General features: G+C 38.1%; 55 protein-coding genes, 1 tRNA gene, 1 rRNA gene and 1 other annotated feature (2 of these 58 cut by a window edge). Of the genes, 46 read left to right on the top strand and 11 right to left on the bottom strand.

The genetic code is table 11. The features are described from left to right. The 5 genes from IGK70_RS11895 to IGK70_RS11875 form a co-directional block, all read left to right on the top strand. On the top strand, positions 1 to 100 hold the end of the coding sequence (locus tag IGK70_RS11895; RefSeq protein WP_162783061.1) for an LPXTG cell wall anchor domain-containing protein. 302 nt of this gene lie to the left of the window's left edge; only the last 100 of its 402 coding nucleotides appear in the window; the start codon falls outside the window, past its left edge; its stop codon occupies positions 98 to 100. A gap of 46 nt (positions 101 to 146) precedes the next feature. After that, entirely contained in the window at positions 147 to 371 is a 225-nt protein-coding gene (locus tag IGK70_RS11890; RefSeq protein ID WP_104855606.1) for a hypothetical protein, read from the top strand. Positions 372 to 537: 166 nt separating this feature from the next. Next, the gene (locus tag IGK70_RS11885) at positions 538 to 2,547 is read left to right on the top strand and encodes a BglG family transcription antiterminator (protein ID WP_104855608.1); all 2,010 of its coding nucleotides are present in this window, start codon (positions 538 to 540) and stop codon (positions 2,545 to 2,547) included. Between the two features lies 1 nt (position 2,548). Further along, a complete protein-coding gene (locus tag IGK70_RS11880; RefSeq protein WP_104855609.1) occupies positions 2,549 to 2,848 on the top strand; it encodes a PTS sugar transporter subunit IIB in 300 nt (99 codons plus the stop codon). A 14-nt stretch (positions 2,849 to 2,862) separates the two neighbouring features. Further along, on the top strand, positions 2,863 to 4,230 hold the full coding sequence (locus tag IGK70_RS11875) for a PTS ascorbate transporter subunit IIC (protein WP_220421806.1): 1,368 nt from the start codon (positions 2,863 to 2,865) through the stop codon (positions 4,228 to 4,230). A 64-nt stretch (positions 4,231 to 4,294) separates the two neighbouring features. Here the strand turns inward: IGK70_RS11875 and IGK70_RS11870 are convergent, their stop codons facing one another. Then, a complete protein-coding gene (locus IGK70_RS11870; RefSeq protein ID WP_104855610.1) occupies positions 4,295 to 5,269 on the bottom strand; it encodes an alpha/beta hydrolase in 975 nt (324 codons plus the stop codon). Between the two features lie 211 nt (positions 5,270 to 5,480). Between IGK70_RS11870 and rbsR the strand changes: the two genes are divergently transcribed. The 4 genes from rbsR (at position 5,481) to rbsU (ending at position 8,804) form a co-directional block, all read left to right on the top strand. Then, positions 5,481 to 6,476 (top strand): ribose utilization transcriptional repressor RbsR, encoded by a 996-nt coding sequence (gene rbsR / locus IGK70_RS11865; protein ID WP_002359151.1) that lies wholly within the window; start codon positions 5,481 to 5,483, stop codon positions 6,474 to 6,476. A gap of 91 nt (positions 6,477 to 6,567) precedes the next feature. Beyond that, on the top strand, positions 6,568 to 7,485 hold the full coding sequence (rbsK, locus tag IGK70_RS11860) for a ribokinase (protein ID WP_002381157.1): 918 nt from the start codon (positions 6,568 to 6,570) through the stop codon (positions 7,483 to 7,485). Between the two features lie 15 nt (positions 7,486 to 7,500). Continuing rightward, entirely contained in the window at positions 7,501 to 7,896 is a 396-nt protein-coding gene (gene rbsD, locus IGK70_RS11855; RefSeq protein ID WP_002375705.1) for a D-ribose pyranase, read from the top strand. A 20-nt stretch (positions 7,897 to 7,916) separates the two neighbouring features. After that, positions 7,917 to 8,804 (top strand): ribose/proton symporter RbsU, encoded by an 888-nt coding sequence (gene rbsU, locus IGK70_RS11850; RefSeq protein ID WP_002359154.1) that lies wholly within the window; start codon positions 7,917 to 7,919, stop codon positions 8,802 to 8,804. Positions 8,805 to 8,823: 19 nt separating this feature from the next. On the opposite strand, the gene IGK70_RS11845 is transcribed toward rbsU, so the two are convergent. Further along, positions 8,824 to 9,708: a LysR family transcriptional regulator gene (locus IGK70_RS11845; protein WP_002365269.1), complete on the bottom strand. Its 885-nt coding sequence runs from the start codon at positions 9,706 to 9,708 to the stop codon at positions 8,824 to 8,826. Positions 9,709 to 9,815: 107 nt separating this feature from the next. Here IGK70_RS11845 and IGK70_RS11840 point away from each other — a divergent pair, with 107 nt between their 5' ends. From IGK70_RS11840 to IGK70_RS11810, 7 genes are all read left to right on the top strand, one after another. Next, positions 9,816 to 10,397 (top strand): DapH/DapD/GlmU-related protein, encoded by a 582-nt coding sequence (locus IGK70_RS11840; RefSeq protein ID WP_002370029.1) that lies wholly within the window; start codon positions 9,816 to 9,818, stop codon positions 10,395 to 10,397. Next, the gene (locus tag IGK70_RS11835; RefSeq protein WP_104855612.1) at positions 10,397 to 11,134 is read left to right on the top strand and encodes an SDR family oxidoreductase; all 738 of its coding nucleotides are present in this window, start codon (positions 10,397 to 10,399) and stop codon (positions 11,132 to 11,134) included. The genes IGK70_RS11840 and IGK70_RS11835 overlap by 1 nt, the downstream gene beginning before the upstream one ends. Before the next feature lie 181 nt (positions 11,135 to 11,315). Next, positions 11,316 to 12,629: an NCS2 family permease gene (locus tag IGK70_RS11830; protein WP_002355107.1), complete on the top strand. Its 1,314-nt coding sequence runs from the start codon at positions 11,316 to 11,318 to the stop codon at positions 12,627 to 12,629. A gap of 159 nt (positions 12,630 to 12,788) precedes the next feature. Next, entirely contained in the window at positions 12,789 to 14,003 is a 1,215-nt protein-coding gene (gene thiI, locus IGK70_RS11825; protein ID WP_002359156.1) for a tRNA uracil 4-sulfurtransferase ThiI, read from the top strand. A gap of 129 nt (positions 14,004 to 14,132) precedes the next feature. Next, positions 14,133 to 14,780, top strand: a complete 648-nt coding sequence (locus IGK70_RS11820; protein WP_002365189.1) for a redox-sensing transcriptional repressor Rex — start codon at positions 14,133 to 14,135, stop codon at positions 14,778 to 14,780. Positions 14,781 to 14,843: 63 nt separating this feature from the next. After that, on the top strand, positions 14,844 to 15,332 hold the full coding sequence (tpx, locus tag IGK70_RS11815) for a thiol peroxidase (RefSeq protein ID WP_002367321.1): 489 nt from the start codon (positions 14,844 to 14,846) through the stop codon (positions 15,330 to 15,332). A gap of 49 nt (positions 15,333 to 15,381) precedes the next feature. Next, positions 15,382 to 15,621, top strand: a binding site (T-box leader). 103 nt (positions 15,622 to 15,724) lie between these two features. Continuing rightward, entirely contained in the window at positions 15,725 to 18,367 is a 2,643-nt protein-coding gene (locus IGK70_RS11810) for a valine--tRNA ligase (protein ID WP_104855613.1), read from the top strand. Between the two features lie 86 nt (positions 18,368 to 18,453). On the opposite strand, the gene IGK70_RS11805 is transcribed toward IGK70_RS11810, so the two are convergent. The 3 genes from IGK70_RS11805 to IGK70_RS11795 form a co-directional block, all read right to left on the bottom strand. Further along, positions 18,454 to 19,856 (bottom strand): IS3 family transposase gene (locus tag IGK70_RS11805; protein WP_240185197.1). Its coding sequence is split into 2 segments (ribosomal slippage): positions 18,454 to 19,391 and positions 19,391 to 19,856, totalling 1,404 coding nucleotides; the frame shifts between segments, so codons are not numbered across the junction. A 73-nt stretch (positions 19,857 to 19,929) separates the two neighbouring features. Then, a complete protein-coding gene (locus IGK70_RS11800) occupies positions 19,930 to 20,529 on the bottom strand; it encodes a TVP38/TMEM64 family protein (RefSeq protein WP_002355114.1) in 600 nt (199 codons plus the stop codon). Then, complete coding sequence (locus tag IGK70_RS11795; RefSeq protein ID WP_104855866.1) at positions 20,522 to 23,086, bottom strand: YfhO family protein; 2,565 nt, start codon at positions 23,084 to 23,086, stop codon at positions 20,522 to 20,524. Before IGK70_RS11795 ends, IGK70_RS11800 begins: the two co-directional genes overlap by 8 nt. A 248-nt stretch (positions 23,087 to 23,334) precedes the next feature. Here IGK70_RS11795 and IGK70_RS11790 point away from each other — a divergent pair, with 248 nt between their 5' ends. The 4 genes from IGK70_RS11790 to IGK70_RS11775 all read left to right on the top strand — a co-directional run bounded on the left by IGK70_RS11790 (position 23,335) and on the right by IGK70_RS11775 (position 26,408). Then, complete coding sequence (locus IGK70_RS11790) at positions 23,335 to 24,657, top strand: bifunctional folylpolyglutamate synthase/dihydrofolate synthase (RefSeq protein WP_010827760.1); 1,323 nt, start codon at positions 23,335 to 23,337, stop codon at positions 24,655 to 24,657. Further along, positions 24,641 to 25,300 carry an HAD family hydrolase gene (locus tag IGK70_RS11785; protein ID WP_002385286.1) on the top strand — a complete coding sequence of 220 codons (660 nt, stop codon included), beginning with the start codon at positions 24,641 to 24,643 and terminating at the stop codon, positions 25,298 to 25,300. Before IGK70_RS11790 ends, IGK70_RS11785 begins: the two co-directional genes overlap by 17 nt. A 55-nt stretch (positions 25,301 to 25,355) precedes the next feature. Then, a complete protein-coding gene (radC, locus tag IGK70_RS11780) occupies positions 25,356 to 26,054 on the top strand; it encodes a RadC family protein (protein ID WP_002365188.1) in 699 nt (232 codons plus the stop codon). 153 nt (positions 26,055 to 26,207) lie between these two features. Further along, a complete protein-coding gene (locus IGK70_RS11775) occupies positions 26,208 to 26,408 on the top strand; it encodes a cold-shock protein (protein WP_002355121.1) in 201 nt (66 codons plus the stop codon). Positions 26,409 to 26,513: 105 nt separating this feature from the next. On the opposite strand, the gene rnjA is transcribed toward IGK70_RS11775, so the two are convergent. The 3 genes from rnjA to IGK70_RS11760 all read right to left on the bottom strand — a co-directional run bounded on the left by rnjA (position 26,514) and on the right by IGK70_RS11760 (position 29,104). Continuing rightward, complete coding sequence (rnjA, locus tag IGK70_RS11770; protein WP_002355122.1) at positions 26,514 to 28,199, bottom strand: ribonuclease J1; 1,686 nt, start codon at positions 28,197 to 28,199, stop codon at positions 26,514 to 26,516. 1 nt (position 28,200) lies between these two features. Next, the gene (locus IGK70_RS11765; RefSeq protein ID WP_002355123.1) at positions 28,201 to 28,413 is read right to left on the bottom strand and encodes a DNA-directed RNA polymerase subunit epsilon; all 213 of its coding nucleotides are present in this window, start codon (positions 28,411 to 28,413) and stop codon (positions 28,201 to 28,203) included. Between the two features lie 304 nt (positions 28,414 to 28,717). Beyond that, positions 28,718 to 29,104, bottom strand: coding sequence for a YbaN family protein (locus IGK70_RS11760; protein WP_002355126.1), 387 nt, complete (start codon positions 29,102 to 29,104; stop codon positions 28,718 to 28,720). A 228-nt stretch (positions 29,105 to 29,332) separates the two neighbouring features. Between IGK70_RS11760 and efrA the strand changes: the two genes are divergently transcribed. The 19 genes from efrA to IGK70_RS11665 all read left to right on the top strand — a co-directional run bounded on the left by efrA (position 29,333) and on the right by IGK70_RS11665 (position 49,759). After that, complete coding sequence (efrA, locus tag IGK70_RS11755) at positions 29,333 to 31,060, top strand: multidrug efflux ABC transporter subunit EfrA (RefSeq protein WP_104855867.1); 1,728 nt, start codon at positions 29,333 to 29,335, stop codon at positions 31,058 to 31,060. Continuing rightward, positions 31,057 to 32,826 (top strand): multidrug efflux ABC transporter subunit EfrB, encoded by a 1,770-nt coding sequence (gene efrB / locus IGK70_RS11750; RefSeq protein WP_002365186.1) that lies wholly within the window; start codon positions 31,057 to 31,059, stop codon positions 32,824 to 32,826. The genes efrA and efrB overlap by 4 nt, the downstream gene beginning before the upstream one ends. A 97-nt stretch (positions 32,827 to 32,923) precedes the next feature. After that, a complete protein-coding gene (locus IGK70_RS11745; protein ID WP_002355129.1) occupies positions 32,924 to 33,415 on the top strand; it encodes a gamma carbonic anhydrase family protein in 492 nt (163 codons plus the stop codon). Positions 33,416 to 33,428: 13 nt separating this feature from the next. After that, positions 33,429 to 34,580, top strand: a complete 1,152-nt coding sequence (gene wecB, locus IGK70_RS11740) for a non-hydrolyzing UDP-N-acetylglucosamine 2-epimerase (RefSeq protein ID WP_162783060.1) — start codon at positions 33,429 to 33,431, stop codon at positions 34,578 to 34,580. 74 nt (positions 34,581 to 34,654) lie between these two features. Next, entirely contained in the window at positions 34,655 to 35,332 is a 678-nt protein-coding gene (locus tag IGK70_RS11735; protein ID WP_162783059.1) for an HAD family hydrolase, read from the top strand. 207 nt (positions 35,333 to 35,539) lie between these two features. Continuing rightward, entirely contained in the window at positions 35,540 to 36,925 is a 1,386-nt protein-coding gene (gene mltG, locus IGK70_RS11730; protein WP_002407365.1) for an endolytic transglycosylase MltG, read from the top strand. A gap of 260 nt (positions 36,926 to 37,185) precedes the next feature. Further along, complete coding sequence (gene greA / locus IGK70_RS11725) at positions 37,186 to 37,665, top strand: transcription elongation factor GreA (protein WP_002355133.1); 480 nt, start codon at positions 37,186 to 37,188, stop codon at positions 37,663 to 37,665. A gap of 150 nt (positions 37,666 to 37,815) precedes the next feature. After that, positions 37,816 to 38,547, top strand: coding sequence for a cell wall-active antibiotics response protein LiaF (liaF, locus tag IGK70_RS11720; RefSeq protein ID WP_002381168.1), 732 nt, complete (start codon positions 37,816 to 37,818; stop codon positions 38,545 to 38,547). Further along, positions 38,544 to 39,647 (top strand): sensor histidine kinase, encoded by a 1,104-nt coding sequence (locus IGK70_RS11715; protein WP_002365182.1) that lies wholly within the window; start codon positions 38,544 to 38,546, stop codon positions 39,645 to 39,647. Before liaF ends, IGK70_RS11715 begins: the two co-directional genes overlap by 4 nt. Beyond that, positions 39,622 to 40,254, top strand: coding sequence for a response regulator (locus IGK70_RS11710; RefSeq protein WP_002355137.1), 633 nt, complete (start codon positions 39,622 to 39,624; stop codon positions 40,252 to 40,254). Before IGK70_RS11715 ends, IGK70_RS11710 begins: the two co-directional genes overlap by 26 nt. A 103-nt stretch (positions 40,255 to 40,357) precedes the next feature. Continuing rightward, entirely contained in the window at positions 40,358 to 41,023 is a 666-nt protein-coding gene (locus IGK70_RS11705; RefSeq protein ID WP_002355139.1) for a potassium channel family protein, read from the top strand. A 54-nt stretch (positions 41,024 to 41,077) separates the two neighbouring features. Beyond that, a complete protein-coding gene (locus IGK70_RS11700) occupies positions 41,078 to 41,407 on the top strand; it encodes a HesB/YadR/YfhF family protein (protein ID WP_002355140.1) in 330 nt (109 codons plus the stop codon). 207 nt (positions 41,408 to 41,614) lie between these two features. Beyond that, positions 41,615 to 42,553: a glycosyltransferase family 2 protein gene (locus IGK70_RS11695; protein ID WP_002355141.1), complete on the top strand. Its 939-nt coding sequence runs from the start codon at positions 41,615 to 41,617 to the stop codon at positions 42,551 to 42,553. 146 nt (positions 42,554 to 42,699) lie between these two features. Next, entirely contained in the window at positions 42,700 to 43,833 is a 1,134-nt protein-coding gene (locus IGK70_RS11690) for an ABC transporter ATP-binding protein (RefSeq protein ID WP_002396511.1), read from the top strand. After that, complete coding sequence (locus IGK70_RS11685) at positions 43,833 to 44,708, top strand: carbohydrate ABC transporter permease (protein ID WP_002355143.1); 876 nt, start codon at positions 43,833 to 43,835, stop codon at positions 44,706 to 44,708. The genes IGK70_RS11690 and IGK70_RS11685 overlap by 1 nt, the downstream gene beginning before the upstream one ends. A 4-nt stretch (positions 44,709 to 44,712) precedes the next feature. After that, the gene (locus tag IGK70_RS11680) at positions 44,713 to 45,531 is read left to right on the top strand and encodes a carbohydrate ABC transporter permease (RefSeq protein WP_002355144.1); all 819 of its coding nucleotides are present in this window, start codon (positions 44,713 to 44,715) and stop codon (positions 45,529 to 45,531) included. Beyond that, on the top strand, positions 45,515 to 46,804 hold the full coding sequence (locus IGK70_RS11675; protein WP_002359171.1) for an MBL fold metallo-hydrolase: 1,290 nt from the start codon (positions 45,515 to 45,517) through the stop codon (positions 46,802 to 46,804). The genes IGK70_RS11680 and IGK70_RS11675 overlap by 17 nt, the downstream gene beginning before the upstream one ends. Positions 46,805 to 46,827: 23 nt before the next feature. Beyond that, complete coding sequence (locus tag IGK70_RS11670; protein WP_002359172.1) at positions 46,828 to 48,108, top strand: extracellular solute-binding protein; 1,281 nt, start codon at positions 46,828 to 46,830, stop codon at positions 48,106 to 48,108. Between the two features lie 97 nt (positions 48,109 to 48,205). After that, a complete protein-coding gene (locus IGK70_RS11665; protein WP_104855870.1) occupies positions 48,206 to 49,759 on the top strand; it encodes a bifunctional metallophosphatase/5'-nucleotidase in 1,554 nt (517 codons plus the stop codon). A 64-nt stretch (positions 49,760 to 49,823) separates the two neighbouring features. Here IGK70_RS11665 and IGK70_RS11660 read toward each other — a convergent pair whose 3' ends face one another. Further along, positions 49,824 to 50,786, bottom strand: a complete 963-nt coding sequence (locus IGK70_RS11660) for a phosphoglycerate dehydrogenase (RefSeq protein ID WP_002355148.1) — start codon at positions 50,784 to 50,786, stop codon at positions 49,824 to 49,826. A gap of 148 nt (positions 50,787 to 50,934) precedes the next feature. Continuing rightward, positions 50,935 to 51,945 carry an NAD(P)/FAD-dependent oxidoreductase gene (locus tag IGK70_RS11655; RefSeq protein WP_002368301.1) on the bottom strand — a complete coding sequence of 337 codons (1,011 nt, stop codon included), beginning with the start codon at positions 51,943 to 51,945 and terminating at the stop codon, positions 50,935 to 50,937. A gap of 204 nt (positions 51,946 to 52,149) precedes the next feature. Between IGK70_RS11655 and IGK70_RS11650 the strand changes: the two genes are divergently transcribed. Together IGK70_RS11650 and IGK70_RS11645 are read left to right on the top strand one after the other, a co-directional pair. Then, the gene (locus IGK70_RS11650; RefSeq protein WP_002355150.1) at positions 52,150 to 52,740 is read left to right on the top strand and encodes a peptidylprolyl isomerase; all 591 of its coding nucleotides are present in this window, start codon (positions 52,150 to 52,152) and stop codon (positions 52,738 to 52,740) included. A 164-nt stretch (positions 52,741 to 52,904) separates the two neighbouring features. Further along, the gene (locus tag IGK70_RS11645; RefSeq protein WP_002355151.1) at positions 52,905 to 53,111 is read left to right on the top strand and encodes a DUF3955 domain-containing protein; all 207 of its coding nucleotides are present in this window, start codon (positions 52,905 to 52,907) and stop codon (positions 53,109 to 53,111) included. Between the two features lie 33 nt (positions 53,112 to 53,144). Here IGK70_RS11645 and IGK70_RS11640 read toward each other — a convergent pair whose 3' ends face one another. Then, positions 53,145 to 54,311, bottom strand: coding sequence for a MalY/PatB family protein (locus IGK70_RS11640; RefSeq protein WP_002381174.1), 1,167 nt, complete (start codon positions 54,309 to 54,311; stop codon positions 53,145 to 53,147). Positions 54,312 to 54,494: 183 nt separating this feature from the next. Here IGK70_RS11640 and IGK70_RS11635 point away from each other — a divergent pair, with 183 nt between their 5' ends. The 5 genes from IGK70_RS11635 to IGK70_RS11615 all read left to right on the top strand — a co-directional run. Beyond that, the gene (locus IGK70_RS11635) at positions 54,495 to 54,863 is read left to right on the top strand and encodes a CvfD/Ygs/GSP13 family RNA-binding post-transcriptional regulator (protein WP_002365178.1); all 369 of its coding nucleotides are present in this window, start codon (positions 54,495 to 54,497) and stop codon (positions 54,861 to 54,863) included. A gap of 64 nt (positions 54,864 to 54,927) precedes the next feature. Next, positions 54,928 to 55,299: a hypothetical protein gene (locus tag IGK70_RS11630; RefSeq protein ID WP_002385270.1), complete on the top strand. Its 372-nt coding sequence runs from the start codon at positions 54,928 to 54,930 to the stop codon at positions 55,297 to 55,299. Further along, positions 55,283 to 55,531 (top strand): hypothetical protein, encoded by a 249-nt coding sequence (locus tag IGK70_RS11625; protein WP_002392518.1) that lies wholly within the window; start codon positions 55,283 to 55,285, stop codon positions 55,529 to 55,531. Before IGK70_RS11630 ends, IGK70_RS11625 begins: the two co-directional genes overlap by 17 nt. A 434-nt stretch (positions 55,532 to 55,965) precedes the next feature. Continuing rightward, positions 55,966 to 57,526 (top strand): 16S ribosomal RNA (locus tag IGK70_RS11620). Positions 57,527 to 57,605: 79 nt separating this feature from the next. Continuing rightward, a tRNA-Ala gene (locus IGK70_RS11615) sits at positions 57,606 to 57,671 on the top strand (it continues 7 nt past the right edge of the window).

Raw genomic sequence — 57,671 nt, 5'->3', positions numbered from 1 at the left:
ACGAAATAGCACATGGCTTTACAGCCTTGGTATTGCCTGTTTACTCGTAGTACTAATGAGTTTCTATTATTTGAATAAAAAAAGGAAAAAAGAAAAATAGATTGCCGTTTCTATAAATAAAATCAATTTGAAAAGGAGGCGTATTGATGGGGATTACGATGTGGATTTGGATTTGTGCCGGCTTGGCCGTCCTTTGTTTTGCTTTATTTTTACTATTCTTAGTAAGTAGCATGAATTTTGTTCATCAAGCAAAGCATAAGCAGTCTTTAGTAAAACAATCAATGTTTAGTTGGCTGCTTCTGGTGATGTGTGGCGGCTGGGTAGCGGTGGCTATTTTACTGAATATCGCATTACAAACACAATTAACATAAAGAAAACCCGTTGTAAGTTTTTAAGAAACTTGCAACGGGTTTTTGTTAACTTTAAAATAAAGAACGGTACAATTTATCAAAAAAGTATAGTAGACATTTGTACCCAACTTAGATAGAAAATAAAGCGCTACCATTATATGATGATTACAGGAGGAGGACACAGGCTGTGAATTATAAAATAAGTTATCTCCTTGACGAGTATGCAGGGCAAAAAATTGCGCTCTCTTTGGCTCAACAAATAACCGATCTTTCGCAACGAGAATTAGTGACGCAACTTTCGACAATAGGCGGAGAAGTTCAACAGAATACTGTCAGCATTCCAAGTCTTTCCGCAAATGAATGGGGGAAGCAACTTTTTCAACAACGTCAAGTGATCTATAGCGAAGCAGAAAGACAAGCACTCATTTTTTTACTCACTTATTCAGAGATCGAAGAACTATCAGTTTATCATTACCAAAATTTTTTAGACGTTTCGAAAGGCACTATTTTAGCGGACATCAAAAAAGTCCGACACCAACTAGCAACTGAAAACATTGCTTTATCCTACGAACGAAAACGAGGGTTTTACCTAGAAGGAGATGAATTTCGGATTCGTCGTTTCGGGAAAAATTGGCTTGCCCGCCTCTTACAACAAAAGTCGGGCACCTTCGCTTTATTTTGCTGGCTCAGTCAGCATCAAATGAGCCAATACGCAAAAATGCGTGACGGCATTCAATTAGCCGTCCAGGAAGCGCAGCTTCAACTAGTACCCAGCAGATTGGATGAAATTAGTTACTTTCTTGCTTTTTCTCAAAAAAGATTAGGCAAATATGGAACAGTCGTCTGGCCTGAGAACCAGTTAATTCAGTCCTTACGGGCTTATCCCGTCAGTCGTCGTATTTTAAGTGATTTAGTTGGGCCAGTGGCGAATGTAGAAACCGAGAGTCTTTTTTTCACGATTTGTTTAATGACAGCCTTGCAAGGAGAATTGCGAGATACGAAGTTAGAGTTTTTATTAGATATTTCTGGTGAAATTATTCGGAAAATGGAATTATTGGCCGTCGTTCAATTTGAGCAGCCTCGTGAATTGCTCATGAATGTGTATTATCATCTGGTTCCTGCCTATTTTCGAATTAACTATGGCTTTTACTTGCCGAATGTTTTAATCAAGGATATTCGACAATCGTATCGGTCGCTTTATCATCTTTGTGAACAAGCGTTAGCTCCTTTAGAAAAATTAACGAAACGGTCAATCCCGTCAGAGGAAATTGGTTTTTTTACCATATTATTTGGTGGAGAAATTTTCGGGCAAAAAAATGAACAGCGGCAAGAAAAGCTAAAAGCGCTAATTGTTTGTCCCAGTGGCATCAGTTCTTCGTTGATTTTGCAATCGGAATTGCGTCGGCTATTTCCAATGATTGAATTTAAAGAAACAAATGCGGTGAGGGAAATAGAGAATGTATCTGAAAAAAGCTATGACATCATTTTCTCAACGGTCCCTATTGAAACAGCCAAAAAGGTTTATCTTACCAAGCCCATTATGAGCTCTTTGGAGAAAAATCAATTGATGCACCAAGTACAATCAGATTGGCTATTGCCAGGTATTTCCATGCCAGATGTTAAAGATATTTTAGATGCGTTAAAACCTTATATTTCCTTAAAAAAAGGAGTCACAGAAGCGCAGTTATATCGTGTCTTGCATCGTAAAATGAACAAAATTTTAGAAAAAGAGGAGGATCTGCGTCCAATGTTATCGGAATTATTAACAACAGAAACAGTCCAAGTCCTGCCTGAAGTTGCAGACTGGCGAGCGGGAATTACAGAAGCTGCCAAGCCGTTATTAAAAAATGGCAGTATTACGGAAAAGTACATTGATGCAATGATTCAAAAAGTTGAATCGTTTGGGCCATTTATCCATATCTGTCCAGACGTATCATTGCCTCATGCGCGACCAGAAGATGGCGTTAATCAGTTAGGCATGTCATTACTAAAAATCCAAAAAAGTGTCGATTTATTAGAAGATCCTAAGCATGAAATTCACCTTTTTATTTGTTTAGCTGCTTCAGATAACGAAACACATTTACGGGCCTTATCTAGTCTGACAAAAATTCTATCAAAAAAAGAATCATTACATCGCTTAGTGGCGGCTGAAACCGTCCCAGAAATACTATCAATTATCCAAGAAGGAGAGAAATAAGATGAAGATTTTTACAGTTTGTCAAAGTGGTTTAGGAACAAGTTTTATGGTGCAAATGAATATCCAACAAATTTTAGAGGAAGTCGGTGTTGATACAGATAGTTTTCAAATTGATCACACAGATGTCGGGAGTGCCAGTGGCGATATGGCTGATTACTTCTTTGTCGAAAAAACATTGCAAGATGCTTTAGGGTCAATTCCTGATGAAAAAATCATTCCTTTAAATGCGATTATTGATTACGATGAAACGAAGGAGAAAGTCTTGAAAGTTTTAGATGACAATGGCATTGCACATCAATAAGAAGGAGGAAAAACATGGAAACTTTATTGAATTTATTTGTTTCAATTGTTAGCCAACCAGCGATTCTGGTTTCATTAATTGCTTTGTTGGGATTAGTTTTACAGAAAAAGAAATTTTCTGATGTTGTTCAAGGAACGTTGAAAACATTCGTCGGCTTCTTAGTTTTAATTGGTGGCGCAGGGCTATTGGCGAACTCATTAACGCCCTTTGCGGAGATGTTCCAAACCGCATTAAATACACAAGGCGTGGTACCTAGTAATGAAGCAGTTGTAGCGATTGCCTTGCAACAATATGGGACACCAACTGCTCTGATTATGTTGGTGGGCATGGTTGTTAATATTCTGTTGGCGCGTTTTACACGTTTTAAATATATCTTTTTGACAGGTCAAGCGATGATGTACGTTTCGTGTTTGACAGCCGTTATTTTAGTGGGGGCCGGTTTTAGCGTTAGTTTGCCAATGATTCTTTTAGGTGGTTTATTTGAAGGAACTTTATTAACAGTGACACCTGCTCTTTGTCAGCCCTTTATGAAACAAATTACCGGAAATGATAAAGTAGCAATGGGGCATACAGGGAATATTGGTTATGCGGCAAGTGGCTTTATTGGAAAAGTCTTTGGGAATAAAGAAAAGTCAACGGAAGATATTAAAATTCCTAAAAGTTTTGGTTTTTTAAGAGACTCAACCATCTCAATTATGATTTTGATGTCGATTGTCTATGTGATTTTGGCTTTGCTGTCTGGGACAGGCTATGTCGAGCATGAGTTAAGCAATGGCGAAAATGCGATTATCTTTTCATTAATTCAAGCAGGAACCTTTACGGCTGGTTTCGTTGTGGTTTTACAGGGTGTGCGGATGGTTTTAGGAGAAATTGTGCCAGCTTTCCAAGGAATTGCTAAAAAATTAGTGCCTAATTCTAAACCAGCACTTGATGTTCCCATTATCTTTCCTTATGCGCCAAATGCTGTCTTGATTGGGTTCTTTGTGAGCTTTATTGTGGGAACTATTTCAATGTTAGCGATGGTTGGTCTGAATACCACTGTGATTATACCAGGCGTTGTTGGGCACTTTTTCTGTGGTGCCGCGGCAGGTGTTTTTGGAAATTCCACAGGGGGACGTCGGGGAGCGATTTTAGGGGCTGCGTTTAATGGCTTATTAATTAGTTGGTTACCGTTATTTATTTTACCAGTCTTGGGTGATTTACAGTTAGCATCCTCAACGTTTGCGGATACAGATTATTTAATCCCAGGCCTATTTTTAGGCAAATTAGGTGAGGCAGGTCCGAGTCTTTTAGTAGGAGGAATCATTGCTTTTGTAGTGGTTGTTCTTTTGGCTAGCGCTGTTTTGACTATGCGGGAGAAAAAAGTCGCCGAAGAAAACTAAGTGTTTTGTTCTAAAAAAAGGCAAGTGGGACAGAAGTCGTTTTGACTTCTGTCCCACTTGCCTTTTACCATTGTTCTTGGATAAACTGTGCAATTTGTTTCCGCGCTTGTCGTCCTTCTGGCAAGTATTGTTTCATTGCGAAAACGTGTTGCATGCCAGGCACCAATCGGCAAGTATCTTGTGGTCGTGGCCCTAATTGTTTTAAAAATTGGTGATAGGAAGGACAAAAAACTTCATGTGTGCCGCCCACGAAAAAAAGTGGCGGAAATTTTTGATAATCAAAGGACAAGCAATTTAAAGAAAGCGTGGAGTGATTGGCCGTGTCGTCAATCTCTTGGGCAATTAATTGTAAATAGTTCATGCCAATCATTTTGTCCTTTTTTTGATAACTTTTGGCAACAGGAATGTCTAAATGTCCATCTAACCAAGGAGAAATTAAAACAGCAGCTTTGGGTAAGCGTTCAGGGAAATCGGTGGCTAAATTCTGCAATACGTTTAAAACCAATGTGCCACCAGCAGAATCACCTAATAAAATAACATCTTCGGGATCATAATGATGTAAAATTTCTTGATAAGCAGCATAACAATGATTATAAATATCAGCAAAAGACTTATTTGGTGCTAATGGATATACAGGGATAAAATAATCTGTTGCAAAAGAGAGATCTTCAATTAGTTTATAACTAAAGTCTAATTGGCTATAGGCGAGATTCAATGTAAAGCCCCCACCATGCAGGTACAGTACAGCTTTCTTGGTAGGTGCAATAACGGAGTTTGACATGCGATACATCGTAGGAAATTGAGTCATTTCTTGAAGAGGAAAAAGATGACGTAAATGTTTTGGCAAAGTTACTTGTTCATTTAATGATCGTTGCCAATGATAAAAAGCCTTGGTGACTTTCGGATTTCGTTCAAGTCGAGCAATTTGGGAAAGACGTAAAGAATCTTCAAAAAGACAGGCTTTTAAGGATTTTTGACGAGAACGTGCGTGAAACAAATATGCGCTAGCTAACAACAAACCAATCGATTTCTTTTTCAATTAAGGCCCTCCATTCAGCAAAAAGTAAATCATTTTTTCTACAGTATAACATTTTAAAAGTAGAACAACGAAATTTGTTGAAGGGATGAAAGGACGGTTTAAACGAATGTACGTATTTATTTGTGGTTGCGTAAAGTAAATGATTGTAGTAAATTAAATGAGATTAAGAGGTCCGGTGAATGGGCGCGTTCACGGCAAGGAGAGAAGTAGGATGACAAATAAAAAGGTTACAATTAAAGATGTTGCCAATGATTCAGGGGTCTCCATTACTACCGTTTCACAAATTTTAAACGGGAATGGGGCACGGTTTAGTGGGAAAACGGTCGAAAAAGTATTGGCTGCAAAAGAGCGATTAAACTATCAGCCCGACTATTTTGCGCAACGTATGGTGATGAAAAAAAGTAAGACGATTGGCGTAATCGTACCTGATATTACCAATCCATTTTTCGCTCAATTGATTCGAGGAATTGAAAGTGTTTTATACAAAGAAAATTTTATACTGATGTTATGCAATGCGGACCAAGATGTTACAAGAGAACATGAATATTTAACAGAGTTGATTCGTCGTAGTGTCGATGGCTTTGTGATTGCAAGTTCTGAAATTTCCAATCAAACGATTAATGAAACGCTACGTGCGAAAAAGATTCCGTTTATTGTACTTGACCAAAAAAAAGCAGAAGGCTTTAGCGACGCTGTTTTGACAGACGATTATAGAGGTGGGCAACTAGCAGCAAAACATTTACAAGAGCAACGACATGAACAGGTCGTCGTGGTAATGCCACCACATGCGCCAGTCAATATTCAGCAACGGTTAAAAGGTTTTTGTTCTGTTTATACGGAAAAGGTCCAGTTAATCGAAACAGAATTATCAAAAACTGGCGGCTACCAAGCTGTCCCCGAAATTTTAAAAACAGAGAGCACCGGAATTTTTGCTATCAATGATGAAATTGCTTTTGGTTTATATCGAGGATTAGCAGAAGCGGGCAAAAAAATTCCTGAGGATTATAGTATTATTGGTTATGACAATGTTGATATGTGCGAGTATGTTTCGCCGCCGCTAACAACAATTGCTCAACCTGTTTTTCAATTGGGGCAAACTACGGCGACTCTATTATTGGAAAGAATCCATCAGCCTGCAAAAGATTGGGAGGAGCAAACCTTGCCTGTCCAACTGATTGAACGATTTTCGACAGCACCCTTGAAATAGCTTTCAAGGTGTGCTATATTTTTGTTGTGGAATTAAAACGTTTTACTAAAACGTTTTAATTAGAATGAAAAAATAAATTTTATTGAGGTGGATGAAAATGAACGCGGTTACAATTATCGGAAGTATCAATTTAGACACAACATTAAGAGTCAAAGAAATGCCAAAACCAGGCGAAACAATTCACGCCATTGAACATTTTACAGCGGGTGGTGGTAAAGGAGCAAACCAAGCAGTTGCAGCGAAACGTTCAGGCGCAGAAACATATTTTATTGGTGCTGTGGGAAATGATGGCGCTGGAGCTATGATGACTGATTTAATGAGTCAAGATGAAATTAATTTAACTGGGGTCACCACTTTAGAAAAAACAGCTACTGGCCAAGCCTTTATTATGGTAGATAACGCTGGTGAAAATAGCATTATGATTTACGCAGGAGCCAATAACGCCTTTACGCCAAAACAAGTCCAGGAACATCAAGAAATTATTGAAAAAAGTGATTTTGTGATTGCCCAATTTGAAAGTGCGATTGATAGTACGATTGCAGCGTTTAAAATTGCTAAAAAAGCAGGCGTCAAAACGATTTTAAATCCCGCACCTGCGTTAGAACAAGTTCCTGAAGAATTACTAAACGTTACAGATATGATTGTACCAAATGAAACAGAAACCGAAATTTTAACAGGCATTAAAATCACAGATGAAGCGAGTATGCGTAAAGCCGCAGAAGCACTTCATCAATTAGGGATTGAAGCAGTAATTATTACAGTAGGTAGTAAAGGCGCCTTTTATGACGTCAATGGACGAAGTGGTATTGTGCCTGCTTTTAAAGTGAAAGCGGTTGATACAACGGCTGCTGGCGATACTTTTATTGGCGCATTAAGTAGTATATTAGAGAAAGACTTTAGCAATTTGGAAGAAGCTATTCGTTATGGAAACAAGGCATCCTCACTGACTGTTCAACGTTTTGGAGCCCAACCTTCGATTCCTTATCAACACGAATTGGCAGACAAATAAAAAGGAGCGAGCGACATGAAAAAAACAAAAGTTATTAATTCAGATATTTCCCGCGTTATCGCACAAATGGGTCATTTTGATAAATTAAGTATTGGCGATGCAGGCATGCCTGTGCCTCGAACTACAGAAAAAATTGATTTAGCAGTTACCAATGGTGTCCCTAGTTTTATGGAAGTTTTAAACAATGTTCTTGAGGAATTGGCAGTTCAACGAATTTATTTAGCAGAAGAAATTAAAACAGAAAATCCTGATATGTTGACAGCAATTGAAACTCGTTTACCAGAAACTCCCATCAGTTTTATTCCTCATACAGAAATGAAACAAGAATTAAACAACTGCCATGCATTTATTCGGACAGGGGAAATGACCCCTTACGCAAATATTTTATTAGAAAGTAACGTTGTCTTTTAAACGAGAGAGGGGAAATAGAGATGAATGCGACTGCATTATTAATCGGTTTAGGACCGCTTCTAGGTTGGGGGCTTTTCCCAACAATCGCTTCAAAAATTGGTGGTCGTCCAGTGAATCAAATTCTCGGTACCAGTTTAGGAACATTAATTTTTGCCGCTATTTTTTCAATGATTAATGGTTTAGCTTTTCCAACGGGCATGGATTTATTCTTTTCAATTTTATCTGGTGTCGGTTGGGCCTGTGCGCAAATCATTACATTTAAATGCTTCACGATGATTGGTTCATCACGTGCCATGCCAGTAACGACCGCGTTCCAACTTTTAGGGGCTTCTCTCTGGGGTGTCTTTTTCTTAGGAAACTGGCCAGGTGCGACAGCCAAATTGTTAGGCGCATTTGCCTTAGTGTTAATCATGATTGGTGCCAAAATGACGGTCTGGTCGGAAACGGAGTCCGCTGAGAGTGCTGGGATTATGAAAAAAGCAGTTCTTCTATTAGCCGTTGGTGAAATCGGCTATTGGGCGTACTCTGCAGCACCCCAAGCGACGGCAATTGATGGCATGCATGCCTTTTTACCACAAGCAATAGGCATGGTAATTGTCGCAGTTATTTATTCAGCAGTTGTCACTATTAAGGGTGGGGAAACATCTCCATTTATAGAAGCTGTTTCTTACAAACAAATTTTTTCAGGCTTTTTCTTCGCCTTTGCAGCGTTAACTTATTTAATTTCAGCGCAGCCAGATATGAACGGCTTGGCAACGGGCTTTATTCTATCCCAAACATCAGTTGTGCTTGCAACGTTGACAGGTATTTGGTTCTTAGGTCAAAAGAAAACAGCCAAGGAAATGACCGTAACGATTATCGGCTTAGTTTTGATTTTGGCAGCAGCTACGATCACAGTGATGATTTAAAAAAGTATTCAACGACCTATTATTCAGGGCGTTGAATACTTTTTTTTATTTGTTCTAAAAATAATGCAGCAGCTGTGGAAAGAACCGTATTTTTGCGCCAAATTAAACTAATTTTGGCTGTTAAAGCAGGATATAGCGGGATAAAACGTAAATTTGTTTGCTTTGTTTCTAGAATACCATCAATGCTTAGGGCGCTACCTAGCCCAGCTTCTACCATCAGTGAAGCGTTGTAAAGTAAGTTGTAGGTCCCAACGATTCGGAACTGATCTAGACTTGCTTCGAGCCAATCAGAGAGTTGGCTCGGAACTTGTGCTTGTCGAGAAATAAATAAAGGTTCTTCTTTTAAATCGGCTGCAGTAATAACATTTTTAGTGGCTAAGGGATGGTCCTTTACAGTAATTAAGCCCCATGTATCTACAATTGGTAATGTTAAATAGCTATATTTTTGTTTAGGTGCAGGCTCAATAATTAAACCAAAATCTAATAATCCTTTGTCTAGCCGTTCTATTACATCATCTGCATTCCCACTGTATAAATGAAGGTGAATATCAGCTGAGTGCTGGCTTGTTATTTGTTGTAGTGCATTCGCTAAAAAAGACATAGCTTTTGTTTCGCCGCCACCAATCGTGATTTCGCCATTAATGAATTCATTTTGCGACAAGTTGGTGACTGTTTTATTCGCTAAGCTTAAAATATCTTGCCCTTGTTTAGCTAAATATTCTCCTTCAGGTGTTAGTTGTATTTGTCGATTTCCTCGTATAAATAATGTCACGCCTAATTCTTCCTCTAATTCTTTTAATTGCTTAGATAATGTTGGTTGTGATACATGCAATTGTTTGGCTGCGCCACTAATCGTTTTTTCTTGGACCACTGCTAAGAAATAGTGAATCACTCGTAATTCCATTACTTTCCCTCCTATAACTAAAACGCATACTTATCTATTTATTATAAGTATTAGACAGAGGAGTTGTCACGTATTACGATAAATTTAGCAAAAGGAGGCGATTAGGAATGCTTACAAAAAATCTCCAAGAACTAGTTGCAACAGGTAGCATTGATAAAGATGAACCACTATTTCAACTTATTCATCAGATTCAAGAGGAAAATAGTCGCTATTTAATAGAATTAAATCAACAAGCCTACACACATAATGAAGTAAGGAATCTTCTTGCCACGATTATCCAAGACAAAATTGACGAAACCGTTACGATTTTATTGCCTTTTTATACAGATTTTGGACGCAATATACATTTTGGTAAAAATATTTTTATTAATCGGGCAGCTATGTTTGTTGATTTAGGGGGCATTATAATTGAAGACAATGTTTTAATTGGGCCGCGCGTTAATCTCTTAAGTGTCAATCATCCGGAACTGCCAATGAAACGGCGAGGCGTATTGCTAGCACCAATTACCATTAAAAAATTTGCGTGGTTAGGCGCGGGTGTCACTGTTTTACCAGGTATTACGATTGGTGAAAATGCTATCGTAGCAGCTAATGCGACTGTAACTAAAGATGTGCCAGCTAACGCTATTGTTGCAGGAACACCAGCTAAAATTATTCGTTGGATTCAGGAAGATAAGGAGGAAATATAATGAAATCATTATCAGAAAAAGTTATTGTTATCATGGGCGCTTCCAGTGGCATCGGTGAGGCAACAGCCCGTTTACTTGCCAGAAAAGGAGCGAAGTTAGTCATTGCAGCACGTCGACAAGAACGTTTAATTGCTATAAAAAAAGAACTTCCTGAAGCAACGATTCTCGTGCAACAAGCAGATGTAACGAAAGAAGAGGAAGTTCAGCGTGTAATCAAGCTTACAATGGAAAAATATGGACGAATTGATGTTCTTTTTAACAATGCAGGAGTTATGCCAACGGCGCCTCTTATTGAAGCACCAAAAGGAGAATGGCGTCAAATGCTAGATATTAATATTATGGGTGTTTTAAATGGCATTGCGGCAGTTCTTCCAATTATGGTTGAACAAAAATCAGGGCAGATTATTGCTACTGATTCTGTGGCAGGACATGTCGTTTATCCAGATTCGGCTGTCTACTGTGGAACAAAGTTTGCTGTTCGAGCAATTATGGAAGGATTGCGACAAGAACAAAGAGAGAATAACATTAAATCAACGATTATTTCACCAGGTGCTGTACAAACAGAACTTTATCAAACAATTTCTAATCGAGTAGTAGCTGAAACGTTACATCTAGAACAGTTAAGTTGGGGCTTAAAGGCGGAAGACATTGCGCAAGCGGTGGTCTTTGCCATAAACACGCCAGATCGTATGTCAATCAGTGAAATGGTTGTTCGCCCGACAACACAAACGATTTAATTTAAAAAGTATTCCTAGAAAGGAATACTTTTTTTTAATCGTGATTGTTCGTTTTTTACAGAATTTAGAATTTGATATTTACTTATTTGTTGGTTTATTATATGATTAAACACGTTGTTTCATTAATAAATTGAATATTTTACGAACATTGTAAAATATTTAGATTTTAGGAGGACGGAACATGAAAGAAAAAATAAGTTCATATTTTGAACTTGAACAATTGAATACGAATATGAAACGAGAAATGTTAGCTGGTTTCACCACATTTATCTCAATGGCGTATATTTTGTTCGTTAATCCAACCGTACTTGGTGCTTCTGGCATGGACGAAGGCGCTGTTTTTACTGCCACCGCTTTAGCGAGTGCCTTAGGTTGTATTTTAATGGGTGTGTTGGCGAAATATCCGATTGCGACAGCACCAGCTTTAGGAATTAATGCATTCTTTGCTTATTCAGTCTCTGTTGGTATGGGGATTCCTTGGCAAACGACATTAGCAGGCGTTTTTGTGGCTTCATTGATATTTATTTTAATTACAATTTTTAAATTACGCGAGCTAATTATTGATGCAATTCCTGCAGACTTGAAATTTGCCATTTCAGGTGGGATCGGGTTGTTTATTGCTTTTCTTGGTTTAAGCCAAGGTGGCTTAATTGTGGCTAATGATGCGACACTCGTTGGCTTAGGACCTTTGAACGTTGGCTCAACGTGGGTCACCATTGTCGGCTTAGTCGTAACTGCAATTTTGTTAGTTCGTCGAGTGCCTGGTGGTATTTTTATTGGGATGGCAATTTCAACGATTGTTGGTTTAGCGACAGGGGTTATTCCAATGCCTGATAAGATTATTTCAAGCGCGCCAAGTTTAGAACCAACATTTTTAGTGGCGTTAGGACATGTGAAAGATATCAATACGATTCAAATGTGGGTCGTGGTTTTAACGTTCCTATTAGTAACATTCTTTGATACGGCTGGTACGTTGGTGGGCTTAGCCAATCAAGCAGGTTTTATGAAGGACAATAAAATGCCGCGTGTGGGGAAAGCTTTAGCCGCTGATTCAACAGCGATGTTAGCTGGTTCCCTACTAGGGACATCGCCAGTTGGCGCATATGTCGAATCATCTGCGGGGATTGCTGTGGGTGGTCGTTCAGGAATCACAGCTATTACAACGGGGATTTTATTTATTTTCAGCTTGCTATTTTCTCCTTTGTTAGCAGTTGTCACTTCGCAAGTTACAGCACCAGCGTTGATTATTGTTGGTGTTTTGATGGCACAATCCTTAAGCAAAATTAAATGGAACGAGATGGAAATTGCAATCCCTTCCTTCTTAATCTTGTTAGGAATGCCATTGACATATAGCATTTCAGATGGGATTGCCTTAGGCTTTATCTTCTATCCAATTACAATGATTGCGGCAAAACGTGGGAAAGAAGTTTCGCCAATTATGTATGGCTTGTTCTTTGTTTTTGTCGGATTCATGTGGATCCTGAATGCGCAATAAGTAAGAGAGAAAGTTATCAAATAGTTGATTCATAAGACAATGAACTTATGAATCAACTATTTTTTTTCGACTAAGCACTAGAAAAACGCCCCTTATTTGATGTATAATTTGCAAAGACATTGACCTGTGAAGATACAGGAACAGAGAGGAATTAATTGAGTGAAATATACAGAAATTATGGTTCGCTATGGCGAATTATCAACTAAAGGAAAAAATCGTAAAACGTTTATCATGCAGTTAGCACAAAATGTGAAACGTGCGTTAGCTGATTTTCCAGCATTGAAAATCCATGCAGATCGAGACAGAATGCATATTTTATTAAATGGGGAAGATAGTGAAGAAGTGATTCCGAAATTAAGTAAAGTGTTTGGGATTCAAAATTTTTCACCAAGTATTCGTATTGAAAAAGAAATGCCAGCGATTCGTGCAATGGTTCAAGAGGTTGTTCGGGAAGTTTATACGCCAGGTAAGACGTTTAAAATTACTGCTAAACGTTCGGACCATTCATTTGAACTTGATTCAAATGGCTTGAATCAAGAATTAGGTGGGGCTGTTATTGAAGCCATCCCGGAAATTCAAGTACAAATGAAAAAACCTGATATCAACTTAAGAATTGAAATTCGTAAAGATGCGGCGTATTTATCTTATGAAACGATTCGTGGTGCGGGTGGATTGCCAGTGGGCACCAGTGGTCGTGGTATGTTGATGTTGTCAGGAGGCATTGATTCACCAGTTGCAGGTTATTTAGCTATGAAACGTGGCGTGGAAGTGGAAGCTGTCCATTTTGCTAGTCCACCTTATACAAGTGAACAAGCGTTACAAAAGGCCAAAGATTTAGCTGAAAAATTAGTCCCTTATGTAGGAACTATTCAATTTATTGAAGTGCCCTTTACAGAAATTCAAGAAGAAATAAAACGAGTTGTTCCCCAAGGCTACTTAATGACCATTACACGACGTTTAATGTTACGCTTAACAGATGCAATTCGTGAAATGCGGAAAGGTTTAGTCATTATTAATGGTGAATCGTTAGGACAAGTGGCTTCGCAAACACTTCAAAGTATGGTAGCAATTAATGAGGTTACCTCAACACCGATAATTCGACCTGTTGTTTCAATGGATAAGACAGAAATTATCGAAATTGCCGAAAAAATTGACACGTTTGAATTAGCCATTCAACCCTTCGAAGATTGTTGTACAATTTTTGCGCCACCGCAACCGAAAACACGACCTCGCTTGGATAAAGCGCAAGATTATGAAGCGCGCTTAGACTTGGAAGGTTTAATGGCTCGGGCCTTGGAAGGACTCAAAATTACAGAGATTTCAGCAGAAACAGCGAAAGATAAACAAGAAGACGAATTTGCAGATTTCCTATAAGAAATAAATACAGTGACGGTCGCTTAGACGTCACTGTATTTATTTTGTACTTATTTCACAAACAAGTTGCTCGGAGAGGGGAACCGTGATAAACTGAATATGTGAAGTAGGTAACAAGGAGGACAGAGGATGGAGAAAAAAATGCCTAAAGCAACGGCAAAACGTTTGCCGGTTTATTTACGTTATTTAAAAATGTTAGGGGATTCTGGTGTTAAACGCATTAAATCACGAGAGTTTAGTGAAATGATCCAGATTCCTTCTGCAACGATTCGGCGTGATTTTTCCCACGTTGGTGAACTGGGCCGAAGCGGTTATGGTTACGATGTGCCGTATTTAATTGAGGTATTTAGTAATATTTTAAATACGCAAGAAGAAAAAAGAATTGCTCTGATTGGTTGTGGCAATTTAGGCAAGGCATTATTAAAAAATAATTTTAGACGCAACGAGAATTTGAATATTGTCTGTGCTTTTGATAATGATTCAGCTTTAGTTGGCACCACGATTAATGGGTTATTAGTTCATGATATGTCTGAGTTAGAAGCATTCGTTCGACAAGAAGGGGTCACGGTAGCCATTTCTACAGTACCAAGTCACCATGCCCAAAAAGCCATCGACAAAATTGTACAAGCGGGTGTGACTGCGATTTTAAATTTTGCGCCAGACCGTGTCAGTGTGCCAGCCAACGTTAGTGTGCAGTATATTGATTTAACAACGGAACTGCAAACACTGATTTATTTTAATGAAACTTTTTCACTAGCAAATAGCCCAAAGCAATAAAATTGTCTTCATAAAAATCCTCTACTATACTTATTATGGAAAGTGGAAAAGGAGGATTTCAGAATGAATGTTACAAGAAAAGGGCACGTATTAGAATTGACAGGTGAACAGCCCGAAGTTGGCACAAAAGCCCCCGTCTTTTCTTTGAAAAATTTAAACAACCAAGAAATCAACTTGGCAGATTATAAAGGTAAAACGGTTTTAATTAGTGTGGTTCCTGATATCGACACACGTGTTTGTTCACTGCAAACGAAACGTTTCAATCAAGAAGCGGCGAAATTAGACGGTGTTCAGATTATCACGATTTCCAATAACACAGTTGAAGAACAAGCAAATTGGTGTGCCGCTGAGGGTGTCGAAATGGAAATGCTTCATGATACTGAAGACTCATTTGGTGCAGCTTATGGTTTGTATATTCCAGAAATGGGCCGTTTAGCACGTGCTATTTTTGTGATTGACCCAGAAGGAACGTTAGTTTATGAAGAAATCGTCTCAGAAGTTTCGTCGGAACCCGATTATCAACAAGCGTTAGAAGCTGCAAAAAAAGTGTAATCCCTCTAGATTACAAATTGACTTTGCTTGCGCTTCATTGTAGAATGAAGCAAAGACAGCGAACAAGAGGAGTATCATTGGCGTCGTTTTAGAGAAAAAGTCGTTCAGGTGCAAGACTTTTACACAACCAGTGAGAAGGTAGCTTGTGAGTCAATGGTTTGAACACAGTACGTTAGTAGAACGATTCGTTTCGTGAACGTTATCTCACGAATGAGTGGCATTTGAATGAATTCAATTCGAATGCAATTTAGGTGGTACCGCGTAAATAAGATGAATCTACGCCCTAAAATACGAAAGTATTTTAGGGCGTATTTTAGTGTTTAGCCCAAAAAAACTCATTTGTAAAATAATTACCGCTCCAAATCGCGTATTTTAAGAAAGAAGGGGAAAAAATGTCAGAAGAAAAAAACTTACCAACGAAATATCAACCGACAGAAATCGAAGCTGGCCGTTATCAAAAATGGCTAGATCAAGATTTATTTAAACCAAGTGGCGACAAAAAAGCGAAGCCCTATTCAATTGTTATTCCACCACCCAATGTAACAGGGAAACTACACTTAGGGCATGCTTGGGATACAACATTACAAGATATGATTATCCGCCAAAAAAGAATGCAAGGCTTTGATACGTTATGGCTACCAGGAATGGACCATGCCGGAATTGCCACGCAAGCAAAAGTAGAAGAGAAACTAGCACAACAAGGAGTTTCACGTTACGACTTAGGTCGTGAAAAATTTGTTGATCAAGTGTGGGAATGGAAAGAAGAATATGCTTCTCACATTCGTGAACAGTGGGCAAAAATGGGCCTTTCTTTAGATTACAGCCGTGAACGTTTTACTTTAGATGAAGGGCTATCTGAGGCCGTTCGTAAAGTGTTTGTCTCTCTTTACGAGAAAGATTTGATTTACCGTGGTGAATATATCATTAACTGGGATCCGAAAGCGAAAACAGCATTGTCTGATATCGAAGTAATCCATAAAGATATTGAAGGAGCTTTTTACCATATGAGCTACCCATTATCAGATGGTTCTGGCGTTGTTGAAATTGCGACAACGCGTCCTGAAACAATGTTGGGAGATACGGCGATTGCGGTCCATCCAGAAGATGAACGGTATCAGGAACTTATTGGTAAGACAGTTGTCTTGCCATTAGTGGATAAAGAAATTCCAATTATTGCAGATGACTATGTAGATATGGAATTTGGAACAGGGGTTGTAAAAATCACACCTGCCCATGATCCAAATGACTTTGAAGTCGGTAATCGTCATGACTTACCTCGAGTAAATGTTATGAACGAAGACGGCACGATGAATGAACTGGCTGGAAAATACGAAGGAATGGATCGTTTTGCCGCACGTAAAGCGATTGTCTCTGACTTGAAAGAACTAGGTCGCTTAATTAAGATCGAAACAATGAATCACAGCGTGGGCCATTCAGAACGAACAGGCGTTGTCGTGGAACCTCGTTTATCGACCCAATGGTTTGTAAAAATGGGACCACTAGCTGAAAAAGCAATGAAAAATCAAGAAACAGAAGACGCTGTTGAATTTTATCCACCACGCTTCAATCAAACATTTTTACGTTGGATGGAAAATGTACATGATTGGGTTATTTCGCGACAATTATGGTGGGGCCATCAAATTCCTGCTTGGTATCACAAAGAAACGGGCGAGATGTATGTTGGGATGGAAGCACCAGCCGACAGTGAAAACTGGGTTCAAGATAGTGATGTCTTAGATACATGGTTTAGTTCTGCATTATGGCCATTTTCAACGATGGGTTGGCCGGACGAAGCAAGCGAAGATTATCAACGTTACTTCCCAACAAGCACATTAGTTACTGGCTATGATATTATTGCCTTTTGGGTAAGTCGTATGATTTTCCAAAGCTTAGAGTTTACAGGCGAACGTCCCTTCCAAAATGTCTTAATTCACGGCTTAATTCGTGATGAGCAAGGACGCAAAATGAGTAAATCATTGGGGAATGGGATTGATCCAATGGATGTCATCGAAAAATATGGCGCAGATGCGTTACGTTGGTTCTTATCAAATGGTTCAGCACCTGGTCAAGATGTTCGTTTTAGTTATGAAAAAATGGATGCTTCTTGGAACTTTATCAATAAGATTTGGAATGCAAGTCGTTTCGTTATTATGAATGTAGAAGGTATGACTGCTGCAGATATTGACTTTAGTGGTGAAAAGACTGTCGCTGATCGTTGGATTTTAACGCGCTTAAACGAAACAGTCGCCCGTGTGACAGAATTATTTGATCGCTTTGAATTCGGTGAAGCAGGTCGCCAATTATACAACTTCATCTGGGATGATTTCTGTGATTGGTATATTGAAATGAGTAAAGAAATTCTTTACGGAGAAAATGAAGCAGCTAAACAAACAACACGGAGCATCTTGGTGTACGCATTGGATCAAATCTTACGCTTATTGCATCCAATTATGCCATTTGTAACAGAAGAAATTTGGGAAAAAATTCCGCATCAAGGTGAGTCATTGGTTGTGGCAGAGTACCCAGTTGTTCATGAAGAATTTAACGATGAAGCAGCAGCTCGAGGAATGGAAGTTCTGAAAGAAGTTATTCGTTCGGTTCGGAATATTCGAGCAGAAGTGAATACACCACTTTCTAAACCAATTACTTTGTTAATTAAAACAAACGATACAGAAGTAGAAGAATTTTTAACAGCTAATACTAGCTACTTGGAACGCTTCTGTAACCCAGAGGAATTAGTCATCAGTCGTGAAATAGAAGCGCCAGAATTAGCCATGTCCGCTGTTTTAACAGGCGCAGAACTATTCCTACCATTAGCTGGTTTGATTAATATTGAAGAAGAAATTGCTCGCTTAGAAAAAGAATTAGACAAATGGACAAAAGAAGTCAAACGTGTGCAAGGCAAACTTTCAAATGAACGTTTTGTGTCAAATGCACCAGATGAGGTCGTGGAAGCAGAACGTGCAAAAGAAAAAGACTACCTTGAAAAACAAGAGGCTGTCAAAGAACGGATTGCCCATTTACGTTCAATCTAAAAAAGAAAAGACAACAAAACCAAACGTTGGTTGTAGTGACCCCAAAAAGTTAGACTTTTTATAGAGTGGATTTTTCCACTCTATTTTTATGCAGTTTTTTGATTGAATTGTCGAAATTCTACTGGGCTTTTCCAGTTAAGTTTTTCTTTGATTCGGTGATGATTGTAATAATAAATGTAGTTCTCAATTGCTTCTCTCAATTCATTTTGACTTTGATAGATTTTTCCATAGTACACTTCTTGTTTTAGGATACTGAAGAAATTCTCCATAGGAGAATTATCTAAACAGGTTCCTTTTCGAGACATACTTTGAAAGATATTATTGTCCTTTAATGTTTGTATATAGACATTCATTTGATAAGCCCAGCCTTGATCAGAGTGAAAGGTGCGCCGATAGGGACAATCATTTGTTTGAGAAATTGCTTCTTTCAGACCTTCCATAACTGTTTTACCATTTGGTTGAGTAGAAAGGCTATAGCTTAGAATTTCACTATTATACATATCCATAAATGGATCTAAGTATAGTTTTTTCTGACGAAAGATGCCTGCGTTATCTGCTTCAAAGTACTTAAATTCAGTTGTATCAGTTGTAATTTTTTGATGAGGAACAGAGGTTTTAAATCGGCGACGAATCAAATTTTTAGCGATTTTACCAACGGTTCCTTTATAGGAATTATATTTTCTGGATTTCTTAGTAAAAGCTTTGACTTGTAACTTTAACTTTTGTATTAATCGCTGAACTTTCTTTTTATTCACTTGAAATCCACGTCGTTTCAATTCTTGGGTTATCCTTCTATAGCCATAATGCTGATGTTTTTTACGAATCGCTTGAATTTCTTCTTCAATGATTTGTGTTGAAGCTGTTCTGTCGAGGCGTTTTTGCCAGTACATGTAAGTAGATTTTGGAAACCTTAGGGTTTCCAAAATATCTTTTAATCGAAAGTGTCTTCGGAGACTGTGAATGATTCGTGCGATTCGTTCATTTTTTGTTCGTCCTCTAAACGCAGTCTCCTCAGTTCTTTTAAATAGGCATTCTCAATTTTTAACATTCTATTTTCTTTTTCTAGTTTCTCTACTTGAGATCGTTCACTTGGTAGTGGTTGGGGTTCATTTCGTTTCTTTTTAGACATGGTAGGTGGACGTCCTTTCTGTTTAGAGAGTCCCTCTATACCAAACTTCTGATACGTTCTAAGCCAATTCGCAATCAATGATGGATTGTTCATTTTTAGAAGATTAGCTACTTCTTGATAGGACAACTCTGTTGTTAAATATAACTCTATCGCATCTAGCTTAAATTGAACAGAGTAATTCTTATTTTTTCGACTGCGAAGTAGGCCTTCTTCACCAAGTTCTTTATAGGCATTTATCCATTTGCTTATTTGAGAACTATCTTTAAACCCATACTTCTTTGCGAGAAACCTTAGACCTCCTTGACCAGATAAGTAGTCATGAACAAGTTTAAGTTTAAATTCAAAACTGTATTTTGCCATACAAAAAAACCTCCAAAAGTTAGATTTCTAGGTCTAACTTTTGGGGGTCGGCTCAGGTTTTGTTGTCTTTTTGTTATAATTTGCCAAATAATTGAAACAAATACAACATTAAGTAGCTGTAAGTAGCCACAGACCAGAATTTCAATAAAAGAACAATTTTCATGAATTCTTTTAAAGAAATATCTGTAATTCCCGCCACTAAACAAACAATATCATCTGGAGCGAAGGGGACTAACATAGTAAAGATTAAGAGCTTTTTGACATTGTGTTCATTTTTGTCTAAAATCTCTTCAAATTTTTTGTATTTATTGGGTGAAAGGATTATTTTTACAAAGCTACGTCCATAGTAACGAACCAGTAAAAAGCCAATAAACTCACCAATAATCAATCCAAGATAGCTATACAAAAGGCCTTGCAAATTGCCAAACATCAACATTCCTGCAACAGAAGAAATTCCTCCAGGTAGAATAGGGATAATCACTTGGACGATTTGTAAAAGAATGAAACATAGAACCGCATAGTTACCAAACTGTTTAATAAAAGCTTGCAAGGAAGCAACAGAATGAAAAATTCCTCTGGAATATCCCCATAAAATTAAGCCGAAGAAAAGCACCAGTCCAACTAGGGGTAACCACCGAATGAGTCCATTTAAAAATTTTTTCTGATTAGTCATGAGTGGCCTCCTGACGTTTTCGACGGTATTTTTTAAAGCCAAGATAACCAGCCGTTCCCAGTAAAATCGTTCCGCTGACGGCAGTGCCGAGATAAATCATTCTTGGATGATAGGCAAAGGTTAACTGCTGTTTGCCAGCTGGGACTTCAACAGCTAAAAAGCCACCTAGAATGCGTTGTGTTTTTAAGGGTTCTTTTTGTAGCGACGATTTGACTTGCCAATCTTGGTCATAAGGAATGGACGTATACAGTAACTGAGTGTCATTTCCAGGTACATTCAGTGCGCCATTTAAATGGCCTTTTTTAGTTGCATTCACGTGAAGAGCTTGTTGGCGTAATTTGTCAACCGCACGATTAAAGGCTGTTTGGTCTAAAGTTTGAAGTTGCCAATTGGTTAAATCAACCACTTGTTCAGCAGTTAGTGACAGGGTCACGGTAGTTCCTTTTTCAAAATGCCCTAAATTGAACAGCTGATTGGTTGCAATATAAATTGGCGTCGAGATAACTTGTTGGTTTACCTTCAATTGTGTAACCTTTTTCCATTTTAAATTCGGAATATAAAGATGCAAGTCGCCAGTGCTATTCACTTTAAAGGTTGCTTCAATTGTTTCGTTGGTATGATGAGGTTCATTTATCAACGAAGCTGTTTTAAAGTAAGGTTTATCCGTCGGCACGAGCGTTTGCAGGAGTTCTTCTTGGGCATCTAAAGGATTATTTTTTGCTAATTTTAACTTGGTTAATGCGGTTGGCGCCAAAAAGCCCATACCGATCGCTTCATCATTTTCCATGATTTTCGTGGAACCAACTGTTTTTAGCAATTTTTCACTCGTAGGTTTTTCAATTGGTAAAAAGTCATATTTCACATTTAAAAGTAAATTGGTTAATTGTGAATTATCCACATAAGCAATCCGGCGATCATTTTTTCGATATAAACCTAGCGCACTTAATGTGTCTTGGGTAGTGGCAGTTAAAGTCGAAGTATAGCTAGAAACGCCAGCATAGCCATAAAGTAAAGGATTATTGTAGCCGTTATTGATTTCACGGAACCCTGTTTCTTTGGAAGGAATGACTTGTTTCATGCGATAAAGTTCTGGTGCTGAGGTCATTTTTTCATCGATTAATTGGCTGTGTTTTCGGTAATCTTGGGCAAATGTTGCTTGGCTACCAAAGGGCATATGTTTAAAAGAAATCCAGAAATTCGTTGTTAATTCTGTGCTGACCAGTAAGAATAAAGCCACGACTACATAGTTTCTTAAGGCCTTTTTGTGTGCTAAACGCAAGCAAAAGAAAATCAACCAAATAAAAAGTAAACTTAGCCATAAATAATTGATCGAAATTAAGAGATTCTTTTGTGGACCATAATACAAAGATCCGTAGCCAATGACTAACAGCAGACTAAAAATAATAGGTGCGGACCAAGGAATGGTCACTTTTTTAAGCCAAGCTTCATAGGCAAAGACAATCAATAAAAAGCTAAAGATAAAGACATTTCGGTAAGGGAAACCAGCTGGGCTTTGAAACATGTGCCAGACAGTGTTAAAGGCTTCTAACCAAAAGCTTAAAAAGAGAATGAATAAAAGAATCGCTGAAGCTATTCTTTCTTTTAACGCAATTTGTTTCGTTTGAAAATAGGCGACACAGAGGAGTGTCACAAATAATCCAGCAAAAACGGTTGGTAAATGGTCTAAACGCAACTCATAATTAATAGAACCTAAGCCTAATTGCGAGAAGAACGAAGTGTTGAACTTAGGCGTTAAAAAGAACGTCGAGACATCAAAATCTGCTTTTTTTGTATAGAGCATTCCTTCTGCTGCAGGTAATAATAAAAAGCTAGTTGCGGTTCCTGTTAAAAAAGAAACGAGGATGAATAACGGACTTTGTTTAAAAAATTGCCGAATAGCATGGGCTTGAGTATTCTTTTTAAAGAACCAATAGATACTGTACAAAACAGCAAAGAGACAAATCATATAACCCATGTAGTAATTCGTCACAATCGCTAAAAACAGGGTTATACTGTATAAGCCCCATTTGCGTTGATCCCATAAACGTTGGAGTCCCAATAAGATAAGCGGGAATAGAATCAGTGCATCCAACCACATAAAGTTTTGGCTATAGACGGTGACAAAGCCACAGAAACTATAGGACGTTGAAAAAAGTAACGTGGTGCCATCAACTTTTTGATAGGTGTATTTTAAATAGCTAAACATCGTAGTGCCCATCAAGGCAAGTTTTAAGGTAATAATCCATAAAATTGCTATAGGTAATTGTTCATAAGGAAAAAAGAAAGCCAACACATTAAAAGGGCTCAGTAAGTAATAGGCTGCCAAAGGAACAATCGACTCACCAATCTCATTGGAAAAAGAGTAGAATGTAGTTATTCCCTCGTGAAAAGAGCGTTTTAAAAAACTCAAGAAAGGCATGTATTGCGTGCCTAAATCACTAACTAATAAGTTGTTGTCACCAAAAGGCGCAAGTTGTAATGTCATCCATACAAGCAACAGAAGTAAAAACGGCAAGAAAAAACTTCCTAACCATAAAAGCTTCGATTTGTTTTTCATCAAAATAAGTCCACCTTTATAAAAAAATCATGAATAAGCGTGTTGAACGCTCTAAAAATAGTTTTTAATTGGCTGGCTGGAACGAACCATCCAGAATGTTAGTTTACCATAAGTTCATTAATGTATCCGCTAATAATGCAAAATTATGAAAAATGCAAAAAGTTTTCAAGAAAAAGTTTCAATTGGTTATTAGTGAAAAAGTCACCTAACTTAGTTATAATGTAGAAGAAGACAAGGAGTTGGACAAGATGCAATTAACAATAGAAGAAGCCATTGAATGGATTCATAGCCGGTTACCCTTTGGTTCAAGACCTGGTTTGGATCGGATTAATGCGTTATTAGAAAAAATTGATCATCCAGAAAACAAAGTGCCAACGATTCATATCGCAGGAACCAATGGTAAAGGCTCAACCGTGACATATTTACGCTGTCTATTAGAAGAAATGGGCTTGAAAGTCGGAACCTTTACCTCTCCTTATATTGAATCATTTAATGAAAGAATTGCGATAAATGGTCAACCAATTTCAGACGAACAATTGATTACCTATGTGGAAAAGTATCAACCAATCATTAAAGAATTAGACAAAATCACTGAAGTGGCTGGAATTACAGAATTCGAAACATTGACAGGAATGGCCTTGGACTATTTCGTGAATGAACAAGTGGATATCGCAGTTGTTGAAGTTGGCTTAGGTGGATTACTTGATAGCACCAATGTCGTGAAGCCATTATTGACGGGAATTACGACAATTGGAAAGGATCACACAGAAATTTTAGGTGAAACAATTGCTGAAATTGCCTATCAAAAAGCGGGTATTATTAAAGAAAAAGTCCCAGTAGTAACAGGCAATATTTGTGCTGATGCGCTAGCAGTCATTGAAAAAGTCGCACAAGAAAAACAGAGTCCAATTTTTCGTTTTGGCAAAGAGTATCAAGTGGAATATCTACATCCTGACACACAATGGGGGGAAGTATTTAATTTCTATGGAGAAATGGGCAAACTGACAAAGATTAAAGTTCCCTTGTTGGGGCGTCACCAAGTAGAAAACGCGGCGGTAGCTATTCAATTATTTGACAAGTATTGCCAACTACAACATTTGCCGTTTAAAGAACGAGACATTACTCAAGGGTTAGCTAAAGCGCAATGGCCAGCTCGAATGGAACGTCTTAGTGATGAACCGTTGATTGTTTTAGATGGTGCCCACAATGATCATGCAGTAAAACGCTTAGTTGAAAACTTGCGCAAAGAGTTTCCACAACACACGATTCATATTTTATTTTCAGCTTTAGCAACTAAAGATGTGGATGAGATGATTCAGGACTTAAAGCAAGTACCGAATGCGCATCTTTACTTAACTAGCTTTGATTACCCTAAAGCTATTGCACTTACAGAAATGGAAAAATATGAAGACGATTTAACAGAAATTGTGTCTTTATGGCAATTTGGCTTAGGCGAAATTTTAGAAAAAATGTCGGCAGATGATTTATTATTAGTAACAGGTTCATTATATTTTGTTTCTCAAGTAAGAGAATTACTTTTAACTATAGGAGGAAATGATGAAGAAATTTGATGGCGTAATTTTTGATATGGATGGGTTGCTTTTTGATACGGAGTTGATTTACTATACATCTACTCAAAAAGTAGCAGATGCAATGGGGTTACCATATAGTAAAGAAGTCTATTTAGACTATGTTGGGATTTCCGATGAAGAAGTACAAGAGAATTACCGACGTATTTATGCATCTTATGGTCACGACACAGTGGAAGAATTTATCCGCCGTTCTTATGATGATACCTTGCAAGAGTTTCGATCTGGTAACGTCCCTTTAAAACCAGGGGTGGTGGAATTTCTCGACTTTTTAGATGATCAAAAAATTCCTCGATTGGTTGCTTCAAGTAACGTCCGTCCAGCAATTGAAATGTTATTAAGCCATGCTGGGATTCAGGATCGTTTTGTAGGGATCGTTTCAGCAGAGGATGTTAAACGAGCAAAACCGGACCCAGAAATTTTTCAAAAAGCTCGTCAACTTTTAGGAACAGAAGCCCCGAAAACCTTGATTTTCGAAGACTCATTTCATGGGGTAAGTGCGGCTCATAGTGCGGGCATTCCAGTGATCATGGTACCTGATTTATTGCAACCAACTGAAGTTATCCAAGAGAAAACATTACATGTCTTGGAGAGTTTACATCAAGCGCCACATTATTTAAAATAATAAAAACAACACTCCTTTGCGTAGTTTATTAATGACTAGCAAAGGAGGTTTTTTTATGCAAGTATCGGATCTGTTTATTCGTGAGATGCCGAGTGATTGTTTACCACGAGAACGGCTCTTAGCGATAGGAGAAAAAGCATTATCGAATCAAGAGTTGTTGGCGATTCTGTTACGTACTGGCTCAAAAGAAGCAGACGTGATGACTGTTGCCGCAACGTTGTTAAAACAGTTTAAGCAACTTTCTTATTTGCAGCAAGCCACGTTGAACGAGTTAATGGCTATTAAAGGCATTGGCCAAGTGAAAGCCATTGAATTACGTGCGGCCATTGAATTGGGGTGTCGAATTTATCAAAGTAGTCAAATCAAATTTGGCAAAGTTACGTCCAGTCAACAAGTCGCTCAACGATTACTCCAAGAGATGAAGGGGCTGCAACAAGAACATTTAATTTGTATTTACTTGAATACCAAGAATGACATTATCCAACAGAAAACGATTTTCAAAGGTTCACTGAATCAAAGTATTGCTCATCCACGCGAAATTTTTCGGGAAGCGGTTAAATATTCTTCTGCTCGCATACTATTAGCTCATAATCATCCATCTGGCAATCCGACACCGTCACCACAAGATATTCAATTTACCAAACGAATGGAAGAATGTGGCGAAATGATGGGGATTCAATTGTTGGATCATATTATTGTTGGTGATAGCGGATACATTAGTTTGAGAGAAGAGAATTTTTTTGCTTCAGAATGAGGACAATTCTTGCAAAAATATTTTATCACGTGTAAAATGAAAGGGTAATCTTGTTTGGAATTATGTAGACTTTTTAAATTTTTTTAAATATTCTATTGGAAGCGAGCAAAGTTACGACTATTTATGTGCAAATGCACGAGGAGGAACAAAAGAATGGAACAAGGAACAGTAAAATGGTTTAACGCAGAAAAAGGTTTTGGGTTTATCTCACGCGAAGACGGAAGCGACGTATTCGTACACTTCTCAGCTATCCAAGGTGATGGTTTCAAAACTTTAGAAGAAGGTCAAGCAGTGACTTTCGATGTTGAAGATTCAGACCGTGGCCCTCAAGCAGTTAACGTAGAAAAAAACTAATAAAAAATAATCCAAAAACACCTAACGCATGTTAGGTGTTTTTTTGTTAGAAAAAATAGAGAAGAAAAATGGACAAACATTTTTCTTCTCTATTAAATGAGAGCTTTATTGATCACTAACTGTGGCAGTCATAATCATTGGCAGAATCATTGGATGACGTTCTGTTTGTTCAAATAAGAAAGGCTGTAAAGCGGTCGTCATGGCTTCGCCTAATTTTGCTTCGGTACAGTTTTTATCTTTCATTGCTTCACGTAGAGCATTGAATAAAAGACGTTGGCCTTCATGAATCATATCACCAGACTCACGCATGTAGACAAAACCACGGGAAAGAATGTCTGGACCAGCCATAATTTCTTTATTTTTAATATCAACTGTTGCTACCGCTAAAACTAAACCTTCTTCAGATAAGATACGACGATCCCGTAAAACAACATTCCCGATATCACCGACACCATTTCCATCAACGTACACGTCATTAGCATTGAAGTGGCCAGCAGGACGTGCGCTATCAGCCGTTAAAGCTAAGACATCGCCGTTGCCCATGATAAAGCAATTTTCTTCAGGAACCCCTGTATCTTGAGCGAGCGAAGCATGGATTTTTAACATTCTAAATTCACCATGAACAGGCATGAAATATTTAGGCTTCATCAAGCGAAGCATTAATTTTTGCTCTTCTTGTCCACCGTGACCAGAAGTATGGATATTATTGATTTTTCCGTGGATAACTTCTGCACCGGCTTCAGATAATAAGTTGATTAAACGGTTAACGCTTGTCGTATTCCCAGGAATTGGTGAACTTGAGAAAACAACCGTATCGCCTGGTTGAATACTAATTTGGCGATGTGTACCGTTAGCAATCCGACTAAGCGCGGCCATAGGTTCTCCTTGAGAGCCAGTACATAAAATCATTGTTTCATTTGCTGGCAATTGATTCAGTTCCGCCGCATCGACAAACGTTCCTTTTGGCACTTTGATGTAGCCTAAGCGTTCGCCATTGACAATGGCATTTTCCATGCTACGACCAAAAACAGCAATTTTGCGACCGGTTTTCACGGCTGCATCAGCAGCTTGTTGTAAACGGAAAATGTTTGAAGCAAAACTGGCAAAGATAATCCGACCATCAATTTTTTCAAAGATTTTTAAAATAGAGGTCCCAATTGTTTTTTCGGATTTTGTAAAGGTGGGTATTTCAGCATTGGTACTATCTGAAAGAAGACAAAGAACGCCTTCTTCACCTAATTTTGCCATTCTGTGCAAGTTAGCTGGCTCGCCAACGGGTGTAAAGTCAAACTTAAAGTCACCTGTTGCGACAATGTTACCAGAAGGCGTTTTAACCACAACGCCCAAGGCATCAGGAATACTGTGAGTCGTCCGGAAAAAGCTAATCGCTGTTTTTCTAAAACGAATCACCGTATCTTCATTAATTTCGTGTAATTCCGCTTCTCGCAATAAACCATGTTCATCTAGTTTGTTGGTAATTAAAGCCAAGGCTAGTGGTCCCGCATAGATTGGGATATTCGCTTGACGTAAAAGATAAGGAACGCCACCAATATGGTCTTCATGACCGTGGGTAATAACGAGTGCTTTGACTTTATGCAAATTTTGAACGATGTAGCTATAATCTGGAATCACGTAGTCAATCCCAAGTAAATCATCTTCTGGGAATTTGATCCCAGCATCAATAATGATAATTTCATCTTGGAATTGTACCCCATATGTGTTTTTTCCAATTTCGCCTAAACCACCGATTGCAAAAACGCCAGTTTCGTTATTTTTTATGTTTACTTTCATGTTAAAACTCCGTTAGAGTGAAGTCCGCATGTTCTTGCTCATAAGCAAGATGTTTTTCGTCTAATAATTGAACGTATTCAATATTGTATGGGGTATTTTCTTCAACTAATTGGCGCACGATTACATCGCTATCGGCTTCCATGTAAAGAGATTTTGTGTCTTCTCTTTTTGGGTTTCTGATTTTTGTTTCTTGATAGTATACTTTGTAAATCATCGATTCATTTCTCCTTCAGCTACTAATAGTAGCAATTTATAGTTTTTTTCATTTTAAGACAGAAAATTAAACACAACAAAACGAGGTGCTGATCACCTAAAAAAGAATGCTCATCAAAAACATCTGTTAATGATGAAATGAAGCCTCGACTTTGCTTCATTCTGGGTATTTGATTTTATGTGTTCTTTTTCAACCGTCCCGTGTGTTGTGAATAACAACAATTAAGCTTATTTTATCATAGAATGATAAGGAAGTATAGAAACACTCACTGGACTTTTAAAAAAAACAAACTTCTTGTGTCGCCTTATTCTTGATCAAGTTCAAGTGCCTTTTTTTTAGGACGCCAATACCAACTTAAGCCAATCACGTGGGCTAAATAAACAATCGCTAAAGTCGTAGTCATCAACGTATTTCGGACAATTAAACACGGAATGGCAAATAAAAGAAACATGGAAATAAATAGTTTCCATTTGCCTTTACGAGTAATTTTTTTCTCAAAGAAGGCTTCTTGGATATATTTTTGATAATAAGAAGAAGCTAAAAATTTGTTATAAAGTTTATCTGAACTACGCATCCAAAAAAAGGCCGTTAATAAATAAAAACCAGTGGTGGGTAAAAGCGGCAAAAAGATTCCTAACGTGCCTAAAGCAAACGTACAGGAACCGAGAAAAATGAAGAATAATTTTTTCATTCAAAGGGTCCTTTCAGTTTTTCCCAATTATGGCACAATCAAAAGGAAGTAGCAATTTTAATCGTATAAGTAAATCATTAAAATTATCTATTTTTTAGAAAATCTAAAAGGGAAAGGATAGAAAGAGAAAGGCTGTTTTTTCTAGCCAGACAGCTTGTATTACCGATTTCTTTTTGATACAGTGGGAGTACTAGAAAATTTAAAGTAAGATAAGAAGGAGATGATTAATTGAAGTTAATGTGGCGTTACACAATGCGTTATAAGAAATTACTTTTCGCTGATTTTATTTGTGTGTTTGGTTTTATTTTGATTGAATTAGGCTTGCCGACCATTTTAGCACGAATGATTGACAAAGGAATTATTCCTAGAGATATGGACTATATTTATCAGCAAGGGATTTGGATGGTTGTAATTACGATTATTGGTGTCGCAATGAATATTTTGCTGGGGTACTTTGGTGCCAGAATTACAACAAACATTGTTCGTGATATTCGTGATGATTTATTTGAAAAGATTCAAACTTTCTCACACAGTGAATATGAAAGTATTGGGGTTTCTTCCTTAATTACGCGAACTACCAATGATGCATACCAAATTATGCTCTTCATGGGAAATATTTTACGTCTTGGCTTTATGACGCCAGTGATGTTTATTGCCAGTCTTTACATGGTGATGCGAACGAGTCCGTCGTTAGGAATGTACGTTTTAGGCGCCTTGCCTTTTCTGCTGCTAGCAGTTGTCGGAATTGCTCGTTTGTCAGAACCGTTATCTAAAAAGCAACAAAAGAACTTAGATGGAATCAACGGGATTTTAAGAGAAAATCTTTCTGGATTGCGGGTAATACGCGCATTTGTTAATGAAAAATTTGAAGAATCTCGTTTTAATAAAGTCAATGAAACTTACACTGAAAGTTCAAAAAGTCTGTTTCGTTTAATGGCAGCAGCCCAACCAGGGTTCTTTTTCTTATTTAATATTGTGATGGTCTTAATCATTTGGAGCGGGACTGTTCAAATCAGCCATGGGGATTTAGAAGTTGGGAATTTAATTGCTTTTATTGAATATATTTTCCATGCGCTGTTCTCGTTTATGTTATTTGCCAGTGTCTTTATGATGTATCCGCGGGCTGCGGTTTCGGCTTCACGGATTCAAGAAGCCTTAGACATGGAACCAGCTATTCGTGAAGAAGAAGGCGTAACAGAAACAGCTACTAAAGGCTATCTAGAGTTTAAAAATGTAACCTTTGCCTATCCTGGACATGCGGAAAGCCCAGTCATCCGCAATGTAAGTTTTAAGGCGTCACCTGGTGAAACAGTGGCCTTTATTGGGAGCACAGGTAGTGGGAAATCAACATTAATTCAATTGATTCCACGGTTTTATGATGTATCAGAAGGTGAAATTTTAATCGATGGAGTGAACGTAAAAGAGTACCAACTTAGTGCATTACGCAATAAGATTGGCTATATTCCACAAAAAGCGTTACTTTTTACTGGTACAATTGCTGATAATCTTCGCTACGGTAAGGAAGATGCGACGTTAGAAGAAATGGAACGAGCAATTGACATTGCTCAAGCTACAGAATTTGTTTCACAAAAACCGCAAGGCTATGATGAACCTCTTTCAGAAGGTGGCACGAACTTTTCTGGTGGTCAAAAACAACGTTTAGCTATCGCACGGGCGATTATTCGCAATCCGGAAATTTATATATTTGATGATAGTTTTTCTGCGTTAGATTATCAAACAGATGCAAATTTACGAGCGCGTCTGAAAAAAGAAACAACAGAATCCACTGTTTTAATTGTGGCACAACGTGTTGGAACAATTATGCATGCGGACCGCATTGTTGTTTTAAACGAAGGCGACGTGGTCGGAATTGGCACACATCGTGAATTACTTGAGACTTGTCCAATTTACTATGATATTGCGGCTTCTCAATTGTCAGAGGAGGAATTAGCATGAAACACGCCTTTTCTTCTATGAAACGAATCGGTCGCTATATTAAACCGTATCGGGTGACGTTTTATTTAGTTATTTTATTTACCATATTAACCGTTGCCTTTAATGCAGCGTTGCCTTATTTGACTGGATTACCAACGACAGAAATTAGCCGTAATATTGCGGCCGGTGAATCAATCAATTTTGATTATGTAATCCAATGTTTAATTTGGATTTTAGTTGTGGGAACAGGTTATTGTGTGGCACAATTTTTGTCAGGCTTTTTAATGACGAATGTCGTTCAACAATCCATGCGCGATTTACGTCGAGATATTGAAGAAAAAATCAATCGTTTGCCAGTTTCTTATTTTGATAAGAACCAACAAGGAAATATTTTGTCACGGGTGACGAACGATGTGGATGCTGTCAGCAATGCGATGCAACAAAGTTTTATTAATATTGTTTCGGCAGTCTTAGGGATTGTGATGGCGGTAGTGATGATGTTCTTGATCAATCCGCTGATGGCGATTTTTTCAGTGATTATGATTCCGTTGTCTCTGATTATTTCCAGAACAATTGTTAAAATCTCCCAGAAATATTTCCAAGGAATGCAAAATTCTTTAGGAGACTTAAATGGTTATGTCCAAGAAAATATGACTGGGTTCAGTGTCTTAAAACTATATGGTCGGGAAAAAGAAACCCTTGAAGGCTTTAAACAAGTCAATCATCGATTAAATGGTTTTGGTTTCAAAGCATCCTTTATCTCAGGATTAATGTTGCCATTGGTTCAAATGACTGCTTATGGGACCTATATCGGGGTAGCTGTCCTTGGTAGTTACTATGTGGTTGCTGGTGTGATTGTAGTGGGGCAATTACAAGCGTTTATTCAATATATTTGGCAAATTAGCCAACCAATGGGGAATATTACGCAGTTGTCTGCAGCTTTACAAAGCGCTTCAGCTTCGACCATGCGGATTTTTGAAATCCTAGATGAACCAGAAGAAGAACTTAACGAACAAGATGTTCCTTTGCCAGAACCTATTTTAGGCTCTGTTGAATTTGAAAATGTCAGCTTTAGTTATGACCCAGAAAAACCGTTAATTCGTAATTTGAACTTTAAAGTTGATGCGGGCCAAATGGTTGCGATTGTGGGACCAACTGGCGCTGGGAAAACAACCTTAATCAACTTACTGATGCGTTTTTATGATGTAACAGAAGGCGCCATTAAAATTGATGGCATTGACACGAAAAAAATGAACCGTAGTGATGTCCGATCTGTATTTGGAATGGTATTGCAAGATGCTTGGTTGTATAAAGGTACCATTGCAGATAACATTCGTTTTGGGAAGTTGGATGCCACGGATTATGAAGTTGTGGATGCAGCGAAAACGGCCAATGTGGATCACTTCATTCGGACAATGCCAGACGGGTATGAAATGGAAATCAATTCTGAGGGAGATAACGTTTCCCTTGGTCAAAAACAATTGTTGACCATTGCCCGAGCGGTAATTTCTGATCCAAAAATTTTGATTTTAGATGAGGCGACTAGTTCAGTCGATACACGCTTGGAAGCCTTAATTCAAAAAGCAATGGATCGTGTTATGGAAGGACGAACGAGTTTCGTTATTGCCCACCGCCTATCCACTATTCGTGAAGCTGATTTAATTCTTGTTATGAAACAAGGAGAAATCATTGAAAAAGGTACGCATCATGAGTTGCTGGAACAAGGTGGCTTCTATGAAAAACTATACAATAGTCAATTTGCTGAAGAAGGCGACTATGAGGAATAAAAAAACGGCTGTCTGAAAAGACAGTCGTTTTTCTTGTCTTTTTTACTATGAAAGTGAGGAATTCTTGTCTATACTTAATGAAAAGAGGTGACAGGGTTTGAAAAAAGAGTATTTTATTGCTGCTAGTGCAGATGTCTATGGAAACGTACAACTAGCGAAGGATAGTAATATTTGGTTTCAGTCGGTCTTAAGAGGTGACAGTAACACAATTACCATTGGTGAAGGTAGTAATATTCAAGATGGCACGATTATTCATGTTGATGAAGATGCCCCGACAATTGTAGGCAAGTATGTAACAGTGGGTCATCAATGCATGTTACACGGTTGTAAAATCGGTGATGGTGCTTTGATTGGCATGGGTTCAACCATTCTAAATAACGCTATTATTGGAGAAAACAGCCTGATTGGTGCGGGTTCTTTAGTGACGGAAGGCAAAATTATCCCGCCAAATGTTTTAGCATTTGGTCGACCCGCGAAGGTTATCCGTCCGTTAACGGCAGCAGAAATAGCCAGTAATCATACGAACGCCTTACATTATATCCAACGAGCAGAAGAATTTCGCCAACAAAAATACCCGAAACTAACATAGAATTAGGAGGAAAATGATGAAGAAAATTAAAGTAATGACAGTTTTTGGAACACGGCCAGAAGCAATCAAAATGGCCCCTTTAATCAAAGTTTTAGAAGAGCAAAGTCAAGGATTTGACTCTGTAGTAGTCGTAACAGCGCAACATCGCCAAATGTTGGATCAAGTGTTAGAAGATTTTCAAATTACACCGAATCATGATTTAAATATCATGAAAGATGGGCAAACCTTAACAGATATTACAAGTCGTGTTTTGAATTTATTAACTGAGGTTCTTGTGACAGAACAGCCGGATATTGTCTTGGTTCATGGCGATACAACCACGTCATTTGCGGCTGCATTGGCTGCTTTTTATCAACAGATTCCGGTGGGACATGTGGAAGCAGGATTACGGACCTGGCAAAAATATTCTCCGTTTCCGGAAGAAATGAATCGTCAACTGGTAGACGTGTTAACTGATATTTATTTTGCCCCAACCACTCAAAGTAAGGACAATTTAATCAAAGAAAATCATCCAGAAGAACATATTTATGTAACTGGCAATACAGCGATTGACGCGATGGCGTATACTGTTGATGCCCACTATCAAAATGATTTATTGGAAAAAATCCCTACAGACCAACGCATCGTGCTAATTACAATGCATCGTCGTGAAAATTTAGGCCTGCCAATGGCAAATGTTTTTAAAGCTGTTCGTCGACTTGTAATGGAACATCCAGAAATTGAAGTCATTTTCCCTATGCACAAAAATCCCAAAGTCCGTGAAATAGTAGCGGAACACTTAGGTGAATTAGCTCGTGTGCATTTAATTGAACCATTGGACGTCAAAGATTTTCAAAATTTTGCAGCGAAAAGTGCGTTAATTTTAACTGATTCTGGTGGTGTGCAAGAAGAAGCTCCTTCCTTAGGGGTGCCAGTTTTAGTTTTACGAGATACAACGGAACGTCCAGAAGGCGTAGCGGCAGGAACATTGAAATTGGTTGGTACAGACGAACAAGTAGTCTATCAAGAGGCGAAAACATTATTGACTGATTCTGATGCTTACCACGCGATGGCGCATGCACAAAATCCGTATGGGGATGGTCAAGCTAGCCGCCGAATCGTTGAAGCCATTGCCTATGAAATACAGCAATCAGATAAAAAACCAGATACGTTTACAGCAAAATAAATAAAAAGGCAGAGAAGCGCTGAAAAATGTGCTTCTTTTGCGTATCTTATTTTGAAGAATCAATTAGACAAAAAATGCTAGAAAGTAGTGAAGTGAAGATGTATCAAACGATTTTATTTGATTTAGATGGCACAATTACGGATTCTGGTAGCGGCATTATGCGTTCTATTTTGTACGCAACAGAACAATTAGGCTGGCCAGATCCTAGCGAGGAGACGTTACGTTCTTTCATAGGGCCGCCTTTATATGAGTCATTTTTGCACATGGCGCCTTCAGCTGAAGCAGCGCAACAAGCCGTGAGTCATTATCGAGCGTATTATCAGAGAAAAGGTATGTTTGAAAATCATGTGTATCCAGGGATCCCAGAGGTACTAACAAGGTTAAAGGAAGCGGGAGCAAAGTTATACATTGCGACTTCCAAGCCAGAAGAATTTGCTAAAAAGATTATTACTCATTTTGATTTAGATCGTTATTTTACAGGCATCTATGGAGCGAGTATGGACGGTCATCGTTCTAAAAAAGCAGATGTGATTCAGTATGCATTAGCGGAAGCTCAATTAGACCCAACCAAAGAAGCGATTATCATGGTTGGTGATCGTAATCATGACGTTCTTGGTGCTCAACAAAATGGCTTAGATAGTATAGGTGTCTTGTATGGATTTGGTGAAGAAACAGAGTTACAAGAGGCGGGAGCGACATTCCTAGTACAATCGCCTAAAGACTTAGGTGCTATTTTGCTACAAAATTCCTAATAGAAAATGGATTTTCGATAAATTTAGGAGGATTTTAAGATTTATTATCGTTTCAATAGAAAAGCGCCATCATAGGCTTTAACCGTTGTCAATGATGAATTTTTTATCAGGGAATGACGGTCTTTTTATTAAAAACATTTAATTTTAAAGAGGTTTCATGTATAATAGTTTCAGTCATAAACGATAGAATAGTAAGGAGGGTTAGTTTTGGCTAATGATAACCAAAATAACCAAGATCCCAAATCTTCGCTTAGAGACCAAGTAACTGGGTCTTTAAAAGGTAGAAATGATGGCGATCAACCTGATTCCTCTGAAAAAAATGATAGGTCTCCCCAACCTTCATATGATGAATCACAAGAAACAGCGAGCCGCACAACACAAACACGTGCAGGTTCTAGAGCTGCTCGAAGACGTGGGAAAGACAAGACAACACAGACAGTCGAAGAGCCAACCCCGATTGAAACAGACGAAAAGCCAACAAATACAAAAAAACAAACACGTAAAAAAGAAGATCGTTTAGTCGGTCGTATCGTGTTAATTGTAGTTTCTGTATTGGTTTTAATGATGGCAATCTTTGGGTTTACTTTTTATAAATATGTAGATGCTGGGCTACAACCACTAGACAAGAACAATAAGAAGCTTGTTCAAGTGCATATCCCAGAAGGATCTTCTAATAAGCAAATTGCTGCGGTTTTAGAAGAAAGCAACGTCATTAAAAGCGGAATGGTTTTTAACTACTACGTAAAATTTAAAAACTTAACAGATTTTCAAGCGGGCTATTATCAAATGTCTCCAAGCATGACACTCGATGAAATTGGTGAAATGCTAAAAGAAGGAGGCACGCCAGAACCAACTAAAATTGCAGATGGCAAAGTAACGATTCCTGAAGGCTACGATATAGATAAAATTGGCGAAGCCATTGAAAAAAATACGGATTTCAAGAAAGCAGATTTCATTGCATTAATGAAAAACGAAGACTTCTTCAATCAAATGAAGGCTAAGTATCCTGATTTACTTGAAAGTGCTGCAACTGCAGAAGGTGTTCGTTATCGCTTAGAAGGCTATTTGTTCCCGGCAACTTATGATTACTACAAAAAAGCAACACTTCCTGAATTTGTCGAACAAATGATTGCTAAAATGAACACAGTAATGGAACAATATACGCCGACAATTCATGCAAAGAATTTAACCAATCAGCAAGTCTTAACGTTAGCTTCACTGGTTGAAAAAGAAGGAGTCAAAGAAGCAGACCGCAAACAAATTGCGCAAGTATTCTTTAACCGCTTGGCTGCTGATATGCCAATCCAATCAGATATTTCTATTTTGTATGCTCTAGGAGAACACAAAGAAACTGTAACGTATGCTGACTTGGAAGTGGACTCGTCTTATAACTTGTATAAAAATACTGGTTATGGACCAGGACCATTAGATAGCCCAAGTGAGGAGTCAATTAAAGCAGTCTTGAATCCGACACCAAGTGACTATTTATACTTTGTAGCAGATATTTCTACAGGAAAAGTATACTTCTCAAAAACATATGAAGAACATCAAGTATTAGTAGATCAGTATGTCAATAATTCAAGTAGTGAATAAAATGAAAACATAAAAGAGCTTGGTGAATCAATTTTGTATGATTCACCAAGCTTTTAGATACTCAAAAAGTAATCTGTTTAACAGAGGGAAAGGGTAGCAACTAGAAATTTATATAAATAAAATTTAGCAAAATCACAAAAATTCAATAATTATATTTACAATTTAGAAAAAGCGTGGTACTCTTTTGTGGATTGAAAGCGGAATTTTTTTCAATAACCAACCAAGAACTACGTATCGTTAAGCGAAAAAGGAGAATTAACATGGTAGAAAAAGTATATCCAATGACTCTTGAAGGAAAAGAAAAATTAGAACAAGAGCTAGAAGAATTAAAAACAATTAAACGTAAAGAAATCGTAGAGCGTATTAAAATCGCTCGTAGCTTTGGGGATCTTTCAGAGAACTCAGAGTATGAATCAGCTAAAGATGAACAAGCTTTCGTTGAAGGACGTATTACAACGTTAGAAAATATGATTCGTTTTGCAGAAATTATCGACAATGATGGCGTGGACCAAGACGAAGTTTCCATCGGTAAAACAGTTACTTTCCAAGAATTGCCTGATGGAGAAGAAGAGGAATACACAATCGTAGGAAGTGCCGAAGCCGATCCATTTTCTGGTAAAATTTCTAACGATTCACCGATTGCGCAAGCCTTAATTGGTAAACAATTAGGCGATCAAGTGATTATTGCAACCCCTGGTGGCGACATGACAGTTAAAATTACAAAAGTTGAAGCAAACTAAATAATTGAGTAGGGCAGGCAGCTTCCAAGGCCTGTCCTTTCGCAATATAGGACATTTAGGGCTAAAGTCCTATGGTAACCTGAGGCGCAAACCACTATGATTAAATAAAATAAACGAGTAAAATAAATGAGAGAGGGAGGAGGCAAATCTATGAATAACCCTTGGCGCTTTTTTATCGTCGCAGAAGCATTACTTTTTATTCTGGCGTTATGGCAAATTGTACATAATCCTGGATTAGCTGTTTTATTAACAATTGGCGTTTTACTTGTGGCCTATGTTTCCAGGAAAGCATCTAAAACACATTTTAACAACTTTCAATTCGTCCTCGGCGTTGTTTTTATTGTCATTGGTGCAATGAACAGCACGGCTGTTTGGTTTATGTTGATTTTTGGCGTACTCTTTATCGGCTTAAAAGGCTTTGAGATTTCAGGCGTGGATATAGCTGAACGAGCACCTTGGCGTAAAAAACAAATGATTATGGTAGAGACGGCGGCAAAAGAACCTAAAAATGGCAAACGATTTAAACGCCGCTGGTTTGCCAACGAACGCATTGGTAACAATATCTATGAATGGGATGACATCAATATTGATTTAATCTCTGGGGACACCATTATTGATTTAGGTAATACGCTACTACCGAAAGAAGACAATATTATTATTATTCGTAAAGGTTTTGGCCGCACGCGAATTCTAGTGCCGTTAGGTGTAGCTATTTTGTTAGAACATTCAACTTTTTACGGAACGGTACGTTTTGAAGAAGAAAAATATCAATTGAAAAACGAATCATTAAAAATTTACAGCAATGATTATGATACCAATCTTCGTCGTTTGAAAATTATGACGAACACTTTAGTAGGAGATGTTGAGGTGATCCGTGTATGACCGATCGGATTTCAAGACGCATGATTTCATTATATGCGTCCCTTAGCACCTTTATTGTTATCTTAATTACATTGTTTTCATATTTTCATTCGATTAAACAAAACCGGTGGCTATTAGAGCTTCTTCAGAGAAAAGTCTTTTATTTACCACTAATTGTGCACATTGTTCTCATATCCTTACTAATAGGCTTATTGACCTTTTTACTGATTTCATTGGTTCAAAAAGGGCAATATGGACGGATTGAAGAAAAACTTCGGTTATTGGCCAATGGTAATTATGAAAGTCCAGTCTTAAACAAACCAACGACCAGTGAGAATCAAGACCATTATCTAACCGAAGTCGAACAAGATATTTGGTCGATTAAAAATAAATTATTAGAGATGTCTAAAGAATTGCAATTATTAAACAGTCGGCCGCAATTAATGGATGGGCAAACAAAAGAAGAAATTTTAGAGAACGAGCGGCATCGTTTGGCGCGGGAGTTGCATGATTCAGTCAGTCAACAACTTTTTGCAGCCATGATGATGTTGTCTGCCTTAAATGAACAAGCACAACGAACAGAAACCCCGGAACCATATCGTAAACAACTAGCCATGGTGGCAGAAATCATTAATGCCTCCCAATCGGAAATGCGCGCGTTACTATTGCACTTGCGTCCTATCAGTCTAGAAGGAAAAAGTTTGCGTAAAGGTATTGAACAATTACTGAAAGAACTACAAACAAAAATTAAAATTGAATTGATTTGGGATGTTGAAGATGTTCATTTAAATAGCAGCATTGAGGATCATCTTTTCCGAATTGTGCAGGAATTACTTTCCAATACCTTAAGACATGCCAAAGCAAAGGAATTAGAGGTATACTTACACCAAGTCGATAAAAACGTGTTATTGCGTATTGTTGATGATGGTGTCGGCTTTGATATGAAGGAACAAAGTAATAAAGCCGGTAGTTATGGCTTAAATAATATTCGAGAACGTGTTGTCGGCATGGGCGGTACAGTTAAAATTATTAGTTTTAAAGGGCAGGGAACCAGCGTTGAAATTAAAGTTCCTGTCATAAAGGAGGAAACTGCAAGTGATCAAAGTAATGTTAGTGGATGACCATGAAATGGTCCGTTTAGGCGTTTCATCATATTTATCTATTCAAGAGGATATAGAAGTCGTAGGCGAAGCAGAAAACGGTAAGATTGGCTATGAAAAAGCATTGGAACTACGTCCAGATGTTATTTTGATGGATTTGGTAATGGAAGAAATGGACGGCATTGATTCAACAAAAGCGATCTTGAAAGATTGGCCAGAAGCCAAGATTATTATTGTGACGAGTTTTATTGATGATGAAAAAGTATATCCGGCGATTGAAGCTGGTGCAGCGGGCTACCTATTAAAAACATCAACAGCACATGAGATTGCTGATGCAATTCGGGCGACTTATCGCGGAGAGCGTGTGTTGGAACCTGAAGTGACGCATAAGATGATGGAACGGTTAACAAAAAAACAAGAGCCGGTGTTGCATGAAGATTTGACAAATCGAGAACACGAAATTTTAATGTTGATTGCACAAGGTAAAAGTAATCAGGAAATAGCTGATGAACTCTTTATCACTTTGAAAACAGTTAAAACACATGTTTCAAACATTTTAGCAAAACTAGATGTGGATGATCGGACCCAAGCAGCGATTTATGCTTTTCAACATGGTTTAGCCAAATAAATATCAGATAAATCCATAAATAAATTCTAGGAAATCCTTCTAGGAATTTATTTATGGATTTGTTATACTAATTTTAACGAACAGACAGGAGCGGTCAGAAGAAATGAAACAAAATTTTGCAATTATTGGTTTAGGACGTTTTGGCGGCAGCATATGCCAAACTTTGGTGGAAGCTGGTCAAGAAGTTTTGGCCATTGACAGCAGTGAAGACCGTGTCAATGAATATATGAATATTGCAACGCATGCAGTGGTGGCTAACGCCCAAGATGAAATGACGTTGCGTTCTTTAGGGATTCGGAATTTTGATCACGTAGTGGTGGCAATTGGTGAAGATATTCAAGCGAGTATTTTAGTGACACTAATGGTTAAAGAGATGGGGGTTCCCAATGTCTTAGCCAAAGCAGTCAATGAATATCATGCCCGTGTCTTAGATAAAATTGGGGCAGACATGGTCGTTCACCCAGAGCGGGATATGGGTATTCGAATTGCTCACAAACTTGTTTCACGCAATATTTTAGATTATATTGAATTATCTAGCGAATTTTCATTAGCTGAGGTTCGGGTCACCAATCCTAAATTTTACAATAAAACCTTAGCAGAATTAAATTTCCGTCAGCGATTTGGTTTAACTGTGGTAGCAATCCGCCGCTCGAAAACAGAAGTAATTGCTTCGCCAGATGCTTCTGAAATTGTTCGAGAAAACGACAATTTATTAGTTATCGGTGATACCGCAGATGTCGATTTATTAGATGAAAAAATGAATGGCTAAGCACTTTATTCTCTAAAAGCACTGCGCTGTGCTACAATAAATGGCGACAGAGATGTGAAGGAGGAACAAAGAATGAAATTAGAAGTGACACCGAAAGCCCAACAATGGTTTAAAGAAGAAACCGGGGTTCAGCCTGAGACAGGCATTCGTTTTTTCGGAAAAATTTACGGAAAAACACCTGTTCATGATGGTTTTTCCATTGCGATGTCTGTAGAAGCGCCAGATGAGCCAATGATTAAAGAGAACCTAGATGGGATTACCTATTTTATTGAAGAAACAGATGATTGGTTCTTTAAAGGGTATGATTTGATTGTTGATTATGATGAAAAGAATGATGAACCGCGTTATCAATTTGAAGCAAACCAAGAAGATTTAACAAAATAATTTTAGTGCTAAACAAAAGAGGCTGAAGTAGTGCGTAGGACTATTTCTGTTGCTTTCGTTTAACCGCTAGTCAGCCTGAGAAAAAATCGTTTTGGATTTTTTCTCAGGTTCTTTCTATTTAATTAAGCTATTCTTAATTGGATATCGTTATTTAATAAAGCTATCATATGGTATAATGATAATTAACTGAAGTGTGGAGGAAATAAAATGTTATCAATTGTTGTCCCTTGTTATAATGAGGAAGCAGCGATTCCGCTGTTTTTTGAAGAAGTAGAAAAAATTAGCCAGCAACTGTCTCATTCAGTAGAATATATATTTGTGAATGATGGCTCAAAAGATAAGACCTTAGCTGTTTTAAGACAGCTTTATCGCGAACATCCAGAGAAGGTCCGTTATCTTTCTTTTTCACGAAATTTTGGGAAAGAAGCAGGCTTATACGCTGGTTTAAAAGAAGCAACAGGTGACTTGGTGACAGTCATGGACGTTGATTTACAAGACCCGCCTGAGTTATTACCTCAAATGATTGAGATGATTGAAACCAGTACAGATTTAGATTGTGTTGGCACACGACGCATAACAAGAGACGGCGAACCGCCCATTCGTAGCTTTTTTGCACGGATGTTCTATAAACTCATTAATCGAATTGCTGAGACAGAAATGGTGGATGGTGCCCGTGACTTTCGTGTCATGACCCGACAAATGGTCGATGCGATTTTAGAGTTATCTGAGTATAATCGTTTTTCAAAAGGGATTTTTAGTTGGGTCGGCTTTAAAACAGAATATATTGAATTTAAAAATCGAGAACGAATTGCTGGAGAAACCTCTTGGTCTTTCTGGAGTCTATTAAGTTATTCAATTGATGGGATTGTCAATTTTTCAGAAACACCATTGAATATTGCTTCATACGTTGGCGCCTTTTCGTGTATTGGTTCTGCACTAGCAATGTTAGTGATTATCTTTCGAACATTAGTTAATGGTGATCCAACAAGCGGCTGGCCTTCAATGGTTTGTATTGTACTTTTTGTAGGTGGTTTGCAACTATTATGTTTAGGAATTATTGGCAAATATATCGGCAAAATTTTCTTAGAAACGAAAAAACGACCAATTTATATTGTAAAGGAATCAGAAAAAGATTCTAAAAAATAACCAAAAAAGCAGAGAAAAATTCTCTGTTTTTTTGTTGTGCATTAAAAAAAGTGTGAATAGACTTTTCAGAAAAACAACATTTTTTACATAAAAAATACATTAACTTTACCTATTTTTATCTTAATGAAACAGCTTTGCTCTCGCGGTTGCAAGAAATAAATGTTAAAATCAAAAGGTATGCTATTAAATGTTTTTTTGGAGGTTGGGTCATGATAGAAGTTATCGACTTGAAAAAAGTATTCGATAATGGGTTTGAAGCGTTAAAATCGGTCAATTTTACGATTGAGCAAGGGGACTTGGTTTGTTTGTTAGGGCCAAGTGGGTGTGGGAAATCCACAATTTTAAACTTAATTGCAGGTTTATTACATCCAAGTGATGGAGATATTCAGTTTCGACAGCAATCGGTTGTCAAAACAGCACCAAAAGATCGGAACATCGGGTTCGTTTTTCAAAACTATGCCTTATATCCACATATGACTGTTCTAGAAAACGTAATGTTTCCTTTGACGGTAGGAAGTAAGAAAGTTCCCAAGGCAGAGGCACAAGCTATTGCCGAAGAATATATGAAACTAACGAATATTGAAGAGTTAAGCCATAAAAAGCCAGGCACACTTTCTGGTGGTCAACAACAGCGTGTTGCGATTACCCGGGCGTTAGTTCAAAAACCAGATGTTTTATTATTAGATGAGCCTTTAAGTAACTTGGATGCACGTTTGCGTTTGAAAATTCGTGAAGAAATCCGCCGCTTGGTGAAAGAAGTTGGCATTACAACAATCTTTGTAACGCACGACCAAGAGGAAGCGCTATCAATCAGTGATAAAATTATTTTATTAAACGAAGGGGTTATTCAACAAAATGATGAACCTCAAAACCTTTACTTAGAACCAAATAACTTATTTGTTGCTCAGTTCATAGGTAACCCAATTATTAATTTATTGTCTGTTGAAGTGAAAGACGGCAAAATGTACCACGAAAGTTTTGAAATTCCGCTTGAGCGTTTTGAGCAAGCACGCTTTAAAATGCCAATGACTGATGGGAAATATACGTTTGCTTCTCGTCCAGAAGATGTGGTACCAGCTGAAACAGGTCTCTTTACCACAACGACAGATTTAGTGGAATTGATTGGTCGAGAACGTATTTTACGATTTACATTAGGAAATGAACAAGTGAAATCAATTGTAAGTGTAGAAGAAGCGATTGAAGAAGGAGACACTTTATCTTTTGATTTTTCATATAAAAAAGTATTTATCTTTAACGAAGCGGGAGACCGGGTTTACTAATGAAAAAATACAATCCAGAAAATCAACCAAAAGCATGGCTCTTCCTTCTGCCATCATTAGGAATCATTTTACTGTTTAGCGTTTATCCGCTGTTTCGTTCTTTGTGGATGAGCTTCCAAAAAGGTTCCTTAATTAACCAACGCTACGCTGGTTTAGAAAATTATCAACGTGTATTGAATGATCCAATCTTCTATAAAGCGTTAAAAAATACAGCGCTCTATGCATTTGCTGTGGTACCGATTGCCTTGATAATTTCCCTAGCAATTGCTTGGATTATCTTTGAAAAAGTTAAACATAAGAGTTTCTTTGAAACGATTTTCTTTATGCCTTATGTAACGAGTACGATTGCCATTGGGATTGTCTTCCGTTACTTCTTTAATGGCGATTATGGAATTGTCAATTACGTCTTAGGCTTTTTCGGCATTCCTTCTGTCAACTGGCTAGATAATGTTCAAATGAGTATGCCAACATTGATTATTTTTGGGGTTTGGACGAGTTTAGCATTTAATATTATTATTTTGTTGGCTGGGTTGAGAAATATTGATGAAGAACATTTTAAAATTGCAAAAATGTTTGGCGCCTCAGACGGCGAAATTTTCCGACGTATTACGTTTCCGCAGCTAGTCCCGACCATTGCCTTTTTATTAACGGTCAACTTAATTGGCGCCTTTAAAGTTTATACACAAGTTTATGCTTTATTCGGTGGCCGTGCGGGGATTGCCAATAGTGCCACAACCGCAGTGTACTATATTTATGACAAATTCCACATTGCAGGACGTCCCGGAATTGCGATGGCCGCCACAGTGATTTTATTTGTGATTATTTTAGTGGTCACTTTCTTACAAAATAAACTCTTAAAGAAAGTGGGGCAATAAGCCAATGAAAAAAGTTTTAACGATTATCGCATTTGTTTTCTTAGGCATTTTAGCCGTTATTACGTTATTTCCATTTGTCTATATGATTTTAGCTGGTTTAATGAGTTACTCTGAAGCGACCAGCATGCCGCCAACCATGTTTCCGAAACAACCACAATGGCAAAACTACACAGAGGTCTTTCAAAAAGCACCCTTTCTTCGGTATTTCTTGAACACAGTCTTTGTTTCAGGCGTTACAACGATTGCTACGGTAGTCACCGCCGTGTTAGCTTCATTCGCATTAACGAGTTTGAAGTTCCGTTTTAAAAATGTGGTCATTGCTTTGATGATTTCGTTGTTAATGGTTCCGTATGAATCTATTATTTTTACCAATTATCAAACGATTGCGCAATTAGGTTTGTTAAATACTTACAGCGCCTTAATTATTCCATTTTTAACTAGTATTTTTTATATTTACTATTTAAACGGGTATTTAAAAGGTATTCCTGATACTTTTTACAAGGCTGCCAAGATTGATGGCGCTAGTGATTTAGAATATATTTGGCGTATTTTAGTACCAATGTCAAAACCAGCGTTGGTAACAGTAGGGATTTTAACATTCATTTCTAGTTGGAATTCTTTCTTGTGGCCATTGTTGGTGACGAACGAGAAAAAATACCGTCTATTGAATAATGGACTATCGGCCTTTGCGACAGAGAGCGGTAGTGACGTACATTTACAAATGGCTGCTGCAACATTAACCGTTATTCCAATTTTAATTATTTACTTGATTTTCAGAAAAGAAATTATCAGAGGAGTTGCAAAAAATGGAATCAAAGGCTAAAACAACTGTGACTTTTCACAGTGGCATTTTAACAATTGGAGGAACCGTGATTGAAGTGGCGTATAAAGATGCCCACATCTTCTTTGATTTTGGTACAGAATTTCGACCAGAATTAGATTTGCCCGATGATCACATTGAAACCTTAATTAATAATCGTTTAGTGCCAGAATTAAAAGACTTATATGATCCACGTTTAGGTTATGAATATCATGGTGCAGAAGACAAAGAGTATCAACACACAGCTGTTTTCTTATCTCATGCCCACTTAGATCATTCACGCATGATTAATTATTTAGACCCAGCTGTTCCGTTGTACACCCTAAAAGAAACGAAAATGATTCTAAATAGTTTAAATCGAAAAGGTGATTTTTTGATTCCGTCACCGTTTGAAGAAAAGAATTTTACCCGAGAAATGATTGGTCTTAATAAAAACGATGTGATTAAAGTTGGCGAAATTTCAGTGGAAATCGTGCCTGTTGATCATGATGCGTACGGTGCTTCGGCATTACTGATTCGCACGCCTGACCATTTCATCACATACACAGGTGATTTGCGCTTACATGGCCATAATCGTGAAGAGACTTTAGCTTTTTGTGAAAAAGCCAAACATACTGAATTATTAATGATGGAAGGCGTAAGCATTAGCTTCCCAGAACGTGAACCAGATCCAGCCCAAATAGCGGTTGTCAGTGAAGAAGATCTTGTTCAGCACTTGGTTCGTTTAGAACTAGAAAACCCGAATCGACAAATTACCTTTAATGGTTATCCAGCAAACGTGGAACGTTTTGCTAAGATTATTGAAAAGTCACCACGTACAGTCGTTTTAGAAGCAAATATGGCTGCGTTGTTACTTGAAGTATTTGGAATAGAAGTTCGTTATTATTATGCTGAATCTGGTAAAATACCAGAATTGAATCCAGCGTTAGAAATCCCGTATGACACGTTACTAAAGGACAAAACAGACTATTTGTGGCAAGTTGTGAACCAGTTTGACAACCTCCAAGAAGGTAGTTTATACATTCACAGTGATGCACAACCGTTAGGAGACTTTGATCCACAGTATCGCGTGTTTTTAGATTTGTTGGCTAAAAAAGACATTACTTTTGTCCGTTTAGCTTGTTCAGGACATGCAATTCCAGAAGATCTGGATAAAATTATTGCATTGATTGAACCTCAAGTATTGGTTCCAATCCATACGTTAAAACCAGAAAAACTGGAAAACCCGTATGGTGAAAGAATATTGCCAGAACGTGGCGAGCAAATTGTTTTATAAATTTTTTTAAGGGAGAGAAAAAAATGAAGTTCAAAACTCTAGCAACAACAGTGTTAGCAACCGCAGCTATTTTCGCATTGGGGGCTTGTGGTAACGGTAATGGGGCCAAAGAATCAAACGATATTGTGAAAGAAGTGAAGGAAGATACGACAATCACTTTCTGGCATGCAATGAATGGGGTTCAAGAAGAAGCGTTAACAAAATTAACGAAAGACTTCATGAAAGAAAATCCAAAAATTAAAGTGGAATTACAAAATCAATCTGCTTACCCTGATTTACAAGCCAAAATCAATTCGACTTTAACTTCACCAAAAGATTTACCAACAATTACGCAAGCGTACCCAGGCTGGTTATGGAATGCTGCACAAGATGAAATGTTAGTGGACTTAAAACCATATATGGATGATGACACAATCGGCTGGAAAGATGCAGAGCCAATTCGTGAAGTATTGTTAGACGGCGCCAAAATCGACGGCAAACAATACGGCATTCCATTTAATAAATCGACAGAAATGTTATTCTATAATGCTGATTTGTTGAAAGAATATGGTGTTGAAGTACCGAAAACATTAGAGGAATTAAAAGAAGCTTCTAAAACAATTTACGAAAAATCCAACAAAGAAGTCGTTGGTGCTGGTTTTGACTCGTTAAATAACTATTACGCAATTGGAATGAAAAACAAAGGCGTTGATTTTAATAAAGACTTAGATTTAACAAGCAAAGATTCACAAGAAGTCGTGGACTATTACCGTGATGGTATCGAAGCAGGTTACTTCCGCACAGCTGGTTCAGATAAATATTTATCTGGCCCATTTGCAAACAAAAAGGTAGCAATGTTTGTCGGTAGTATTGCTGGTGCTGGTTTTGTTCAAAAAGATGCTGAAGCTGGTGGCTATGAATACGGTGTTGCACCACGTCCTGAAAAAATCAACTTACAACAAGGAACAGATATTTATATGTTCGATAGTGCTACGCCAGAACAACGGACAGCGGCATTTGAATTCATGAAATTCTTAGCTACTCCTGATTCACAATTGTACTGGGCACAACAAACAGGTTATATGCCAATTTTAGAATCTGTTTTACACAGTGATGAGTACAAAAATTCTAAGACAACCAAAGTACCTGCACAACTTGAAAACGCAGTAAAAGATTTATTCGCTATCCCAGTAGAAGAAAATGCTGATTCAGCCTATAATGAAATGCGGACAATTATGGAAAGTATTTTTGCTTCATCAAATAAAGACACGAAAAAATTATTGAAAGATGCAACATCACAATTTGAACAAGCATGGAACCAATAATCAATAAATAAACAGACGTGGGAGGTTGGGATCTGAGTCGTTATGGCTCGTGTTCTAACCTTCCTGTTCTTTTGGGCGGAAGAAGGAGAGAAACAAAATGCAAATAAAAATTTTAGCAACAAGTGATATGCATGGGTATATTATGCCGACAAGTTATAGTGAAAAAAAGATGGATTTGCCTTTTGGAACCGCAAAAGCAGCAACCATGCTGAAAAAGTTACGGGCGTCTGCCAAAGGACCAGTTTTTCAAATTGAAAATGGGGATTTTATTCAAGGTTCGCCGCTTAGTTATTACGTAAGAAAAGCAGAAACACATTCAGTGGAAGCCATCACTAAGATCATTAATCAAATGGATTATGATGTTAGCATTTTAGGTAACCACGAATTTAATTACGGTTTAGATTATTTAAAGGAAACGATTGCCAGTTATCAACAGCCAGTTTTAGCTGCCAATATTCTTGGTAAAGATGGACAACCTTATTTCGGTCAGCCGTATGTCATCATAGAAAAACAAGGGGTTAAAGTAGCCATCCTTGGCGTGACGACCCAATATATTCCTCATTGGGAACAGCCGGCAACAGTCAAAGATTTAACGTTTAAAAGTGTCGTTGAAACAGCGGCGGAATACGTGCCAAAACTGCGGGAAGAAGCAGACCTAGTTGTTGTCGCTTACCATGGCGGTTTTGAAAAAGATTTAGAAACAGGGGAACCCACGGAATTACTAACAGGAGAAAATGAAGGCTACGATTTATTGGAAAAAGTTCCTGGGATTGATGCCTTAGTCACTGGTCACCAACATCGAGAAATTGCTACAAAACTGAATGGAATACCTGTGATTCAACCAGGTTTTCGAGGAGCTTTTGTTGGAGAAATTACTTTAGAAATTGAACCTATGGCTAAAGGCTATCGCGTTATTGGAAGTGACGCAGCTATTCATCCTGTTGGAAACGAACAACCAGATGCAGAAGTTTTAGCTTTGACAACAGCGTTACATGACGAGGTAGAAGAGTGGCTTGACCAACCGGTGGGAAATGTGGAAGGGGATATGACGATTCAAAATCCGAATGCCGTACGCCTCAAAGAACATCCATATATAGAATTTATTAATAACGTCCAAATGGCTTCAAGCGGAACGGATATTTCAGGGACTGCACTTTTTAACAATGAAGGCAAAGGGTTTAATAACCAAATTACGATGCGCGATATCATTACCAACTATATTTATCCAAATACCTTGGCTGTATTGCGTGTCACTGGACAAGACCTCCGTGAAGCGTTAGAACAAAGCGCTACTTATTTTGTGTTAGAAAAAGGCCAACCAATTTTCAACCCGAAATATGTCGATCCAAAACCACAATACTATAATTATGATATGTATGAAGGCATTGAGTATGCGCTTGATTTAAGACAACCGTTTGGTGAAAGAGTGACGAAACTTAATTATCATGGCAAAGCAGTGCAAGCAGAAGATGTTTTGGAAATCGTGACAAATCAATACCGAGCAGTCGGTGGCGGAAACTATCAAATGTTCCAACCTGAAAAAATTATTCGAGAAATTCAAATTGATATGACGGAACTGATTGCAGAATATTTAAAAAAACATCCAATCATTCAAGCGTCGACAAATGATAACTTCAAGGTTATCTGGTAAAAAATAGCAAAAAAAGCCTTCAACCATGCAATTACTTGAAAGATGGTTGAAGGCCTTTTTTGAGTTAATAGCCTTTTTTTAAGGAAACTTGGTTTTTGACGAGGGTCTGATCCGTCACAAATTGATTTAAGTTTGGAATAAAAATCGCCAGTAATTTTGATTTGAACTTCGGTGTCATGCCAGAAATATGAGGTGTTAATAAAACATTCTGCATCTCCCATAAAGGGCTATCTTCGGGAAGAGGTTCTTCTTCAAAGACATCTAAGGCAGCAAAAGCAATGGTTTTATTGTTTAAGGCAGTTATCAAATCGTTCGTTGCTACTGAGGCGCCGCGACCAACATTTACGAAAATTGTTTCAGGAGCCATTTTTTCAAAAAGTGCCTGATTGTATAAATGTTTTGTTGTTTCAGTCAAAGGAAGAATGTTCACAACAATGGACATTTCATGGATAATTTTACTCATATTCTTCTGTGAATAGCATTCAATGAAGCCTTCCGTCACATGTCCAGAGGTATTCACGCCATAAACTTGAAGATTTAAACCTTTAGCAAATTTAGCTAATTGTTGTCCGATTTGCCCAGTGCCTACGATTAACATTTTTTGCCCAGAAAGTTGTTGATAGGAAGGGGCTGTTTGATTCCATGTGTGTTGCATTTGTTGTTGGATACTTTCTTGCAGTCCGCGGGTATGTGCTAATAAAACGCCTAAAACATGTTCTGAGATAGAAACACTATGGATTCCGCTACCATTAGACAACAGAATGCCTTTTTCTCTTAATTTATCAAAATCCATATAATCAGCACCAGCAGAAATGAGCTGAATCCATTTTAGGTGACTAGTATCAGAGGCTAATAAACGCGGACCAATTTCTTTATGCCAGCCTAACATAATTTCGATGGCCTCTTCTTCAGCAGAGGATAAATGATCGGTAGATGTTTTAACTAGATAATTGGGTGCCACAGCTTTCACTTGTTCCAGTTGTTCTTCGTTGAATACTTCATTTAAATAAATAATTGGTTGGTTCATCTTTCTTCCTCCTAGCACTTTTTATTGTATCAAAAATAAATTTAAAAGAGAAAAAGAAAGGCTTTTCAGTAAAGCAGAAAGCCAAGGACAAAAATCCGTTTTAGATTTTTGTCCTTGGCTTAAAAACTGCTAAAGTCCAGTGCTAACCTTATTTAGGTACACCGTTTTCAAATAAACTTGTACTATGAACTGGTTGACGTCGAGCATCGGGCCGTAAGTAATGTAAAGCATTATTTACGGCAGTAGGTGCCTCACCAAAGCCTGTAGCGATTAATTTCACTTTTCCCTCATAGGAACAGATATCCCCTACAGCGTATACACCAGGAATGTTAGTTGACATATCGGAATGAACATTAATAGCATTTCTAGAAACGTCTAATCCCCATTCTTTGAGGTGTGTTAAAGAAGAAGTGAAGCCATAATTGATAATTAAATCATCCAGAGGGAGATCCAATGTTTGGTCACCTTTTGTCTCCGTTAATTGGATGCCTGTGAACGTTTCATTTTCCTTTAAAATATCACTAATGATATAAGGAGTTCTGATAGAAACGCTAGATTTTTCCAGTTGTTCCACGCTATGTTCGTGGCCGCGAAATTGTGGGCGACGATGGATAATAGATACTTCTTCTGCGACGTTTTCTAGCATTAAAGCCCAGTCAATTGCGGAATCGCCGCCACCAGCAATCGCAACTTTTTTGCCAGCGAATTTTTTCATGTCAGTCACATAATAATGGATTGACTCACCTTCAAAGGCTTCAACATTTTCGATAGCTAAACGTCGAGGTTGGAAAGCGCCGTTACCAATCGCAAAGATAACCGTTTTAGAATAATGTGTGCCTTTAGTTGTGTCTAAGCGCAAAAGTCCATCTGCTTCCTGTGCAAGGTGTGTGACCTCTTCTTCCAAGCAAACATCGTGCTGAAATGGCTGCATCTGTTTTTCCAAATTGGCAATTAACTCACCGGCTTTAATAGCAGGGAATCCAGGAATATCATAAATATATTTTTCGGGATACAGCATTGTTAGCTGACCACCTAATTGCGGCAGGCTATCAATGATTTTCGTTTTTGCTTTACGAATTCCCGCATAAAAAGCGGCAAATAATCCAACAGGACCGCCGCCGATAATCGTTAAATCATAAATATCTTTTTCATCAGACATTTGAAAATTCCTCCTAATTCATTTAGGGTTGAGACAACTATTGATCGTTTTGCGAACACTTCACAAAATAGCACGGCTTTTCGAAAAAAGCAAGTTTGGCTAACGAATCAAAGCATTCTTTAATCATTGGAAAAAGATCATAGCAATTTTCAGCATTTTTCGATATGATGGAACTATAAAATAATTATCTAGGAGGACATTCTCATGTCACAATTTCCACAATTAGATTTAGAAAATGCTAAAGGCCCAAAAGCGGTCATTAAAACAAACCGAGGCGACATCACTGTTCAATTATTCCCAGAACAAGCGCCTAAAACGGTTAAAAATTTTGTTGAATTAGCGAAAAAGGGCTACTATGATGGCGTTATTTTCCATCGTGTGATTCCTGATTTTATGATTCAAGGCGGTGACCCAACCGGAACAGGAATGGGCGGCGAAAGTATTTATGGAGAAGCATTTGAGGATGAATTTTCTCGGGATGTTTTCAATTTGCGTGGCGCATTGTCAATGGCAAATGCTGGTCCTAACACAAATGGTAGCCAATTCTTTGTTGTTACTAATCAAAATGTTCCAGCTCAAATGATGAGTCAGTTAGAAGACGCTGGTTTTCCAGAAGAAATTATTGAAGCTTACAAACAAGGCGGAACACCTTGGTTAGACTTCCGTCATACTGTTTTTGGTCATGTTGTTGATGGTATGGATGTAGTGGATGAAATTGGTGGAGTCCAACGGGATGCCCAAGACCGTCCAACATTTGACGTCGTGATGGACACAGTTGAAATCATTGGTGAATAAGTTTAACCAATTGAAAAAGAGAGTACCAACGAGGGACAAATTCGTTGGTACTCTTTATTTTTTTCTTAAAACGACTAACTTTTTTTTAAAAGCATCCAAATCGCTTCTTTTAATGAAGTCTTTATAGGATACTGAATTAAAGAATAGAAGGAGAGGAAGCGAATTTGTTAGAAAAATACAGATATCCAATGGCCTTGGCTTTGTTTGCAGTAATACTCCCATTTATAGGAACGTTTTTTACGTATGTAGATCAGCAAGGAATCGTTCATGAACCAGGATTTTATACAATCATAATTGGAGAAATTTTACTTCTATTTTCAGGTATCTGGTTCGTCAGAGTTTATTTAGCTAAACGCAAAAGAAAGAATTAAAAACAGCTGTCCTAAAAACTAGGACAGCTGTTTTTAATTAAAGGCTTTTTTGATACGTAAAAGGCCTTCTTCGAGAGTTTCTTTTGAACAAGCTAAGTTTAAACGCATGTGTTGAGAACCTTGGGGACCAAAACTAATTCCTGGATTTAAAACCACTTTCCCCTTATGAATTAAGGTATCGCGAAGTTCCCGATCCGTTAGCGAATAAGAACTAAAATCTAACCATAAAAGATAGGTTCCTTCAGGTTCCATTACACGAACGCTAGGCAGCTCTTCACGGAAAAAGGAAAGGGCAAAATCAATATTTTCTTTTAAATAATCAAGTAACGCCGTTAGCCATTCTTCCCCTGTTTGATAGGCAGCTGCCGTTCCAACGTAGCCAAAAGTATTGATGCCGCCTTGATGATTTTTGTCTTGTAAAGATACGAAAGATTGCCGTAGTTTTTCATTAGGAATGAACAGCATTGAATTTTTAATCCCCGCTAAATTAAAGGTTTTGGTTGCCGCTGTTAAGGTAACAGTGAATTCCTTAAATGTTTCATCAGCGACAGTGAAGGAAGTGAAGGTATGCGGTTTGAAAATCAAATCCTGATGAATTTCATCGCTAACCACAGTTACTTGGTGTTTTTGGCATAAACGGCCAATTGCTAGCAATTCTTCTTTTGTCCAAACACGTCCACCAGGATTATGGGGATTACAAAAAAGTAACAGTTTCACTTTTTCTTCGATTATCTGTTGTTCCATTTTAACCAAATCAACTTCATAATGTCCGTTAACTTCTAGTAAAGAATGGCGCACAAGTCTACGCTCATTTTGTTTTACCACATCTGCAAAAGGGGGGTAGACTGGATCACAAATCATGACAGAATCAGCAGGTGCTGTATACGCTTGAACGGCTGTGGCCAAACTGGGTACCACGCCACTATTAAACAAAATTTCTTCTTTTTCAACAATCAATTGATGGTGTTGCCGTTGCCAATCTTGAATTGCTTGATACAGTTCATTAGGTGCAATCGCATATCCTAGAATGCCCTGTTCAATAACTTGTGACAAGGCATCAAGAATAGGCTGATGTACTTTGAAATCCATATCAGCAACCCATAAAGGTAGTAAATCTTTTTCGTGGTAACTAGTTTCAACGGTGTCCCATTTAACACAATTCGTGTGGCGACGATCAATGGTTTCATTAAAATTAAACATAAGATAACTCCTTTTCTTCTATATAAAGTCTTACTTCCTATAGTATAGTAGATTTTGCTTAAAAGATGAAACAATAGTTTTAACAACTAGGGAAGAAATAATGCACAAACGTTGAAAAAATGCTATTATTTTAAATGAGTAGAAACGGAAAAAGAAATTTATCGTATGAAAAGAGGAAATTTGATGAAGTACAAAATTGGTATGGTACTTTCTGGCACAATTACCGGACTTCAACCATATGGCGCATTTGTTTCTTTAGACGAAGAAACACAAGGACTGATTCATGTTTCGGAAGTACAAGCTGGCTTTACCAAAAATATCCATGGACTCTTAACCGTTGGACAAAAAGTAACCGTTCAAGTTATTGATGTTGATGAATATTCTCAAAAGATTAGCTTATCTTTACGAACCCTTGAAGACAAAGTTCATTCAGTGAACCATCGACGCAAAAAATATTTTACGGATAAGAATAAAAAAATTGGCTTTGCAACCTTAGACAAAGAACTTCCAGAATGGATTGATGAAGCAATGGATAAGTTGCTTGAAAAATAATTCTGTATTTTTTCAGAAAGTGTGTTACAATTTCTTTTGTTAGTGAATCTAAAAATTAATTGAGGTGGATGTCGTGTCTAACAAAAAAGTCGCTGGAACAATCATACTGAACTTAAACGATGGTAGTAAAAAATTTTTGATGCATCCAATAGGTGAAGCGATTGAGTTTGCGATGGCAAAAGTTTCTGATGAGATGACGGGTTTAGCTAGTATGCTACAATGGTTCAAAGAAGAGGTTCAATTGGACGTTACTTCAATTAGCTTAGTAGAATTAACTAACGCGCATATCAATAAAGAAAATGTTCCGCTGTTTGTCTTCGAGATGGATGAACAAGCACTTAAAAATGAAATGGATAAAGACTATACATGGGTAGCGCCTGCAGAATTAAAAACGATTTGGTCAAAATATCATATTGAAGGTGTCCCAATGTTTTAAACAAAAAAGAAAGAATCTGTCGATAATTGAACAGATTCTTTCTTTTTTTATGTTGTACGTAAAAAAGTTAATCGAACTATTTCAAATATATGATTCAAATTGTTCGATTTTTAGTAAGGAATTAAACTGTTTTGATAGACAATTAGGATTTAAAAAGTTTAAAAACGAAATAATTGAAAAGAATGAAAACAGATTGAAAACTTCTTTTAATTTTTTTGAAAAAAAGTGTTGACCAAACATCAAAATCTTGATATATTATTACATGTCGCAAGGCGAGTCACACAGCTGAGCGATTCAGAAATCAATAATTAAATAACAATTCTTGATTTCAAATCTCTCGAAAAAAGTTTGAAAAAACAACAAAAAAGTTGTTGACAAATAACAAACGAGATGATAAGATATAGAAGTTGTCACAACAGACAACAACGACCGAGCAAAACAACTTAAAAAAACTTTTTCAAAAAAGTTCTTGACATTCAAACGAAAGTTTGTTATGATATAAAAGTTGCTGCGAGGTAACGTAGACCTTTGAAAACTGAACAAAGAATAGACGAACCAAATGTGTAGGGCGTCTTGATTCAATTCAAGACAACAAACATTTTTAACAAGCAAGCAATATGCTAGCAAACAAATTGAGCTTAACAATCGTAAGATTGTTCTAACTTTTATTATGAGAGTTTGATCCTGGCTCAGGACGAACGCTGGCGGCGTGCCTAATACATGCAAGTCGAACGCTTCTTTCCTCCCGAGTGCTTGCACTCAATTGGAAAGAGGAGTGGCGGACGGGTGAGTAACACGTGGGTAACCTACCCATCAGAGGGGGATAACACTTGGAAACAGGTGCTAATACCGCATAACAGTTTATGCCGCATGGCATAAGAGTGAAAGGCGCTTTCGGGTGTCGCTGATGGATGGACCCGCGGTGCATTAGCTAGTTGGTGAGGTAACGGCTCACCAAGGCCACGATGCATAGCCGACCTGAGAGGGTGATCGGCCACACTGGGACTGAGACACGGCCCAGACTCCTACGGGAGGCAGCAGTAGGGAATCTTCGGCAATGGACGAAAGTCTGACCGAGCAACGCCGCGTGAGTGAAGAAGGTTTTCGGATCGTAAAACTCTGTTGTTAGAGAAGAACAAGGACGTTAGTAACTGAACGTCCCCTGACGGTATCTAACCAGAAAGCCACGGCTAACTACGTGCCAGCAGCCGCGGTAATACGTAGGTGGCAAGCGTTGTCCGGATTTATTGGGCGTAAAGCGAGCGCAGGCGGTTTCTTAAGTCTGATGTGAAAGCCCCCGGCTCAACCGGGGAGGGTCATTGGAAACTGGGAGACTTGAGTGCAGAAGAGGAGAGTGGAATTCCATGTGTAGCGGTGAAATGCGTAGATATATGGAGGAACACCAGTGGCGAAGGCGGCTCTCTGGTCTGTAACTGACGCTGAGGCTCGAAAGCGTGGGGAGCAAACAGGATTAGATACCCTGGTAGTCCACGCCGTAAACGATGAGTGCTAAGTGTTGGAGGGTTTCCGCCCTTCAGTGCTGCAGCAAACGCATTAAGCACTCCGCCTGGGGAGTACGACCGCAAGGTTGAAACTCAAAGGAATTGACGGGGGCCCGCACAAGCGGTGGAGCATGTGGTTTAATTCGAAGCAACGCGAAGAACCTTACCAGGTCTTGACATCCTTTGACCACTCTAGAGATAGAGTTTTCCCTTCGGGGACAAAGTGACAGGTGGTGCATGGTTGTCGTCAGCTCGTGTCGTGAGATGTTGGGTTAAGTCCCGCAACGAGCGCAACCCTTATTGTTAGTTGCCATCATTTAGTTGGGCACTCTAGCGAGACTGCCGGTGACAAACCGGAGGAAGGTGGGGATGACGTCAAATCATCATGCCCCTTATGACCTGGGCTACACACGTGCTACAATGGGAAGTACAACGAGTCGCTAGACCGCGAGGTCATGCAAATCTCTTAAAGCTTCTCTCAGTTCGGATTGCAGGCTGCAACTCGCCTGCATGAAGCCGGAATCGCTAGTAATCGCGGATCAGCACGCCGCGGTGAATACGTTCCCGGGCCTTGTACACACCGCCCGTCACACCACGAGAGTTTGTAACACCCGAAGTCGGTGAGGTAACCTTTTTGGAGCCAGCCGCCTAAGGTGGGATAGATGATTGGGGTGAAGTCGTAACAAGGTAGCCGTATCGGAAGGTGCGGCTGGATCACCTCCTTTCTAAGGAATATTACGGAAATACACATTTCGTCTTTACTTTGTTCAGTTTTGAGAGGTCTACTCTCAATCAAATAAATTCGGGGCCTTAGCTCAGCTGGGAGAGCGCCTGCTTTGCACGCAGGAGGTCAGCGGTTCGATCCCGCTA

It is taken from the genome of Enterococcus sp. DIV0358 (assembly GCF_051713465.1).
GTDB classification, from domain to species: Bacteria; Bacillota; Bacilli; order Lactobacillales; family Enterococcaceae; genus Enterococcus; species Enterococcus faecalis.
This window is presented reverse-complemented; position numbering and strand designations above follow the sequence as displayed.

Excerpts from the sequence above, each read along its gene's own strand:
- IGK70_RS11765 (WP_002355123.1), bottom strand. The coding sequence starts at position 28,413 with ATGATTTACAAAGTATACTATCAAGAAACAAAAATCAGAAACCCAAAA.
- IGK70_RS11800 (WP_002355114.1), bottom strand. The coding sequence starts at position 20,529 with ATGACTAATCAGAAAAAATTTTTAAATGGACTCATTCGGTGGTTACCC.
- IGK70_RS11665 (WP_104855870.1), top strand. The coding sequence starts at position 48,206 with ATGCAAATAAAAATTTTAGCAACAAGTGATATGCATGGGTATATTATG.
- wecB (WP_162783060.1), top strand. The coding sequence starts at position 33,429 with ATGATGAAGAAAATTAAAGTAATGACAGTTTTTGGAACACGGCCAGAA.
- IGK70_RS11775 (WP_002355121.1), top strand. The coding sequence starts at position 26,208 with ATGGAACAAGGAACAGTAAAATGGTTTAACGCAGAAAAAGGTTTTGGG.
- IGK70_RS11790 (WP_010827760.1), top strand. The coding sequence starts at position 23,335 with ATGCAATTAACAATAGAAGAAGCCATTGAATGGATTCATAGCCGGTTA.
- IGK70_RS11820 (WP_002365189.1), top strand. The coding sequence starts at position 14,133 with ATGGAGAAAAAAATGCCTAAAGCAACGGCAAAACGTTTGCCGGTTTAT.
- rbsD (WP_002375705.1), top strand. The coding sequence starts at position 7,501 with ATGAAAAAAACAAAAGTTATTAATTCAGATATTTCCCGCGTTATCGCA.
- IGK70_RS11785 (WP_002385286.1), top strand. The coding sequence starts at position 24,641 with ATGATGAAGAAATTTGATGGCGTAATTTTTGATATGGATGGGTTGCTT.
- IGK70_RS11845 (WP_002365269.1), bottom strand. The coding sequence starts at position 9,708 with ATGGAATTACGAGTGATTCACTATTTCTTAGCAGTGGTCCAAGAAAAA.
- IGK70_RS11695 (WP_002355141.1), top strand. The coding sequence starts at position 41,615 with ATGTTATCAATTGTTGTCCCTTGTTATAATGAGGAAGCAGCGATTCCG.
- rnjA (WP_002355122.1), bottom strand. The coding sequence starts at position 28,199 with ATGAAAGTAAACATAAAAAATAACGAAACTGGCGTTTTTGCAATCGGT.
- IGK70_RS11880 (WP_104855609.1), top strand. The coding sequence starts at position 2,549 with ATGAAGATTTTTACAGTTTGTCAAAGTGGTTTAGGAACAAGTTTTATG.
- IGK70_RS11890 (WP_104855606.1), top strand. The coding sequence starts at position 147 with ATGGGGATTACGATGTGGATTTGGATTTGTGCCGGCTTGGCCGTCCTT.
- IGK70_RS11875 (WP_220421806.1), top strand. The coding sequence starts at position 2,863 with ATGGAAACTTTATTGAATTTATTTGTTTCAATTGTTAGCCAACCAGCG.
- rbsU (WP_002359154.1), top strand. The coding sequence starts at position 7,917 with ATGAATGCGACTGCATTATTAATCGGTTTAGGACCGCTTCTAGGTTGG.
- liaF (WP_002381168.1), top strand. The coding sequence starts at position 37,816 with ATGAATAACCCTTGGCGCTTTTTTATCGTCGCAGAAGCATTACTTTTT.
- IGK70_RS11670 (WP_002359172.1), top strand. The coding sequence starts at position 46,828 with ATGAAGTTCAAAACTCTAGCAACAACAGTGTTAGCAACCGCAGCTATT.
- efrB (WP_002365186.1), top strand. The coding sequence starts at position 31,057 with ATGAAACACGCCTTTTCTTCTATGAAACGAATCGGTCGCTATATTAAA.
- IGK70_RS11685 (WP_002355143.1), top strand. The coding sequence starts at position 43,833 with ATGAAAAAATACAATCCAGAAAATCAACCAAAAGCATGGCTCTTCCTT.
- IGK70_RS11660 (WP_002355148.1), bottom strand. The coding sequence starts at position 50,786 with ATGAACCAACCAATTATTTATTTAAATGAAGTATTCAACGAAGAACAA.
- IGK70_RS11830 (WP_002355107.1), top strand. The coding sequence starts at position 11,316 with ATGAAAGAAAAAATAAGTTCATATTTTGAACTTGAACAATTGAATACG.
- IGK70_RS11715 (WP_002365182.1), top strand. The coding sequence starts at position 38,544 with ATGACCGATCGGATTTCAAGACGCATGATTTCATTATATGCGTCCCTT.
- IGK70_RS11675 (WP_002359171.1), top strand. The coding sequence starts at position 45,515 with ATGGAATCAAAGGCTAAAACAACTGTGACTTTTCACAGTGGCATTTTA.
- rbsK (WP_002381157.1), top strand. The coding sequence starts at position 6,568 with ATGAAAATGAACGCGGTTACAATTATCGGAAGTATCAATTTAGACACA.
- tpx (WP_002367321.1), top strand. The coding sequence starts at position 14,844 with ATGAATGTTACAAGAAAAGGGCACGTATTAGAATTGACAGGTGAACAG.
- IGK70_RS11705 (WP_002355139.1), top strand. The coding sequence starts at position 40,358 with ATGAAACAAAATTTTGCAATTATTGGTTTAGGACGTTTTGGCGGCAGC.
- IGK70_RS11795 (WP_104855866.1), bottom strand. The coding sequence starts at position 23,086 with ATGAAAAACAAATCGAAGCTTTTATGGTTAGGAAGTTTTTTCTTGCCG.
- IGK70_RS11655 (WP_002368301.1), bottom strand. The coding sequence starts at position 51,945 with ATGTCTGATGAAAAAGATATTTATGATTTAACGATTATCGGCGGCGGT.
- IGK70_RS11840 (WP_002370029.1), top strand. The coding sequence starts at position 9,816 with ATGCTTACAAAAAATCTCCAAGAACTAGTTGCAACAGGTAGCATTGAT.
- IGK70_RS11810 (WP_104855613.1), top strand. The coding sequence starts at position 15,725 with ATGTCAGAAGAAAAAAACTTACCAACGAAATATCAACCGACAGAAATC.
- IGK70_RS11635 (WP_002365178.1), top strand. The coding sequence starts at position 54,495 with ATGAAGTACAAAATTGGTATGGTACTTTCTGGCACAATTACCGGACTT.
- IGK70_RS11835 (WP_104855612.1), top strand. The coding sequence starts at position 10,397 with ATGAAATCATTATCAGAAAAAGTTATTGTTATCATGGGCGCTTCCAGT.
- IGK70_RS11760 (WP_002355126.1), bottom strand. The coding sequence starts at position 29,104 with ATGAAAAAATTATTCTTCATTTTTCTCGGTTCCTGTACGTTTGCTTTA.
- IGK70_RS11650 (WP_002355150.1), top strand. The coding sequence starts at position 52,150 with ATGTCACAATTTCCACAATTAGATTTAGAAAATGCTAAAGGCCCAAAA.
- radC (WP_002365188.1), top strand. The coding sequence starts at position 25,356 with ATGCAAGTATCGGATCTGTTTATTCGTGAGATGCCGAGTGATTGTTTA.
- IGK70_RS11735 (WP_162783059.1), top strand. The coding sequence starts at position 34,655 with ATGCTAGAAAGTAGTGAAGTGAAGATGTATCAAACGATTTTATTTGAT.
- IGK70_RS11680 (WP_002355144.1), top strand. The coding sequence starts at position 44,713 with ATGAAAAAAGTTTTAACGATTATCGCATTTGTTTTCTTAGGCATTTTA.
- IGK70_RS11640 (WP_002381174.1), bottom strand. The coding sequence starts at position 54,311 with ATGTTTAATTTTAATGAAACCATTGATCGTCGCCACACGAATTGTGTT.
- greA (WP_002355133.1), top strand. The coding sequence starts at position 37,186 with ATGGTAGAAAAAGTATATCCAATGACTCTTGAAGGAAAAGAAAAATTA.
- rbsR (WP_002359151.1), top strand. The coding sequence starts at position 5,481 with ATGACAAATAAAAAGGTTACAATTAAAGATGTTGCCAATGATTCAGGG.